The sequence below is a fragment of the Bradyrhizobium manausense genome (assembly GCF_018131105.1).
Taxonomy (GTDB): Bacteria; Pseudomonadota; Alphaproteobacteria; order Rhizobiales; family Xanthobacteraceae; genus Bradyrhizobium; species Bradyrhizobium manausense_B.
The window spans coordinates 1750719-1807756 of sequence record NZ_JAFCJI010000001.1; the positions used below are offsets into that span (position 1 = coordinate 1750719).

The window sequence follows — 57038 nt, forward strand, 5'->3', positions numbered from 1 at the left end:
GCCGGCGACGATCAGGACGGCGCCGAGCGCGACGCTGCGGCGATAGCGAATAGCGCGGTCGAGTAGCGGCACATAGATGCGCTTCGCAGCACGCATGAAGATATTCTCCGTCTCCGAGACCTCGCCGGTGACGAAGATCGCGACCGCCGCCGGGACGAAGGTGACTGACAGCAGCGCCGCGCCGGCGAGGGCCATCAGAACGGTCAGCGCCATCGGCGTGAACATCTTGCCCTCTGTCCCCGTCAAGGTGAGGACCGGCAGATAGACCACGGCGATAATGAGCGTGCCGAAAAGGCTCGGCTTGATGACTTCCCTGCTGCCGTTACGGATGGTCTGGAGGCGTTCGTCCAGCGTCAGCAGCCGGCCGCGCCGGTGCTGCTCGGCGGCCAGCAGCCGCAGACAGTTCTCGACGATGATGACTGCGCCGTCGACGATGATGCCGAAATCGATTGCGCCGAGGCTCATCAGGTTGGCGCTGACCTTGCTCTCGACCATGCCTGTGATCGTGAACAGCATCGAGAGTGGGATGACGCAGGCCGTAATCAGCGCGGCGCGGATGTTGCCGAGGATCAGGAACAGCACCGCGATCACCAGCGCAGCCCCCTCGACGAGGTTTTTCTCGACGGTCCTGATGGTCGCTTCCACCAGATGGGTGCGATCGTAGACAGCGTGTGCAATGACGCCGTCGGGCAGCGATTTCGCGATCTCGTTGAGCCTTGCGGCGACACGCTGGGCCACTGTGCGGCTGTTCTCGCCGATCAGCAGCATGGCGGTACCGAGCACCGTTTCGCTGCCGTTGGCCGTCGCGGCGCCCGTGCGCAGGTCCTGGCCCTCACTGACGTCGGCGACGTCGCGGATGCGGACCGGCACGCCGCCGCGGGATCCGATCACGATGTCGCGGATGTCGGATATGTTGGCGACCTGGCCGGGGGCGCGGACGAGATATTGCTCGCCATTGCGCTCGATATAGCCGGCGCCGACATTGGCATTGTTGGCGGCGAGCGCGGTCATGATGTCGCGGAAGCCAAGCTTGTAGGCCATCAGCCTTCCGGGGACCGGCAGCACGTGGAATTGCCGCTCATAGCCGCCGATCGAGTTGACCTCGATCACGCCTGGAATGGTGCGCAATTGCGGCTTGATGATCCAGTCCTGGATCGTGCGCAATTCCGTCGGCGTGAACTCGGCGCCGCTCGGTGACTTTGCGCCGGCCTTGGCCTCGACGGAATATACATAGATCTCGCCGAGCCCGGTCGAGATCGGTCCCATCGCGACTTCGGTGCCTGCCGGCAACTGGTCCTTGGCCTGCTGGATGCGCTCGTTGACGAGCTGGCGCGCAAAATAGATGTCGGTACCGTCCTGGAACACGACAGTGACCTGGCTGAGCCCATAGCGCGAGATCGAGCGGGTGTAATCGAGCCTGGGCAGGCCGCCCATCGCGGTCTCGATCGGGAAGGTGATGCGCTGCTCGGCCTCGAGCGGCGACAGGCCTGGCGCACGCGTGTTGATCTGGACCTGGACGTTGGTCACGTCAGGCACGGCGTCGATCGGCAGTCGGGTGAAATTCCAGACACCGAAGGCGCCGGCCGCGAGCGCGAGCAGCACTACCAGCCAGCGCTGGCGGACGGAGGCAGAGAGCAGCGCGTCAATCATGCTCGGCCTCGCCCTTGCCCATCTCCGCCTTCACGACAAAGCTGTTCTCGGCGACGTAGTGCTCGCCGGGCGAGAGACCGGCACGGATCTCGATGAACTGCGGGTCGGAATCCCCAAGCTCCACCGGCCTCGCCTCGATCTTGTCGTTGTCCTCGCGGACAAACACGATGGTCTTGCTCTCCAGCGTCTGGATCGCGCCGCGTCGCACCGCGACCGCGACATTGCGGGCTGCGAGGATCAGCCGCGCGGTGACGAACAGGCCGGGACGAAGACGGCCGTCCGGATTCGACAGCACGACGCGTGCGAGCGCGGTCTGGGTCTCGCTCGAGCCGATCGGTGCCATATAGGAGATCGTGCCCTTGATCTCGCCGCGGCCGTCGTCGGGGTCGATCAGTACTTCGTCGTTGAGACGGACGCGCCGGAGGTCCTGCCGGTAGATCGACAGATCGACCCAGATGGTGGAGAGATTTGCGACGACGAACGCCGGCTTCTGCTCGGAGGCATATTCGCCGAGCGAAATCTGCCGCTCGATGATGGTGCCTGGTATCGGCGCTTTCAGCTCGTAGACGGTGAGGCTCTGGTTGCTCTCGATGGTGGCAAGGAGGTCGTCCTTGCCGACTTTGTCGCCGATGCGCTTCTGGATCGATCTTGCCACACCCGGAAAGCGCGGGGTGACCTGAACGACCGCCTCTTGATTGGCGCGCAAGATGCCGTTGAAGGACAACGTGTCGGTCAGTGTCGCGCTTGCGGCCTCCGCCAGCACCACGCCGGCCGCGGCGAGCTTGACGTCGGAGATGCGGATGCGGTCGGCACCGTGCTCGTCCTGCTCGACATGGTCGCTCGGCTTTTCCGACTTCTGCCCGGAATGCTCGGCATGCCCGGCCGGTGTGACCTTGGCCGGGGCGAGCAGCGAATAGCCGTAGGCGCCGAGCGCGGCGGCAAGGATGGCGACGAGGATGGTGGAGGGGGCCGTCATCGCGCGCTCTCCCGGGCCAGCGCAAAGGGATTGCCGACGAGGCCTTCGATGGTCGCAACGCCGGCGTGGAAGTTCTGCAGTGCTTCCTGCTCGCGCAGCCGCGCCTGCGTCACGCTCGCCTGTGCGTCCAGCACTTCGAGCAGGGTGAACCGGCCCTGGCCGTAGCCTTGCAAGATTGCTTCGGACGCTTCTGTCGCTTTGGGGATCGCGGTCTCGCGCAGCACAGCGAGCTCGCGCAGCGAGCCCTGCAGCGAGTCGTGGGCGCGGCCGGCGATCACGATCAGCGTGTTGCGGTTGGCTTCGCGCTCGGCCCTCGTCTTGGCGAGGCTTTCCTGCGCCGAAAGGATATTGCCCTGGTTCTGGTCGAAGACGGGGATCGGCACAGAAACGGAAAGACGCACCGCGTCGTCATTGGTCTCGTTGAAATGACGCCACCCTGCAGCGATCCGCACGTCAGGATAGGGTTTCAGCCGCGCGAGCAGCAGTTCGGCGTTCCGCTGGGCATAGACCGCAGTCCAGCGCACCAGTTGCGGGTTGGCATCTATGGCGGCGACCACAGATTGGAACGTTGGCGGTCGTCCCGTGGTGTCGAGCCGCCCGGACACCTCGCCGAATTTCGCGGCAGGATCGCCCATCAGGACCGCAAGCTCGCGCCGGGCGCTTGCCAGCGTCGCCTTGAAGCGCTCGCGGTCGGCCTTCACAAGGGCGGAGGCCACCTCGGCGCGGCCGGTTTCGGCCGGCGAGGAGGCGCCGGCCTCGACGCGGCGGCGCAACAGCGGTGTCAGCTTGTCGATCGCCGTGATCTCCTCGTCGAGGATCTGGATGCGCCGCTGCGCCCCGAGCACGCCGAGGAAGGCGATCGCGGTCTCCGACAGCACTTCCAGCCTGATCGCCTTGCGCTGGATCGCGGCGACTTCGATGCCGGCCGCTCCGGCCGCGATCCGCGCCTCGCGCTTGCCGAACAGCTCGAAGGCCTGGCTGATCTGGAGCGTCGTCTCGGCCGATCTGGTGCCGCGATAGATGCCGGAGCCGAACGAATTGTCCTGCTCATAGGACAGTTCGGGATTGAGGAGGGCGCCCGCCTGGAAACGCTGGCCCGTGGCGATGCCGACATCGCGTTCCGCCGCCGTCAGGCGCGGGCTCGCACCAAGCGCGCGCGAGAGCGCGGCGCGCATCGTCAGCGTCTGGGCGTGAGCGTGCTGCGTCAGCCAGGGGCTGACGAAAATCGCCATCGCGCACGAAAGGCGCGCGGCAGTTCGTCTGCAAGACATGAACTTGACCTGTAAACAAGAGCATCGTGGGCGCACGCAGCGCCCGGCTGATCAGTTCAGGTCAGGGATTTTGGGGGCGGGGAATCGGTATCGGGTGCGATGCCCACGAGCGCGGGCGCGCGCTGCACGACCGGCGCGGCAACAATGTCGGCGGTTACTTCGGATTGCAGCGTCTGCGCAACAGCGATGGAGAAGCAGCCATGGCAGTGATGGCCGCCCAGCGCCGTGTGATCGCCATGGCCGCCGTTGCCGAAGAGCGATGCGATCTCCGAGCCACCTGAGGGGCTGGTGACATCGATATCGTGCGCGCCGTGCAGCACGCCCGAGAGCAGGTACATGGTGGCCACCAGCACAGCCACGAGCCCGCGCCAATTGCGCAGGGACCAAAAGCTCTGGGAGTGGCGGATCGCGGTCACGGGGTTACCGGGTTTCTGATCTGCCTCCGGTAGCACGCCGCTTGGAAGAGTGTCGACCCGCAACATTGTTACGTGTGGGGAACTCGATGTCGCACGGCACAAACGAAAAGGCCCCAGCCCGGGGCTGACCGGCTGAGGCCTTTTGTGCTCACAATCTTCATCCGTTGGGACTTGCAGAGACAATTCCGGTCTCGCCGGTTCGTTCCCGTGGCCTGTCAAAATTAGGAACGTTCCTCGCGCCTCCTCATTAGCGCCCCGGAGCTTTTGAGGAGGACGGGACTATGGACGGACTGATCTATCTGATCGGCCTGATCGTCGTGATCATGGCGATCTTGTCATTTTTCGGCCTGCGCTAAGAGGCCGCTATGGCGATCGAAACTGTCATGCAGGACAACGTGATGGAAGGCGGCTTCATTGCCGTCGAGGAGCGGCGGAGCATCCAGTGGAGTTCCGTCATTGCCGGCGCTTTGGCGTCGGGCGCAATGTCGTTCATTCTGATCGGCTTTGGCGTGGCCATCGGCCTCGGTGTCAGCTCGGCTTCGCCGACCTGGCGCGATGCGTCGGCGGCGCTGGCGCTGCTGTCGGGGCTGTATCTGATCATCCAGGCGATCGTCAGCTTCGGGTTCGGCGGCTACATCGCCGGCCGGACCGCGCGACCGGCGCCTGCGTTGGCCACGATCGAGGATGATGGCGAGCGGCGAGACGGGCTGCACGGGCTGACGTCATGGGCGTTGGCGGTGCTGATCGGTGCCGCGCTGCTGGCGATGATCGGTGCGGCGGCGATCGAACGTTCGCCGGTGCGCAGCGCGAGCGGCAACGCGACCTCCGCCGAGCCGCTGTTGAGCTATGAGCTCGACAAGCTGTTTCGTGCGCCGCGGCGGCCGCCCAACACCGACATGCGGGAAGCCCGGGCCGAAGCCGGGCGCATCCTGATGACGTCGTCGAGCCATAGCGGCGTCAGCGTCGATGATCGCGCCTATCTCGTGCAGCAGGTCGCCGCCCTGACGGGACTGGCGGCCGGCGATTCCGAGCGGCGGGTGGATGCATCGATCGCCGACGCACATACGGCGCTTAGCCGTGCGCGGCGGAATTCAGTGATCGTCGCCTTCTCGATTGCTGCGGCGGCCCTGATCGGTGCCGCCGTGGCCTGGGCTGCGGCCGTTGCCGGCGGGCGCCACCGTGACGGCGAGCCGCTGCCGAACTGGATGGCAAGCTCCAACCGCTTCCATCGCGGCCGGCGCGCCGTGCCGGTGCCGTAGACGGCTTCAATCGCCGGTAGCGTGTTCGAAGCTGGTGCATTGCGGCGCGGTTTCGTGAGGGGCTAGCTGGGCCCGCCAAAACCGACACCAGAACTCGATGTCGGCGCGCGCTGGCCCGGGCGCGCGTCTGCGCTCTTGCGGAGAAAAATTAGTCGCTGCAATGATTGGCGCAGGTTTCGGCCCTGTGCGTCCATGCCGTTCAGGATCGCATTCAAAGCATTTCTCGGCTTCAGGCGATCTTCCACCACAAGCGTCGCGATCGTGTTCGCCATGCCCCTGATCGGATCATGCCGGGCAAGCAGTTTCTCGCCCCGCGGCGGCGGGGGGCCGCTTTCGTTGACCCATATCAAAGATGGACAGGCTGACGCTTGTGGAATCGGAGGGCGATAAACGCTCGCAGAATGGGTCCCGGCGCCCGTCCTGCGACGTAGGAACGCGGCAGCGTCCGATCCTGTGGTTGCGTGCCGACGATTTGGTGTTCGAGGTCGACCCGCCACTGCCATGCAGCGCACGCACCGCATCAGCTCCATCCCCAGTGCGACCGGCGGCATCGCACGGTTGGCATGTGAGCGCGTTCGCGGTGCCGGGAAGGATCTGGCGCAATTGGTGTCGCGGGCAGGGTTGACGCTCGAGCTGATTGACGAACCCGCCCGCCGGCTCGATGTGACGGCCCAGATCACGCTACTGGATCTCGCGGCCAAGGAGATGCGCGACGAGCATCTCGGCTTCCATCTGGCGCAGGACTTCGATCTCCGCGAGATCGGCCTCTTGTACTACGTCATGGCGTCGTCGGAGACCCTCGCGGAGGCGCTTGGCAATGCCGCGCGCTACAGCATGCTGAACAACGAAGGCGTGCAGCTCTCCATCGATCTCGATCGCGCCACCGCGATCTCGCTCCACTATCTGGATGTCGAGCGTCAGTCGGACCGCCATCAGGTCGAGTTCTGGCTCGGCGCGCTGGTGCGCGTCTGCCGGCGGCTCACCAACGATCGATTGGTGCCGCAACAGATCAGGGTGAAGCACCAGCGCCCCGTACTACCTGCCGGAATCAAAAACTTCCTCGGCTGCGATGTCCAATTCGGGTCTTATGCGGACGAGATCATTTTTGCCCCAAGCGCCGCGTCGCTCCGATCCATCGATGCCGATGCCTACCTCAACCGGCTGCTGTTGAGTTATGCCAACGAAGCGCTGGGCAAGCGCGCGCAACCGAGACAGAGTCTTCGATCCCGCGTGGAAGAGGCGATCGCTCAGGCCTTGCCGCACGGCCAGGCTAACGCCGACGTGATTGCCGGGCGTCTCGGCATGAGCCGACGCACGCTTGCACGAGCGCTTGCGGAGGACGGTGTGACGTTCTCGGAGCTGCTCGACGAGCTGCGGTCAGCGCTCGCCAAGCGCTATCTGAGCGAACGGGAGCTGCCGATCTCGCAGATCGCCTGGCTGCTCGGCTATCGCGAGGCGAGCTCCTTCACGAACGCCTTCGGCCGCTGGACCGGCTCGACGCCGCGACAATTTCGTGGCGCGGGCGCGGCTTAAGCCTTCTCCTCCCAGATCATCGCCAGATGCACGATGGTCTGGACCGCCTTCTCCATGTCCTGTCGGCTCACCCATTCCAGCCGCGAATGGAACGCGTGCTCGCCGGCAAAGATGTTGGGGCAGGGCAGTCCCATGAAGGACAGGCGCGAGCCGTCGGTGCCGCCGCGGATGGCGGTGCGCATCGGACGCAAGCCCGCGCGGCGGATCGCCTCGATGGCGTATTCGAGGATGTGCGGGTGACGGTCGATCACCTGCTTCATGTTGCGGTACTGCTCCCGCACCTCGAACTTGTAGGTCGAGCGGGGATAGTCCTTCATGACGTTTTTGACGATGTTCTCGAGCAGGGCTTCCTTCTCCTTCAGCCCTTCCTCGGTGAAGTCGCGGACGATGAAGGAGAGGGTCGCCTGTTCCAGCGCGCCTTCGATGCCAACCGGGTGCAGAAAACCCTGCTTGCCCGAGGTTGTCTCGGGCGAGCATCCCTCCTTGGGAAGACGTTCGACAATGGCGGCCGCAATCTTGATCGCGTGCTCCATCTTGCCCTTGGCATAGCCGGGATGGGCGCTGACGCCGGTGATGGTGATGGTGGCGCCGTCGGCCGAGAAGGTCTCGTCCTCAACGCTGCCCGCGCTCTCGCCGTCCATGGTGTAGCCGAAATCGGCGCCGAGTTTCTTGATGTCGACATTGTCGACGCCGCGGCCGATTTCCTCGTCCGGCGTGAACAGGATCTTGATGGTGCCGTGCTTCACATCGGGGTTGTTGATGAAGAAATGCGCGGCGTCCATAATCTCGGCGACGCCGGCCTTGTTGTCGGCACCCAACAGCGTGGTGCCGTCGGTGGTGACGATGTCGTTGCCGATCTGGTTCTTCAGCGCGGGGTGCTCGGCGAAGCGGATCACCTGGGTGGGGTCGGCGGGAAGGGTGATGTCGCCGCCGCGATAGTTCTTTACGACCTGTGGCTTAACGTTCTTGCCGGTGACATCGGGCGAGGTGTCCATGTGGGAGCAGAAGCAGATCACCGGCACCTTCTTCGTCGTATTGGCCGGGATCGTTCCGTAGACGTAGCCGTAGTCGTCGAGATGAGCGTCAGCGATTCCGATGGCCTTCAGCTCGGTGACGAGCACGCGGCCAAGATCCTTCTGCTTCTCGGTCGAGGGCGAGGCTGGGGAATTCGGATCGGATTGGGTGTCGATGGTGACGTAGCGCAGGAAGCGCTCGGTCACGGTATGCGCGAAGGTCAGGGACATTTCTGGTCAAACCGCCGGTCTTTGGGGAAGCGGACAGTATATCAGAAAAGCGGGCGGCGTTGCGGCCGGGACGGCGCGGATCAGCCTTAACGAAAGGTAGCGTCAGATCGCCTCTTTCAGTTCCTTGACCGGACGGAACGCGACCTTCTTGCTGGCCTTGATGTGGATGGCCTCGCCGGTCGCAGGATTGCGGCCGGTGCGGGCGGCGCGCTTGCGGACCTGGAGAATGCCGAGCCCGACGATACGGACGCGGTCGCCCTTCTTGAGGTGCTTGGTGATCAGGTCGACCATATCGGTCAGAACGGCCTCGGCGTGCTTCTTGGATAGGTCCTGGCTTTCCGCGATGTCGGCCGCGAGGTGCTTGAGCGTGACCGTGGCTGGCGCAGCCGCCTTCTTCGCCGAATCCTTCTTAGCCATGTCTGGCCTCCTCGGGTGTCGCACGGAAGCTTGCCGGGTTCCCAAACTGCCAAGTTCCCGCAGGCGTAAACGATTCGGGACGGGACTGACTATGCTGGCCGTCACGGAGACAGGATTTTCGCGTGGTTTCTCAAGCAAATCCGCGTGTTCCCGCCATCCCGCGAGTGACGCAGCACGCTGCCGATCAGGCTGAGGATCTGATGCTAAGTTTTTGAAGGTGTTGCCAAAAATGGCGCGAGAGACGGGGCTCGAACCCGCGACCTCCGGCGTGACAGGCCGGCGCTCTAACCAACTGAGCTACTCCCGCGTGACGCGTATGTGTCCGCGCGGAACGAGGGGGGACTTAAAGGGGGGACATGGTGAAGTCAAGGACGTTGCGATCATGGAGAGCAAACACCTGCCAGAAGCCTGATGTGACCGTATCGCTACGGCCGGACGGCTGCCTCGAGGCTCCGAATCAATCAACGGTGTTACAAGCTCCACAGGCAATTTCCGGGGATATCAGGCTTGACCGTCGGCTCGCGCGCCTTCCAGAACGCAAGGCTCCAGAAGAAATTCAAGAAAGAGGCGGATGCCGCGCTGGCGGCGGCCCATCAGGCCTATGCCAACGGTCGGCTCGCAGATGTCGAGACGCTGTGCCGGCGGATCCTTGAGGTGCTCCCTGAACATTTCGACACGCTGCATCTGCTCGGGGTTTGCCTCAGCGCCAATCCGAAGCGGCTGGAGGAGGCCGAGCAGGTCCTGCGCGGCGCGATCGCAATCAGCCCGCGCGCGGCCAACGTCTATTGCGACCTCGGCACGGTGCTGTTCGACCTCAAGCGCTATCAGGACGCGCGGGCCTGCCAGGAGAAGGGGATCGCGCTCAATCCGAACTTCGCGATGGCGCTGACCAATCTCGGCAATACGCTGATGCATCTGATGCTGCCGCTGGAGGCGATCGAACTGCACGAGCGCGCCATCCGGTTGAAGCCAGACTATGCCGACGCCTATTGCAACCGCGGCATGGTCGAGCTGCGGATCTGGCAATCCGAGCAGGCTTTGCAAAGCTTCGAGCGCGCGCTGGCGTTCCAGCCGAACCATCACGAGGCGCTGGTTGGCCGCGGCATGGCCTTGCTGGAGTTGCGCCACTACGCTGCGGCGGAAGCGGTTCTGAACACCGCGCTGGCGCGGCAGCCTAACAACGCCAAGGTCCTGGCCCATCGGGGGCGGCTCCATCTCAGGCTGATGCGCCTCGAACAGGCCGAGCGCGACATCGAGGCAGCACTTGGGCTCGACCCTGATCTTGAGATGGCGCTACGCGAAAAGGCGCGCGTCAGTCTCCTGCTGAACAAGCCCACGCAGGCGATGGCGGCCTGCCACAAGCTGCTCGAGCAGAATCCCAAATCGGAGACCGCGATCAGCCTGATGGGGTCGTGTTTCGCCAGCTTCGGAGACATCGCGACCGCGCTCGAACAATTCGATCGGGCGCTGGAGCTCAAGCCCGACTTCGAGGACGCGATCCACCGGAAGATCTTCACGCTCGACTTCCTGCCGGAAGCGGATTTCGCGCTGTTGCAGGGCGCGCGCAAATATTGGTGGGACAACGTCGGAAGCAGGATTCCGCAACGAAAACCTCGCCCGCGAGACCTCGATCCCGACAGGCGTCTGGTGGTGGGTTACGTGTCCGCCGATTTCAGGCGTCACTCGGCCGCGTACATCTTCATGCCGGTGCTGCGCCATAGCGATCACACCAATTTTGAAACCGTCTGCTATTCGTCGTCTCCGCTTCAGGACGAGATGACCGACGAGTTCCGCGCGGTCGCGGATCGTTGGGTCGATGCGGCACCGCTGACCGACGAACAATTGACGGACCATATCGAGGCCGACGGGATTGACATCCTGGTCGATCTGTCCGGTCACTCCCTGGGCAATCGCCTCGGGATGTTTGCGCGCAAGCCCGCGCCGATCCAGGTCTCCGCCTGGGGCGCGCCGACCGGCACGGGCCTGAAGACCATCGACTACATCTTTGCAGACCCGGTCACGATTCCCTTGGCGGCGCGGCCCGAATTCGCCGAGAAGATCCACGACCTGCCGTGCATGCTGACCATGATCGAGCCCGCACCGGGCCTGTACCGGCCGGATTTGCCGATGCTGCGCAACGGCCATGTCACCTTCGGCACGTTCAACCGGATCGAAAAGATCTCGAACGAGGTGCTGGCAGTGTGGTCGAAGCTGTTGCGTGAGCTGCCGGGATCGAAGCTCGTCGTCAAACACGCATCGCTCGACGATACCGGTCTCCGCGACGGCCTGATCGCCCGGTTCGTCGAACATGGCGTCAGCCCCGATAGCGTGGTCTGCCTGGGGGCGAGTATCCGCGAGGAGCATCTCAAGGAATACGCACATATCGACATCTCGCTCGATACGTTCCCGCAGAACGGCGGCGCCGGTACCTGGGAATCCCTTCACATGGGCGTGCCCGTCATCGCCAAGCTCGGCCAGACGACCTCGTCGCGGGCGGCGGGCGGCATCGTCAAGGCTGTTGGCCTCGACGACTGGGTCGTGGAGGACGACGAAACCTACATCGCGGTCGGCAAGCGGTTTTCGGCGGACCCGGCCGGCCTGGCCACCTTGCGGCGGGAGCTGCCGGCCCGGATCACGGCCTCCGCGGCAGGCAATGGCGCCACCTACACTCGCCACGTCGAAGCGGCCTACCGCCGGTTCTGGCGGGAATATTGCGCGGCTCAGGCTCATTGATTCCAACAGCTTGGCCTGAGCTCTTGAGACGCTGGCCAAAAGCAAAAGGCCGCCCGGAGGCGGCCGTTTTGTCTCAAACCGGACCTTTTCCCGCAATCAACGGATCTCAGAAGTGCCCGAGCTGGTAATCGCGACCGGCTTGCCGGCCTTGATCACATGGGTCGACTGGGCGGTCTGGCTGAGATCGGCATTGGTGCGGGCCGCGATCCCGAAGGCGGCAACTGCGATGCCAGCCACCAGCGCCACCACCACGATCTTCAGGTGGGTACCCCGATCTGCAGAGTGAATTGAGTGGTTCATCCGAGCCTCCCGACGGGCTTTGGCGCCGTCTGTAGGCTGATGTCTTAAGGAGCATCTGTTTCCGGATCGTTTCGCGGGTTCCGTAAAATGGTTTCATCTGTGGCAATTTCGCCGACTTCCGATGAAGTCGGGCGGGTCTTACCTGCGGCGTAATCGCGGGCGCCCAACCCCTTCGTCATGATCGCTCCCATCGGCCGTGACCGATCCGGCAAGGGAGATGCATGATGAACCGTCGAAACGTCCTCGAAGCCACGCTGCTTGGAACCGCCCTGGCGGCGGCGCCGGGCAGCAACGCGTCGGCGGGCCAGCCGGCTGCGCGATCGCCCTATGTGACCGCGAAGGACGGCACCAAGCTGTTCGTGCAGGACTGGGGCAGCGGAAAGCCGGTGCTGCTGCTGGCGGCCTGGACCTTCGATGCCAGCAGCTGGGGCAGCCAGATTGCGGCCCTCGACGAAAAGGGCTTCCGCTGTATCGCGCCCGACCGGCGCGGGCATGGCCGGTCCGAGATGCCGTCGACAGGTTATGATCTGGAGACGCTGACCGATGACGTCGCCGCCGTGATCGAGGCGCGCGACCTGCGCGACGTCACGCTGGTCGGCTTCTCGATGGGAACGGTCGAGGCGGTCAACTACCTGGCCCGATACGGATCGGACCGGATCGCGAGGCTGGTGCTGGTCGCGCCGACGACGCCATTCCTGATCAAGACCGAGGACAACCCGGATGCGGTTCCGAAGGATATGATCGAAGCCGACAACGCGGCGGTCGCGCGCGACTTCGCCAAATGGATCGCAGCCAACGAGGCGCCGTTCTTTTTGCCGGAGACGCCGGAGATCACGCGGACCTGGATCCGCGAGATGATGCTGAGCGTGCCGTTGCCGGTGGCACTGGCGTGCCGCAAGACCATCGCGTTCTCGGATCTTCGCGCGGCCGCCGCGAAGGTCGATCGGCCGACGCTGATCCTCCATGGCGACAGGGATGCCAGCGCGCCGCTGCCATTGACCGGCGCCAAGACCGCAAAGCTGATCAAGGGCAGCAAGCTGGTCGTCTACGAGGGCGCGCCGCACCCGCTGCCGCTGACGCATGGCGAGCGGCTGATTGCGGACATGCTCGCCTTCATGAACGCCTAACCGGCTCGCTTGATGTCGGCGCGGATGGTCCGCGCTGCCCAGACGAACAGCAGGGCGCCGAGCGTGGTCGTGACCGCCGCCGAAAGCAGCGAGTAGCGTACGGCATCAGTGCCGTAGCTGCCCTTCAACGCGTCGTTGACCACGCCGACGGCGAGCGGGCCGACGCCCTGGCCGAAGCAGGTCGCGGTGAGCGCGATCAGCGCGGAGGCGAGGGCGCGCATGCTGGGCTTTGCCACCGTCTGCGCGATCGCAAAGATCGGCCCGAGATGGAAGCCGACCAGGAACGAGGTCAGCGCCAGCATCGCGACCATCATCTTGAAGTCCTGCGTCAGCATGCAGAGCGCGAAGACGGGGCCGGCAAGGCCCGAGGTGATCGCCGGCGCCCACAATTTCCAGCGGTCGTCGCGCAGGCTGACTTTCGCCACCACGAAGCCGCCGAGCAGGGTGCCGGCCATGCCGGCGAGCCCCTTGAAGGTGCCGGCATAGGTGCCGATTTCGGCGCTCGACAGATGATGCACGCGCGCGAGGAACGGCGGGATCCAGGCCGCGGTCGCATAATTCGTATAGGTGGTGAGGCAGAAGCCGATCAGCACGATGATGAAGCTTTGCTGCGAGGCGAGGAACCGCAACGTCGGCCCGAGCGGTTCGGGCACGAAACTTTCCTGCATCGCGCCGCGCTGCGGCTCCGATATCGTCAGCCACAGGATCAGCGCGAGCAGCATGCCCGGCACGCCCGCGACGTAGAAGGCCATGCGCCAGCCATAGTGCTGGTTGACATAACCGCCGACGAAATAGCCGAGGAAGACGCCGAGATAGGTGCCGATGGCGTAGATGCCGAGGGCGCGCGGGCGGTCATTCTTGGCAAAGAGATCGGCGACGATGGATTGCGAGGCGGGTGAGCCGGCGGACTCGCCGATGCCGACGCCGATCCTGGCAAACGCCAGCGCGGTGACACTCGAAGCCATGCCGCACAGCGCCGTCATCGCGCTCCAGAAGGCGAACGCAAGCGCCACGATGTTGCGACGGTTGAGCCGGTCGGCGACGCGCGCGATGGGAATTCCGAGCAGGGAATAGAACAGCGCGAAGCCGAAGCCCGCGAGCAGGCCCATCACGGTGTCGCTGAGATGAAACTCCTTCTTGATCGGCTCGATCAGGACGTTGAAGATCGTGCGGTCCAGAAAGTTCAGCGCGTAGATGATGGTGAGCAGGCCGAGCACGTAGTAGCGCCGCGGCGTCGGCGTTGCCGCAGCGGTCGTTTGCACCGACACTTGTGAGGTCACATCGACCATCGCTTCCCCCAATTTGTCTTTGTTATCGTTGTCGGCCCGTCCCTTGTTGAGCCGGTGATCAGCCCTCGCGGATGTAATTCCCCGCTTCGAATTCCACCGGCGGCGCGCTCGCATCGAGGGACACGCCGATCGGATCGCGACCTGCTTCCATCGCTTCCAGCTGCTCGCTCAGCATGCGCCGGATCATGAGGATGCCGCGATCGCTCTGGCCGAAATGTTCCTCCGAATGCACGGTGATCGGTCCCTGGCCGACCTGCGCTTCGTAATCGCCGGGGAATTGCTGGTGCTCCTGCTCAGTCATGTCCCACCAGAATTTGCCGTTGAACTTCGAGCGCATGCGGCCGATGTCGCCGGAGTTTTTCACGCGGCCGGCGACGTAGATGCGGAACGAGGTGTCGTCGATCGGCAGCGTCCAGCCGATCGACTCGACCCGCGCGAACTGCGCAACGCGCGGGTTCGGCACGACGCGCAAGGTCGGGAGGGCGGCTTCGGTGACGCGGTAAAACACACGGCCATCGTCCTGCTTGCGGATCGAGCGCACGGCGATGCCGCGCGGCGTCTTGTCGAACTTCACCTCCGGCATCGAGGCCATCATGTTGGTGAATTGCGGGCCCGAGAACGAGCCGTGCAGCACTGGCACGTGATAGGGATCGACGACGTTCTCGAAATGCTGGAGCCAGTTGCAGGGAATGACCGCAGGCCCGCCGCCGCCGATCGAGGAATCGTCGGCCTCGACGAACTCGCCGTCGTCCATGTTTTCGAGACACTCGTAGCGCGGCAGCACCGGGCGTTTTTCCGCCGGGCCCATATAGGCGAAGATCAGCCCGTAGCGTTCCTCGACCGGATACCAGGGCTGGCGCACCTTATCCTTGAACTGGCCGCCGTCGGGCTCGCAGGGCTGCTCGAGGCAATGCCCTTCCGTGTCGAACTTCCAGCCGTGATAGCAGCAGCGAATGCCGTCTTCCTCGACCTTGCCGTAATAGAGCGTGGTCCCGCGATGACAGCATCGTGCGTGGAGCAGGCCGACGCGACCATGCTTGTCGCGGAACAGGATCAAATCCTCGGCCAGGACGCGCACCTTCTTCGGCGTGTCGGTGGCGTCACCGGTGAGCCCGACGGGATGCCAGTAGCGGCGGAGCAATTCGCCCATCGGCGTGCCACGCACGACCGAGGTGAGCTCGGTGCGGGATTGTGCCGGCTTCATCGCATAGGCCGTGCCGAGATCGCGATCCCGTTGGGTGATCGTCATGCTTGTTCCTCCCGCCGCAGGCCTTCGGTCGTTTCTTGTGCCGAGACAGTGAAAGATAATTCGATGACAATGTCAACGATCTTCCAAGGTGCCTCTTAGCCGCATTCGGATCAGGCTGGGGAGGTTGCGCTACCAAGTGTCTAGGAAGACTTGGCACGTGTTGGCTTTCTTGGCAGAGGTGGACCATGAGCCAGACATCGAGCAGGGACGGGCGCCAATCGTCCGACGCGGACGACAATCTTTCGCCGGCGCCGATCACCGTGATGCTGTCGTCACGGTTGATGGTGCTGGCCAATTTGCTCAAGCGCGGTGCCATCCTGCGCTACAAGCGCCTCACCGGATTATCCTCGGTCGAGTTCGGTCTGGTCGCCTCGCTCGGCCGGCGACCGCCGATGAGCGTGGCGCGGCTTGCAGAGGCTGTTGGTCAGGACAAGGGACAGATCAGCCGCGCGTTGGCCAATCTGGTGTCGCGCAAGCTGATCGCGAAGTCGGCAAATCCCAAGGACAGCCGCGAAGTGCTGGTGTCGCTGACACAGGCCGGGCTTGCCGCGCATGACGCGATCGTCGAAGGCGCGCAGGAGCGAAACCGGATGCTGCTCGAGCAATTGAGCAAGGACGAGCTCGAAACGCTGCTCGCGCAGGTCGATCGTCTCACCGCGACTGCGGAAGCGATGCTCGAAGCCGAGAAAAGCGCACGCTGATCGTTCAGAAACTTCAGGACATATTTGAGCGCTTCTAAGAGACTTTCTAAGACTCGCTCTAAGAGCCTTTCAATTAGGGATATCGCGCGCGTTCCCCTAAGCGTCACCGCAACGCATGCCGTCCTGGGACAGGCGGCATGACGATCAAATGCACATTGGGGTGGCGTGTTGAACAGTCTTGGAATGCTGCGGTCGGCCGTATTGGCGACCGCGTCCGCTTGGGTCTTGATGCCGCAGGCATCGCTCGCACAATCGTCGGCGCAGAATGGTGCGCAGAGCCTGCCGCCGGTGAACGTGGCTGCACCGGAACAGCGCCGCCGTACGAGCGTCCGCGCGCCGCGCCGGACGCAGGCGCCGGTGCAGACGGCCAACAGCCGGAAACCGCAGCCTCAACGCAACGTCGGTGTCGTCGAGAATCCGCGCGGCCCGGTGCAGGGCTACGTCGCCCGCCGCAGTTCGTCCGGCACCAAGACCAACACGCCGATCATGGAGACGCCGCAGGCAGTGTCGGTGATCGGCGCCGATCAGATCCGCGACCAGAAGCCAAACAAGCTCGACGAAGTGCTGCGCTACACCGCCGGCGTGCGCGCCGGCACCTTCGGCGCCGACACCCGCAACGACTGGTGGCTGATCCGCGGCTTCAAGTCCGACGATATCGGCCTGTTCCTCGACGGCATGCAGCTGTTCTACACGTCCTATGCAAGCTGGAAGCTGCAGCCCTCCAACATGGAGCGGGTCGAGGTGCTTCGCGGTCCGTCGGCCGTGCTCTATGGCGGATCGAGCCCGAGCGGCATCGTCAACGTCATCAGCAAGATGCCGCCGACCGAGCCGATCCGCTACATCGAGACCGGCGTGAACAATTTCGGCAATGCCTATGTCGGCTTCGACGTCGGCGGTCCGGTTGCGACACAGTCCCAGGACGGCAAGCTGTTCTACCGCGTCGTCGGCCAGGTCCAGAACGGCGGTACGCAAGTCAACTTCACGCCCGACAACAATTACTTCATCGCGCCGTCCTTCACCTGGAAGCCGGATGCCGACACGACCTTCACGGTGCTGGCCTCGGCCTCCAAGCAGGACACCCGCGGCATCAACTTCCTGCCCTACCAGGGCACGGTGACCAACGCGCCGTTCGGCAAGATTCCGACCAGCTTCTTCGTCGGCGATCCCAACGTCGACAAGTTCACGCGCGAGCAGGAAATGCTCGGCTACCAGTTTGAGCGCAATCTCACCGACGACCTCACGTTCCGCCAGAACGCGCGGTTCGCGCATGTCGACCTGACCTATCGCGGCTTCATCGGCAATGGCTGGGACAATATCAACACGGCCACGATGGGCCGCTACAATTGGTATGCGAAGAACACCGCCAACCAGGCCGATCTCGACAATCAGCTGGAATACCGTTTCAACACCGGTCCGGTGAAGCACACGATGCTGTTCGGGGTCGATCTGAAAGGCTATCAGATCGACGACTACCAGGCGTTCAACTTCGGCACCGTTCCGTCGATCAACGTCTTCAATCCTTCCTATGGTCTCGACATTCCGCTCACGGGCGCGCCGTTCCGCAACTTCCTCATCACGCAGAAGCAGGCCGGGACCTACGTTCAGGACCAGATGAAGCTCGGCAATTTCACGCTGGTGCTGAGCGGCCGCAACGACTGGGTCGAGACCACACAGGCCGCGCGTGACACCGGCGCAAATATCGCCCAACGTGACGACAGCAAATTCAGCGGGCGCGCCGGGCTGATCTACAATTTCGACAACGGAATTGCGCCCTACGTTTCCTATTCGACCAGCTACAATCCGATCATCGGCCTCAACGCACAGAATCAGCTGTTCTTGCCGGAAACCGCCAAGCAGGCCGAGATCGGCGTGAAGGTCGCCCCGAAGGGCTTCGATGGATACTTTACCGCGTCGGTGTTCGACCTGAAGCGGCAGAACGTGGCGACCACCGATCCCACCAATGTCTTGTTGCAGAACCAGACCGGCGAGGTGACCTCGCGCGGCATCGAGCTCGAAGCGGTGGCCAACGTCACGAAGGAGCTGAAGCTGATCGGCGCCTTCACGTCCTACCATCTCTTCACCAGCAAGGACCTCGATCCGACCCTGGTCGGCAAGACACCGACCAATACGCCGGAGATGCTGATCTCGGGTTGGGCGGACTACACCTTCAAGGAAGGTCCGCTGACGGGCTTGGGGTTCGGCGGCGGTGTGCGTTATGTCGGCGCGTCCTGGGCCGACACCGCCAACACGCTGGAAGTTCCCTCGGTGGTTCTCGGCGATCTCGCAGTTCACTATGAATGGCAGAACTGGCGCACGGCGCTCAACGTGATCAATCTGACCGACAAGATCTATGTTGCGAGCTGCGCCGCCACCTCGGCCTGCTTCTACGGTGATCGGCGCCGCGTCACTGCGAGCGTCTCCTACAAATGGTGATGCAAATGGTCAGGCTCGGCGAGGGGAGGATCTTGTGAAGGCGCGCGCGGTCAGGCTCTGGTCCGTGGTCCACACCTGGACCAGCCTCGTCTCGACCCTGTTCCTGCTGCTGCTCTGCCTGACCGGCCTGCCGCTGATTTTCCATCACGAGATCGATGAGCTCCTGGGCTACGCCCCCCAGCCCGAAGCTCACGCGAGCGCGGCGCGCGCGACGCCCCAAGTCGTCGCCGACGCCGCGCTCGCCGCCGATCCCGGCAGGGTTCTGCAATATGTGTCCTGGGACAAGGACGAGCCCGGGATCGTGATGGCCTTCACCAACAGTGCGCCTGACGGAGCGCCTGACAACGCCACCGTGCGTGCCTTCGACGCCGTCTCGGCGAAGCTGCTCGGGCCGGTCGGCGTCGGGCCGATGCTGATCGTGCTCAAGCTGCACACCGACATGTTCGCGGGCCAGGCCGGAAAGCTGTTCCTTGGCGCGATGGGACTGCTGTTTGCGGTCGCGATCGTCTCCGGCGTGGTGCTGTATTGGCCGTTCACCCGCCGACTGCGCTTTGCCACCATTCGTGACAGCGCCTCGCGCCGCGTCCGTTGGCTCGACTGGCACAATCTGATCGGCGCGGTGACTTTGGCCTGGGCGCTGGTGGTGGGCTTGACCGGCGTCGTCAACACCTGGGCCGAACTGATGCTCAACCAGTGGAAGGCGACGGAACTCGCCAGCATGGTCGCGCCCTATGCCGGCAAGCCGCCGCCGGTGCATCTCGCCTCGCTCGACGATGTCGTCGCGCGCGCGAAGCTGGCGGCGCCCGGCATGGAGGTCGCCTTCATCGCCTTTCCGGGCACGCCGTTCACGTCCTCGCACCATTTTGCAGCCTTTATGCGCGGCGACACGGCTTTGACCGCGCGGCTGCTCAAGCCGGTGCTGCTCGACGGCGAAACCGGGGAGGTCGCCGACAGCAGGGCGTTGCCGCTCTATCTCCAGGCGCTGTTGATCTCGCAGCCGCTGCACTTCGGCGACTATGGCGGCCTGCCGCTCAAGCTGATCTGGGCCGCGCTTGGCGGCCTTACCATCATTGTGATCGGCAGCGGCCTCTATCTCTGGCTGGCCCGGCGGCGCAAGCGCGCTCCCGCCAAGGCCGACACATTCGCCAGACGAGCCCCGGTCCCATCGTGATGCATGGCTCCTCTGACCGCGCACGCCTGTGGATACGTGTCTTTGCTGCACCGGTCCTGCTCGCCGCCGCGACCATCACGGGTCTGTTAGCTGCGCTGCTATGGGGGGCAGCCGGCCAGTATGTCGCCTGGGTGACCGTTGGAGCGCCGGTCGCCGTCGTCGGCTGGGTTTGGGTGCGCCGCCGCAGCCAAAAAGCCCGGCAATTTTCGCCGACGAACTGCGCCAAATAGGGCCCGCGGCCGGTGTGCCGCAACCCCCGAACTGTTGCCCTGCAAGACTATGGCCGCCCTTGTCGCCTCAGGCGATCTGCTCCATACCAGCCGCGGGGTGATTCCGGGATTTCCACCGGTGTGGGAGCAGCAAAGGGCCTGAAAAGAGCGTGTCTTGCGCCCATTGGTGCACTGCGCTAAGGCTCAGAACAATTCCAAACTGGACGAATCCGTGGCTGTCCCGAGGCTGCGGGAAAAAGGGCTCGTCAATGAGCGGCATTCTACAGAACTATCTTCCACTCGTCGTCTTTATAGGGGTCGCCGGCCTCATCGGCCTGGTGCTGCTGATCGCCCCCTTCATCGTCGCGTTCCAGCAGCCGGACCCGGAAAAACTCTCGGCGTATGAGTGCGGTTTCAACGCCTTCGACGATGCCCGCATGAAGTTCGACGTCCGCTTCTATCTGGTCGCCATCCTCTTCATCATCTTCGATCTCGAAGTGGCGTTCCTGTTTCCGTGGGCGGTGGCGTTCGGCAAGCTCGGCGCGACCGGCTTCTGGTCCATGCTGGTGTTCCTCGCCGTGCTCACGGTGGGCTTCGCCTATGAATGGAAGAAAGGCGCACTCGAATGGGATTGAATCCAGCACCATCTGCCGGTCCGCTTGTAGCGACCGCGCCCAAGGGCATCCTGGATCCGTCGACCGGCCGTCCGGTCGGGGCCAATGACCCGTTCTTCCTCGAGGTCAATCACGAACTGTCCGACAAGGGCTTCTTCGTGGCTGCGACCGACGACCTCATCACCTGGGCCCGTACCGGCTCGTTGATGTGGATGACTTTCGGTCTCGCCTGCTGCGCGGTCGAGATGATGCAGGTGTCGATGCCGCGCTACGACGTCGAGCGCTTCGGGTTCGCGCCGCGTGCTTCGCCGCGTCAGTCCGACGTGATGATCGTCGCAGGGACCTTGACCAACAAGATGGCGCCGGCGCTGCGCAAGGTCTACGACCAGATGCCCGAGCCGCGTTACGTCATCTCGATGGGCTCGTGCGCCAATGGCGGCGGCTATTATCACTATTCCTACTCGGTCGTGCGCGGCTGCGACCGCATCGTGCCGATCGACATCTACGTGCCGGGCTGCCCGCCCACGGCGGAAGCGCTGCTGTACGGCGTGCTGCTGCTGCAGAAGAAGATCCGCCGCACCGGCACCATCGAACGCTAAGGTTTTACGTCATGGACGACGCCAAGCTCGACGCCCTGGGGCAGACGATCGTGAGCGCGCTTCCGGGCGCCGCCATCGGTTATCAGGTGGCCTTCAACCAGCTCACGGTTGATGTCGAGGCCAGCAAGATCGTCGAGGTGGTCAAGCACCTCCGCGACGATCCCAACTGCCGCTTCGTCAACTTTACCGACATCACGGCCGCGGACTATCCCTCGCGCGAAAAGCGTTTCGACGTGATCTATCACTTCCTGTCACCGACCCTGAACACGCGCATCCGTCTCAAGGCCCAGGCCGACGAGACCACGCAGGTTCCGTCGCTGATCGAGGTGTTCCCGGGCGCCGACTGGTTCGAGCGCGAGGCCTACGACCTCTACGGCGTGTTCTTCGTCGGCCACCCCGACATGCGCCGCATCCTCACCGATTACGGTTTCGAGGGGCATCCGCTGCGCAAGGATTTCCCGACCACCGGCTTCCTTGAAGTCCGCTACGACGACCAGGAGAAGCGCGTGGTGTACGAGCCGGTCCGGCTCAACCAGGAATTCCGCAAGTTCGATTTCCTCTCGCCGTGGGAAGGGGCGGACTATCCGCTTCCCGGTGACGAGAAGGCGGGACCGAAGGCCTGATCATGAACGAGCAACCTGAACAGCTTCGCAACTTTACGATCAACTTTGGGCCGCAGCATCCGGCGGCACACGGCGTGTTGCGCCTCGTGCTGGAGCTTGACGGCGAAGTCGTCGCCCGCGTCGATCCCCATATCGGCCTGCTTCACCGCGGCACCGAGAAGCTGATCGAGCAGAAGACCTATCTCCAGGCGATCCCGTATTTCGATCGGCTCGACTACGTCGCGCCGATGAACCAGGAGCACGCCTTCTGCCTCGCCGCCGAAAAGCTGCTGGGCATCGAGGTGCCGCGCCGCGGCCAGCTGATCCGCGTCCTCTACTGCGAGATCGGCCGCATTCTCTCTCACCTTCTCAACGTCACCACGCAGGCCATGGACGTCGGCGCGCTGACCCCGCCGCTGTGGGGCTTTGAAGAGCGCGAAAAGCTGATGGTGTTCTACGAGCGCGCCTCGGGCAGCCGCATGCACGCAGCCTTTTTCCGCGTCGGTGGCGTGCATCAGGACCTGCCGCAGAAGCTGGTCGACGATATCGACGCCTGGTGCGATCCGTTCCTGAAGGTCGTCGACGATCTCGATCGCCTGCTCACCGCCAACCGCATCTTCAAGCAGCGCAATGTCGATATCGGCGTGGTGTCGCTGAAGGAAGCCTGGGAGTGGGGCTTCTCGGGCGTGATGGTGCGCGGCTCGGGTGCGGCCTGGGACCTGCGCAAGTCGCAGCCTTATGAGTGCTACGCCGAGATGGATTTCGATATCCCGATCGGCAAGAACGGCGACTGCTACGACCGCTACCTGATCCGCATGGAAGAGATGCGCCAGTCCGTGCGCATCATGAAGCAGTGCATCCAGAAACTGAATGCGCCTGACGGCAAGGGCCCGGTCGTCGTTGAAGACAACAAGGTCGCGCCGCCGCGCCGTGGCGAGATGAAGCGCTCGATGGAAGCGCTGATCCACCACTTCAAGCTCTACACCGAAGGCGTTCACGTGCCGGAAGGCGAAGTCTATGCCGCAGTCGAAGCGCCTAAGGGCGAATTCGGCGTCTATCTGATCTCCGACGGCACCAACAAGCCGTACAAGTGCAAGATCCGCGCGCCGGGCTTTGCGCATCTGCAGGCGATGGACCACATCTGCCGCGGCCATCTGCTCGCTGACGTCTCGGCCATTCTCGGCTCGCTCGACATCGTGTTCGGAGAGGTCGATCGGTGATGGGGCAGGCGCCAATCCAGTTTGACCGTGCCTCGGGGGCCCTTGAAGGGGCCAACCTGTGGGAGCGGACGGCTGCCTTGGCGCTGGTGACGGGATCGAAGATCTCCTCGCACTTCTCGCATATGGGCTACATCGCCTGCGCCAATCTGCTGGCGAAGACGCTGCCCAGGCGCAACATCGCGATCAAGCTCAATGCCGACGCGGTGTTCGAATTTCCTTATGGCGACGGCTATTGGAGCAAGCTGCTCAACCGCTCGTACAACTACGAGGACGAGCTGGAGCTGCTGTTCGCCGACTCCGTCGACGTCGACTACACGCTGCTCGATTGCGGCGCCAACTACGGCTACTGGTCGGTGCTGGTGTCGAGCAAACCGTTCGGCTCGCACAAGTCGATCGCGATCGAACCGTCGGGCCAGAACTATCCGAAGCTCGCCAACAATGCCGATATCAACGGCAACCGCTTCGAGACCTTGAAATGCGCGATCGGTGCCGCGCGCGGCACCGCGCGTCTGTCAGGCACGAAGCACGAGGCCTTCAGCATCGCCGGTGCTCCGTCTGACGGTGGCGAGGACGTGCCCGTTCTCGCGCTCGACAATCTGATCGACGACGGCAAGATCCCGGCATCAGGCAAGTACCTGATCAAGCTCGACGTCGAGGGCGTCGAGATCGAGGCGATCAAGGGCGGCGCCCGGCTGCTGCAGACCGACAGCGTCATCATGTGCGAGGAGCACGGCAGCGACCGCAACCACTCCGTGTCGCGCTACATCCTCGAGCAGACGCCTTTGAAGCTGATCGTGCTCGATCCCCGCACCAACCGCCTGGAGACCGTGACCGAGCTGTCGATCCTCGATCGCATCAAGGTCTCGACCCACGTCGGCTACAACGTTTTCGGCACCGCAAGCGCGTTCTGGCAGGACAGGATCAATGCCCTGAATGCCAAAAACGCGCGCCGTATGCAGTGAGAGATAAGACATGTCCGTTCGCAGATTAGCGCCCAAGGAAGTCCAGCCCGCGAGCTTTGCGTTCACGGACGAGAACCTCGCGTTCGCCAGGCAGCAGATCGCGAAATATCCGGCCGGACGCCAGGCCTCCGCCGTCATCGCCATCCTCTGGCGCGTCCAGGAGCAGCACGAGGGCTGGGTCTCGGAAGCCGCGATCCGCGCCGTCGCCGACCTTCTCGACATGCCCTATATCCGCGTGCTCGAAGTCGCGACCTTCTACACGATGTTCCAGCTCGCCCCGGTCGGCAAGAAGGCCCACGTCCAGGTCTGCGGCACCACGCCGTGCCGCCTGCGCGGCGCCGAAGACCTCATCCATGTCTGCGAGAGCCGGATCCATCACGATCCCTTCCATCTCTCCAAGGACGGCAATTTCAGCTGGGAAGAGGTGGAGTGCCTGGGCGCCTGCGTGAACGCGCCGATGGTGCTGATCGGCAAGGACACCTATGAGGATCTGAACAAGGAGAGCTTCGGCAAGGTGCTCGACGGTTTTGCCTCGGGCAATCCGCCCAAGCCCGGTCCGCAGAACGGCCGCCAGTTCTCCGCGCCGGCGGGCGGGCCGACCACGTTGAAGGAGACCTCCTGATGGGTCTTCCGTCTCACGCGAACCGGGGGAGCGAAGCCGTGAAGAAATGGGGCTTCGTCGCCATGCACTCCGCGCTCGCTGCCACCTTCATGTTCCTGCTGCAGCGCTTCGTGATGAACGCGACACAGGAAACCAGTCTGCTCTGGGCGCTGACCTTCGCCGTTTGCGCCGCCGGGCTTGCCTACAAGCAAGCCAACCGTTGATCGGAAAGCACTGACATGCTCGAGGACAAGGACCGCATCTTCAAGAACCTCTACGGCCTCCATGACTGGGGTCTCGAGGGCGCGCGGCGCCGCGGCGCCTGGGATGGTACCAAGAACATCATCGACAAGGGCCGCGACTGGATCATCAACGAGATGAAGGCCTCGGGCCTGCGCGGCCGCGGCGGCGCCGGCTTCCCGACCGGTCTGAAATGGTCCTTCATGCCGAAGGAGTCCACAGACGGTCGTCCGAGCTATCTCGTCGTCAACGCCGACGAGTCCGAGCCCGGCACCTGCAAGGATCGCGAGATCATGCGGCACGATCCGCATCTCCTGATCGAGGGCTGCCTGATTGCCAGCTGCGCGATGAACGCGCATGCCTGCTACATCTATGTCCGTGGCGAGTTCATTCGTGAGCGCGAGCATCTCCAGGCCGCGATCGACCAGGCCTATGAGGCCAAGCTGGTCGGCAAGGACAACGTCAACGGCTGGCCGTTCGACATCTATGTCGCGCACGGCGCCGGCGCCTACATCTGCGGCGAAGAGACTGCGCTGCTCGAAAGCCTCGAAGGCAAGAAGGGCCAGCCGCGTCTGAAGCCGCCGTTCCCGGCCAACGTCGGCCTGTTCGGCTGCCCGACCACCGTCAACAACGTCGAGTCCATCGCGGTCGCGCCCGACATTCTGCGCCGCGGCGCCGCCTGGTTCGCCGGCATCGGCCGTCCGAACAATGTCGGCACCAAGCTGTTCTGCGTCTCCGGCCATGTCGAGCGGCCCTGCAACGTCGAAGAGGCCATGGGCATTCCGTTCCGTGAGCTGATCGACAAGCATTGCGGCGGCATTCGCGGCGGCTGGGACAATCTCAAGGCCGTGATCCCGGGCGGTTCCTCGGTGCGCATGGTGCCGGCCGAGCAGATCATCGACACGCCGATGGATTTCGATAGCTTGAGCAAGTTGCGCTCGGGCCTCGGCACCGCGGCCGTGATCGTCATGGACAAGTCGACCGATTTGATCCGCGCCATCGCCCGCATCTCCTATTTCTACAAGCACGAGAGCTGCGGCCAGTGCACGCCGTGCCGCGAGGGCACCGGCTGGATGTGGCGCGTGCTGACCCGCATGGCCGACGGCCGCGCCCACAAGCGCGAGATCGACATGCTGCTGGAGGTCACCAAGCAGGTCGAAGGCCACACCATCTGCGCGCTCGGCGACGCGGCCGCGTGGCCGATCCAGGGCCTGATCGCGCATTTCCGTCATGAGATCGAAGCGCGCATCGACGAATATTCGCACAAGGCCGACATCGACGATGCCGGCGTCCGCGATCCCGTGAACATGGTCGCGGCGGAGTAGAGAGAATGACCAAGCTCATCATCGACGGCAAAGAGATCGATGTCCCCGCCGAGTACACGCTGCTTCAGGCGTGCGAGGCGGCCGGCGCCGAGATTCCGCGCTTCTGCTATCACGAGCGCCTGTCGATCGCCGGGAATTGCCGGATGTGCCTCGTCGAGGTGAAGGGCGGCCCGAAGCCGGTCGCGAGCTGCGCCTGGGGCGTGCGCGATTGCCGTCCGGGCCCGAAGGGCGAGCCGCCGGAGATCTCCACGCGTTCACCGATGGTGAAGAAGGCACGCGAAGGCGTGATGGAGTTCCTTCTGATCAATCATCCGCTGGATTGCCCGATCTGCGACCAGGGCGGCGAGTGCGACCTGCAGGACCAGGCGATGGGCTATGGTGTCGATACCAGCCGCTTCGCCGAGAACAAGCGCGCGGTCGAGGACAAGTACCTCGGCGCGCTGGTCAAGACCTCGATGAACCGCTGCATCCAGTGCACGCGCTGCGTCCGCTTCTCGGCGGAAGTTGCCGGCGCGCCCGAAATGGGCGCGACGGGGCGCGGAGAGGACATGGAGATCACGACCTATCTCGAGCACGCGCTGACCTCGGAACTGCAGGGCAATCTGGTCGACATCTGCCCGGTCGGCGCGCTGACCTCGAAGCCCTATGCCTTCGCGGCGCGTCCGTGGGAGCTCGGCAAGACCCAGTCGATCGACGTGATGGACGGCGTTGGATCGGCGATCCGCGTCGACACCCGCGGCCGCGAAGTGATGCGCGTGCTGCCGCGTATCAACGAAGCCGTGAACGAGGAGTGGATCTCGGACAAGACCCGCCACATCGTCGACGGCCTGCGCACCCAGCGCCTCGATAGGCCCTATATCCGCGAAGCCGGCAAGCTGCGCGCGGCGAGCTGGCCGGAAGCCTTTGCGGCGATCGCGGCCAAGGCAGCCCGCACCGACGGCAAGCGCATCGGCGCGATCGCTGGCGATCTTTCCGGCGTCGAAGAGATGTTCGCGATCAAGGATCTGCTGGCAAAATTCGGCCCGGCCAATCTGGCGGTGCAGGGCGGCGACGCCTTCGATCCGGCGCTTGGCCGCGGCTCCTACATCTTCAACCCGACGCTGGCAGGCGTCGAGCAGGCAGATGCGCTGCTCATCGTCGGCGCCAATCCGCGCAAGGAAGCGGCGGTGTTCAACGCCCGCATCCGCAAGCGCTGGCGCGCCGGCGGACTCAAGATCGGCGTGATCGGTGCCAGGACCGATCTCACCTATGATTATGACCATCTCGGCGCCGGCAGCGACACCCTTGGTGAGCTCGCGGCCGGCAAGCACTCCTTCATGGACGTGCTGAAGAACGCCAAGAACCCGATCATTCTGGTCGGCGCGGGTGCTGCCTCGCGTCACGACGGCGCCGCCATTCTCGCCGCCGCCGCCAAGCTCGCGCTCGACGTCGGTGCGGTGAAGGACGGCTGGAACGGCTTTGGTGTGCTGCACGAGACCGCCTCGCGCGTCGGTGCGCTCGACATCGGCTTTGTCGCAGGTCAGGGCGGGCTGAACGCCGCGCAGATGACGACCTTCGGCACGCTCGACCTGCTGTTCCTGCTGGGCGCTGACGAGATCAAGGCGCCGGACGGGACCTTCGTGGTCTACATCGGCACCCATGGTGATCGTGGCGCGCATCGGGCCGACGTGATCCTGCCGGCAGCCGCCTACACCGAGAAGTCCGCGATCTACGTCAACACCGAAGGCCGCGTGCAGATGACCGGCCGCGCCGCGTTCCCGCCGGGCGAAGCCCGCGAGGACTGGGCGATCATCCGCGCGCTCTCGGAGGCGCTCGGCAAGAAGCTCGGCTATGACTCGTTGGCCGCACTGCGCCAGGTGATCTTCAAGGCTGTGCCGCATCTGATCCGTCTCGACCAGATCGAGGCCGGCTCCGCCGACCAGATCAGGAAGCTGGCGGGGAAGGGCGGCTCGCCCGAGAAGGCGCCGTTCAAGGCTGTCATCGAGGACTTCTATCTGACCAACCCAATCGCGCGTGCGTCCGCCGTGATGGCGGAATGTTCGCGGCTTGCCTCCGGGCAGATGCTGACCGCAGCGGAGTGAGCTGATGGAATTCTTTGAAAGCGCATTCTGGACCGGCTTCCTCTGGCCGCTGATCATCATGATCGCGGAGAGCGTGCTGGTGCTCGTGGTCCTGCTGGTCGCGATCGCCTACATCCTGCTCGCGGACCGCAAGATCTGGGCGGCCGTGCAGATCCGGCGCGGCCCGAACGTGGTCGGGCCCTGGGGCCTGTTCCAGTCCTTCGCCGACTTGCTGAAGTTCGTGCTGAAGGAGCCGATCATTCCGTCCGGCGCCAACAAGGGCGTCTTCCTGCTGGCGCCGCTGGTGTCCTGCGTGCTCGCGCTCGCGGCCTGGGCAGTGATCCCGACCAACCTCGGCTGGGTGATCTCCGACATCAATGTCGGCATCCTCTTCATCTTCGCGATCTCGTCGCTGTCGATCTACGGCATCATCATGGCCGGCTGGTCGTCGAACTCGAAATACCCGTTCCTGGCCGCGCTGCGTTCGGCGGCGCAGATGGTGTCCTATGAAGTCTCGATCGGCTTCGTCATCATCACGGTGCTGCTCTGCGCCGGCACGCTGAACCTCTCGGCCGTGGTCGAGGCGCAGCATGTCCGCGGTCTTGCCGGCCTGATCGGATTGCCGCAGCTGACCATCCTGAACTGGTACGTCTGGCCGCTGTTCCCGATGTTCGTGGTCTTCTACGTCTCGGCGCTGGCGGAAACCAACCGTCCGCCGTTCGACCTCGTCGAAGCGGAATCCGAGCTCGTTGCCGGCTTCATGGTCGAATACGGCTCGACGCCTTACCTGCTGTTCATGCTCGGCGAGTACGTCGCAATCGTCACGATGTGCGCGATGGCGACCATCCTGTTCCTCGGAGGCTGGCTGCCGCCGGTGGACCTGCCGCCCTTCAACTGGGTGCCGGGGATCATCTGGTTCTCGCTCAAAGTCTTCTTCATGTTCTTCCTGTTCGCGATGGCAAAGGCGATCGTGCCGCGCTACCGCTACGACCAACTGATGCGCCTCGGCTGGAAGGTGTTCCTGCCGCTGTCGCTGGCGATGGTGGTCGTGGTGGCGGGCGTGCTGCAGTTCGCCGGCATCGCGCCGAAGTGAGGGCCGTCATGGGTATCAACATCAACGCCACTGCACGTTCGCTCCTGCTGTCGGAATTCGTCTCGGCGTTCTTTCTCGCCATGCGCTATTTCTTCCAGCCGAAGCCGACGCTGAACTATCCGTTCGAGAAGGGCCCGATCTCGCCACGCTTCCGCGGTGAGCACGCGTTGCGCCGCTATCCGAACGGCGAAGAGCGCTGCATTGCCTGCAAGCTGTGCGAAGCGGTGTGCCCGGCGCAGGCGATCACCATCGAGGCCGGCCCGCGCCGCAACGACGGTACCCGCCGCACCGTGCGCTACGACATCGACATGGTGAAATGCATCTATTGCGGCCTCTGCCAGGAGGCCTGTCCGGTCGATGCCATCGTCGAAGGTCCGAACTTCGAGTTCGCGACCGAGACTCGCGAGGAACTGTTCTATGACAAGGCCAAGCTGCTCGCCAATGGCGACCGCTGGGAACGCGAGATCGCAAAGGCGATCGAGCTCGACGCGCCTTACCGGTGAGATGAGAGCATGATCCTTCCCGCGCTGTTCTTCTATCTCTTCGCCGGCGTCTGTGTCGCCTCGGCGGTGATGGTGATTGTCTCGCGCAATCCCGTGCACTCCGTGCTGTACCTGATCCTGGCCTTCGTCAACGCCTCCGGCCTGTTCGTGCTGATGGGCGCCGAATTCCTGGCGATGATCCTAATCGTCGTCTATGTCGGCGCGGTCGCGGTGTTGTTCCTGTTCGTCATCATGATGCTCGATGTCGACTTCGTCGAGCTGCGCGAAGGCTTCATCCAGTATCTGCCGGTGGGTGTCGTGATCGGCGGCATCTTCCTGTTCGAGCTGATGCTCACCGTCGGCGCCTGGGTCATCAATCCAACCGTCAGCAAGACCATCACGGCGCCGATCCCGACCAACGTCTCGAACACCGAAGCGCTGGGTCTGGTGCTCTATACGAAGTACATCCACTACTTCCAGCTCTCGGGCATGGTGCTGCTGGTCGCCATGATCGGCGCCATCGTGCTGACGCTGCGGCACAAGGCGAGCGTGAAGCGGCAGGACATCAACGTTCAGAACGCGCGGACGCCCGAGATGGCGATGGCGATGCGCAAGGTGGCACCGGGGCAGGGGCTTTCGGACGCGGATGCGGCGGAGTGGGTGAAATGACGATCGGGCTCGGACATTACCTGGCGGTCGCCGCGATCCTGTTCACGCTCGGGATCCTCGGCATCTTCCTGAACCGCAAGAACATCATCGTCATCCTGATGTCGATCGAGCTGATCCTGCTCTCGGTCAACATCAACCTCGTGGCATTCTCGACCTTCCTCGGCGACATCGTCGGCCAGGTCTTCGCGCTGCTGGTCTTGACCGTTGCGGCCGCCGAAGCCGCGATCGGTCTCGCCATCCTGGTGGTCTATTTCCGCAACCGCGGCTCGATCGCGGTTGAGGACGTCAATCTGATGAAGGGCTGAGCTCTCAAATGGTTCAGGCAATCGTTTTCCTGCCGCTGCTCGGCGCCATTCTCGCCGGCCTGATCGCGCTGTTCGGCGCGCACGCCCGCAACCCCTCGGGCGACACGGTCGAGCATCACGATGATCACGGTCATGGTGCGCACGCCCATGCGTCCGACAAGATCAACGAGGATGCGTCCGTCATCCACGAGAGCCATCACGACGACGCGCACGACGACCATGGCCATGGCCCGGTCGAGCCGCCGGCGGCCGGCTCGCGCGGCGCCGAGCTGATCACCACCGCTCTGCTGTTCGTCGCGGCGGCGCTGTCCTGGATGACGCTGGTCGATGTCGGCTTCAATGGCCATGACCTCAGGATCCAGCTTCTGCCCTGGATTTTCTCCGGCGAACTCGAAGTCTGGTGGACGCTGCGCGTCGATACACTGACCGCCGTGATGCTGGTGGTGGTGACGACCGTGTCCTCGCTCGTGCACCTCTACTCCATCGGCTACATGGACGAGGATCCGAACCGGCCGCGCTTCTTCGGCTATCTCAGCCTGTTCACCTTCGCCATGCTGATGCTGGTGACCGCCGACAACCTCGTGCAGCTGTTCTTCGGCTGGGAAGGCGTGGGCCTGGCAAGCTACCTGCTGATCGGCTTCTGGTACCAGAAGCCCTCGGCGAACGCCGCCGCCATCAAGGCCTTCGTGGTCAACCGCGTCGGCGACTTCGGCTTCGCGCTCGGCATCTTCTCGATCTTCATGCTGACGAACTCGACCGATTTCGAGACCATCTTCCACGCTGCGCCCGGTCTCTCCGGCAAGACCATCGACTTCCTCGGCTGGCACGCCGATGCGCTGACGCTGACCTGCCTGCTGCTGTTCATGGGCGCGATGGGCAAGTCGGCGCAGTTCCTGCTGCACACCTGGTTGCCGGATGCGATGGAAGGCCCGACGCCCGTGTCGGCGCTGATCCACGCCGCGACCATGGTCACCGCCGGCGTGTTCATGGTGGCACGACTGTCGCCGCTGTTCGAGCTTGCGCCGAACGCCCAGGCCGTCGTGATGTTCTTCGGCGCGACCACGGCGTTCTTCGCGGCGACCATCGGTCTCGTCCAGAACGACATCAAGCGCATCGTCGCCTATTCGACATGTTCGCAGCTCGGCTACATGTTCGTGGCAATGGGAGCAGGGGCCTATTCGGTCGGCATGTTCCATCTGTTCACGCACGCCTTCTTCAAGGCGCTGCTGTTCCTGGGCTCCGGCTCGGTGATCTACGCGATGCACCACGAGCAGGACATCCGCAACATGGGTGGCCTCTGGAAGAAGATTCCGTACACCTTCGCGGTGATGACCGTCGGCACGCTGGCGCTGACCGGATTTCCGCTGTTCGCCGGCTACTTCTCCAAGGACGCGATCATCGAGGCGGCCTACGCCTCGCACAATCCATTCTCGACCTACGCCTATCTGCTGACGGTCGTGGCCGCCGGCCTGACCTCGTTCTATTCCTGGCGTCTGGTCTTCAAGACCTTCTTCGGTGAGCCGCACGACCAGGAGCATTACGAGGCGGCCCATGAGAGCCCGATCTGGATGCTGATCCCGATCGGCGTGCTGGCGGTCGGCTCGGTCCTCGCCGGCTTCCCGTTCAAGGAGCTGTTCACCGGGCCGCACGGCGTGGAAGAGTTCTTCCGCGAGTCCGTGAAGATGAACCCGCATATCCTCGAGGATATGGAGCACATGCCTCATCTCCTGGGCTGGCTGCCCTTCCTGATGATGGTTGGCGGCTTCCTGGTGTCCTACACCTTCTACATCCGCAAGCCGTACCTGCCGGTCGAGCTCGCGAACACGCAGCCGATGCTCTACAAGTTCCTGCTCAACAAATGGTACTTCGACGAGCTCTACGATATCATCTTCGTGCGCCCGGCGAAGTGGATCGGCTACCAGCTCTGGAAGAAGGGCGACGGCTTCATCATCGACGGGTTCGGCCCCGACGGCATCTCGGCCCGCGTGCTGGACATCACCCGCAACGTCGTGAAGATCCAGACCGGCTATCTCTATCACTACGCATTCGCCATGCTGATCGGTGCCGCCGGCCTGATCACCTGGTTCATGTTCGGCTTTGGAGGCCAGTAAATGACAACCTGGCCCATCCTTTCGGTCACGACGTTCCTGCCTCTGGTCGGCGCGCTGATCGTTTACCTGAGCCGCGGCGATGACGAAGCGGCCAAGCGCAATTCGCGCTGGATCGCGCTGTGGACCACGCTGATCACCTTCGCGGTGTCGGTGCTCCTGGTCATGCGCTTCGACCCCGCGAATGCCGACTTCCAGTTCGTCGAGAAGGCGAGCTGGCTTGCCACCGGTATCACCTACCATATGGGTGTCGACGGCATCTCGCTGCCGCTGGTGATCCTGACAACCGCGATCATGCCGTTCTGCATCATCGCGAGCTGGAAGGCGATTTCGAACCGCGTCCGCGAATACATGATGGCGTTCCTGATCCTGGAAACGCTGATGATCGGCACCTTCTCGGCGCTCGATCTCGTGCTGTTCTATCTGTTCTTCGAAGGCGGCCTGATCCCGATGTTCCTGATCATCGGCGTCTGGGGCGGTCCGCGCCGGGTCTACGCGTCGTTCAAGTTCTTCCTCTACACGCTGCTCGGCTCGGTCTTGATGCTGCTTGCCATCATGGCGCTGTACTGGAACGGCGGCACCACCGATATCCCGACCCTGATGCACACTGCCGTGCCGCGGTCGCTGCAGACCTGGGCCTGGCTCGCCTTCTTCGCCTCGTTCGCGGTGAAGATGCCGATGTGGCCGGTGCACACCTGGCTTCCCGACGCGCATGTCGAGGCGCCGACCGCGGGCTCCGTGGTCCTCGCAGCAATCCTGCTGAAGATGGGCGGCTACGGTTTCCTGCGCTTCTCGCTGCCGATGTTCCCGCTGGCCTCGCATGACTTCGCGCCGCTGATCTTCACGCTCTCCGCCATTGCCATCATCTACACCTCGCTGGTGGCGCTGATGCAGGAGGACATGAAGAAGCTGATTGCGTACTCGTCGGTCGCGCATATGGGCTTCGTCACCATGGGCATCTTCGCCGGCACCATGCAGGGCGTTGCCGGCGGCGTGTTCCAGATGATCTCGCACGGCATCGTCTCCGGCGCGCTGTTCCTCTGCGTCGGCGTCGTCTATGACCGCCTGCACACCCGCGAAATCGCGGCCTATGGCGGCCTCGTCAACCGGATGCCGCTCTACGCGCTAACCTTCATGATCTTCACCATGGCCAATGTCGGTCTGCCCGGCACCTCCGGCTTCGTCGGCGAGTTCATGACGCTACTCGGCACCTTCAAGGTCTCGATCCCGACCGCGTTCTTCGCCACCTTCGGTGTCATCCTGTCGGCCGGTTACGCGCTGTGGCTCTACCGCAAGGTCGTGTTCGGGGCGCTGGTCAAGCCGACGCTGATGAGCATGAAGGATCTCACGCTGCGCGAGTGCGTGACGCTGTTCCCGCTGATTGCGCTGACGATCCTGTTCGGCGTCTATCCGAAGCCGGTGCTCGACATGTCGGCCGCCTCGGTTCAGCAACTCGTCAACAACTACAACACCGCTGTGACGGCCGTGAAGGCCGCCGCACTGCTCCATTGATCGGGCAGGTCAGGATATCGCCATGAGCTTTACGACTGCAGGTTATCAACTGGCGCCGGTGCTGCCCGAGCTCGTGCTCGCGATCGGCGCCATGGCGCTTCTGATGCTCGGCGCCTATCGCGGGCAGGGGACCACGAGCGCGGTTACCACGCTCGCAGTGCTGCTTCTCATCGTGGTTGGCGTGCTCGAATACATGGTGCCGGCAGGCAAGCAGGTGACCTTCGGCGGCAGCTTCATCGTCGACGACTTCGCCCGGTTCATGAAGATCCTGGCGCTGGTCGGCTCGGCGGTGACGCTGATCCTGTCGACCGAGTTCCTGGCCGACCCATCGCGCCGCATTTTCGAATACGCGATCCTGGTGCTGCTCTCGACGCTCGGCATGATGGTGCTGATCTCGGCCGGCGATTTGATCTCGCTCTATCTCGGCCTCGAGCTGATGTCGCTCGCGCTCTACGTCGTGGCGGCCTCGAACCGCGATAACGCCAAGTCGACCGAAGCCGGGCTGAAGTACTTCGTGCTGGGCGCGCTGTCCTCGGGCATGCTGCTGTACGGTTCCTCGCTGGTCTATGGCTTCACCGGCACCGTGAGCTTCACCGGCATTGCGACGGCCGCGACCGTCTCGAATGTGGGCCTCGTCTTCGGCCTGGTCTTCCTGCTGGCTGGCCTCTGCTTCAAGGTCTCGGCCGTGCCGTTCCACATGTGGACGCCGGACGTCTATGAAGGCGCTCCGACGCCGGTCACCGCCTTTTTCGCGTCCGCGCCGAAGGTCGCAGCACTCGCGGTGTTCACCCGTGTCACGCTGACGGCATTCCCCGGCATCGTCTCGCAGTGGCAGCAGATTCTGGTGTTCGTGGCGATCGCCTCGATGGTGCTGGGTTCGTTCGCCGCGATCGGCCAGAGCAATATCAAGCGCCTGATGGCCTACTCCTCGATCGGTCATATGGGTTTTGCCCTGGTCGGCCTCGCCGCCGGCACGGTCGAGGGCGCGCAGGGCGTGCTGATGTACATCGTGATCTATGTCGCGATGACGCTCGGCTCGTTCTCGGTCATCCTCGCCATGAAGCGCAACGGCCAGGCCGTCGAGAAGATCAGCGATTTCGCCGGTCTCTCGCGCACCAATCCGCTGCTCGCCTTCATGTTCGCGATGCTGCTGTTCTCGCTCGCGGGCATTCCGCCGCTCGCCGGCTTCTTCGCCAAATGGTACGTGTTTGTCGCCGCGATCAAGGCGAACCTGTTCACGCTCGCCGTGATCGGTGTGCTCTCCAGCGTCGTGGGCGCCTACTACTATCTCACCATCGTCAAGACGATGTATTTCGACGAGCCGGCCGGACAGGTCGATCCGATGCGTGTCGAGGTCAAGACGGTGCTCGCAGTTGCGGGCCTGTTCACCATCCTGTTTGCGCTGTTCGCGGGTCCGGTGGTGAGCGTCGCCTCCGCCGCCGCCAAGTCGCTGTTCTAGGATGGGGTTCGCGCTCGGTCCTCGCGCGATTGCGGCGGGCTACAAGCTCGCCGCCCTTGAGCGGACCGGCTCGACCAATGCCGATGCCATCGAAGCGGCGCGCGCCGGCGAACGCGGCCCGATCTGGTTCGTGACTTCCGAGCAGACGGCGGGCCGCGGCCGTCGCCAGCGCCCCTGGCTCGCGCCAAAGGGCAACCTTGCAGCCAGCGTTCTCGAAGTCGTCGACGTCGCCCCTGCGGTGGCCGCCACGATCGGCTTTGCCGCGGGGCTGGCCGAGGAGGCCGCGCTGGAGAGGGTCAGCCTCGAAGCCGCGTTGCGGCTGGGCGAGGGGAGGCCGCGCTATACCTTGAAATGGCCGAATGACGTTCTCGCCAACGGCAAGAAGCTGGTCGGCATTGGTCTGGAGGCCGAAGCCGTCGGCGATCGCCTGGCCATCGTGGTCGGCATCGGCACCAATATCGTGGCAGCGCCCGAGGGCACGCCGACGCCGGCCGTGTCGCTGGCAGCTCTCGGCGTCCAGATCAGCGCCGAAGAGTTGTTCTCGGCGCTGTCGGACGCCTGGGTCGAGTTTCGTGGCATCTGGGACAATGGCCGAGGCTTTGCCGACATCCGTAAACTCTGGCTGGAGCGGGCCGCGCGCCTCGGCGAACCAGTCGCGATCCACACGGGAACGATGGTGCTGGAAGGTATCTTTGACACGATCGACGACACCGGCTGCCTGATCGTCCGCACCGTGGAGGGACGACGTGTGCCGATCGCCGCGGGCGAGGTGTTCTTCGGCCCGGTCCGCTCGGTGGGAGCTGCGTGATGGCAAGGCCCGACGAACTGGTGTTTGCGCCGCTCGGCGGTGTCGGCGAGATCGGCATGAATTTGTCGATCTACGGCCTCGGCAACCGCCACCAGCGTTCCTGGCTGGCGGTCGATCTCGGCGTCTCCTTCGGCGACGAGGAGCATCTGCCCGGTATCGACCTGATCATGCCCGACATCAGCTTCCTGGAGAAGGAACGCAAGAACTTGATGGGCCTGGTGCTGACGCACGCCCATGAGGATCATTTCGGCGCCATCATCGACCTCTGGCCGAAGCTGAAATGCCCGATCTACGCGACCCAGTTCAGCGCCGCGCTGTTCGAGGCCAAATGCGCGGCCGAGCGCAATGCGCCTGTGATCCCTGTCACCGTGGTCCCGTCAGGCGGACGTATCGATGTCGGTCCGTTCAACGTCGAGTTCATTCCGGTTGCGCATTCGATTCCGGAAGCGCATGCGCTGGCGATCCACACCGAGGCCGGCACGGTACTGCACACCGGCGACTGGAAAATCGATCCAACCCCGACACTCGGACGCCCCACCGACGAGAAGCGGCTGCGCGAACTCGGTGAGGAGGGCGTGCTCGCTTTGATTGGCGATTCCACCAACGCCGTGCGCGACGGCCGCTCGCCCTCGGAAGCCGAGGTCGCGCGGACCATCATCGATCTGGTGAAGGGCGCAAAAGGCCGCGTCGCAGTCACCACCTTCGCCTCCAACGTCGCCCGCATCAAGGCTGTCGCCGACGCGGCGAAAGCTGCCGACCGCGAGGTCGTCGTGGTCGGACGTGCCATGGAGCGCGTGGTGCAGGTCGCGCGCGAAACCGGCTTTCTCGACGGCGTGCAGAACTTCCGCTCGCCCGAGGTCTACGGCCATCTGCCGCAGGACAAGGTGCTGGCGCTCTGCACCGGCAGCCAGGGTGAGTCCCGCGCCGCACTGGCCCGCATCGCTAATGACGACCATCCCGAGATCACGCTCAACCGCGGCGACAGCGTGATCTTCTCCTCCCGCACCATCCCCGGCAACGAGAAGGCGGTCGGCTCGATCATCAACAATCTGGTGCTGCAGGGTGTCGAGGTCCTCACCGATCGCGACCATCTGGTCCACGTGTCAGGCCATCCCCGCCGCGACGAGTTGCGCGATCTGATCTCCTGGGTGAAGCCGCAGCTCCTGATCCCCGTGCATGGCGAAGCGCTGCACCTGAACGAGCATGCCAAACTCGCGCGCGCCGCCGGCGTGCCGCGTGTCCTGGTCATTCGTAACGGCGACCTGGTCAGGCTCGGCCCCGGCGATCCCGGCGTGGTCGGCGAGGTGCCGTCGGGCCGGCTCTACAAGGACGGCAATATCCTGGAGGATTCGAAGTCCCGCGCGGTGGTCGAGCGCCGCCGCATGGCCTTCTCCGGCTGCGCCTTCGTCGCCATCGCCATGACCGCGCAGGGCGAACTGGCCGACGATCCCGAGGTCGATCTGGTCGGCATTCCCGAGAAGAACAAGGCCGGCGAGCCGTTCGACGACATCGTCTTCGATGCCGTGATGTCTACGGTCGAGGGCCTCCCGAAGGCGCGCCGCAGGGATCCGGATGCACTGGCGGAATCGGTGCGACGCGCGGTCCGCGCCGTCATCAACGAACATTGGGGCAAAAAGCCCCCCTGTCTGGTCCACGTCCTGACAGTATAACTGTGTCGGCATGGTCCCGCGGGCGGAACGCTCCGCCGTTTTCGGGATCATGCGCTGAGGGAGAATAAACATGCTGGGTCGCCTCAACCACGTCGCGATCGCGACCAGGGATGCCGTCAAATCCGCCAAGATCTACGGCGCGGCGTTCGGGGCGCAGATCTCGGAAGCCGTGCCGCTGCCCGAGCATGGCGTCACCACCGTGTTCGCGACGCTGCCCAACACCAAGATCGAGTTCATCGAGCCGCTCGGTGAGACTTCGCCGATCGCAAAGTTTCTCGAGCGCAATGCCGACGGCGGCATCCACCATATCTGCTACGAGGTCGTCGACATCATCACCTCGCGCGATACGCTGGTGAAGGAGGGCGCCCGGGTGCTCGGGGACGGCGTGCCGAAGATCGGCGCCCACGGCAAACCGGTGCTGTTCCTGCACCCGAAGGACTTTTCGGGCGCGCTGGTCGAAATCGAGCAGGCGTAAGACCGCACCATGGCCGCCCAGATCTCAACCGCGCTCGCGATCTACTTCGTCATCTGGTGGCTCGCGCTGTTTCTGACGCTGCCGTTCGGCGTGCGCAGCCAGCACGAGGACGGCGGCGGCGCGCCGGGCACCGACCCTGGCGCGCCTGTCCTGACCGGCATGAAGCGCAAGCTGCTCTGGACCACGATCATATCGGTCATCATCTATGGCGTCGGACTTGCGGCCTATCAGGCCGGCTATCTCTCGATCGAACGATTGTCGAAATTGATGGGAATGCCGTTTTAGGCTTTCCTTGTCGCGTTTTCTGCTGGATTTTCCGCGTTGCGTCGTTGTTGGGGGACTGAATGACTTTTCAGAGGATCGTCGTCGCGCTTCTGGTGCTTGTTATCGCCGGCCTTGGCGGCATCGGTTATGTCGAGTGGAAGACGGCCGTGCAGGTGCGAACGCTGAAATCGTTCGTCGAGGGCTACGTCTTCAACGACGCCGTGATGGCCTGCGAGCAGGCCAAGAGCTCGACGCCGTTCAAATGGAACGGCGGAAAGAGCACCTCGGTGATCGGCCTGAACTCGGTCAAGCTTGATAAATACACCGTCAGCGCCAGCTACACGCTGGTGGCGGACAACGTTTATTGTGATTACGATCCCATCAAAAGAAAGGCCGAGATCGGCTCGAGCTTCCTGGAGCGAGAGTAACGATCCGGCCCATGCGGATGGGATCGGATCATCATGACGCAAGGGCAGGCGGGGGATTACCGGATTTTGCAGGAAGCGGCCTTGCGGGACTATCTCGCGGGCCTGCCTGACATCGCGGCGCTGCTCGGCGGCGCGCCGGCCGCCTGGGCCATCACCGAAGTCGGCGACGGCAATCTCAACCTCGTCTTCATCGTCAAGGGCGCAAGCGGCGGCATCGCGGTGAAGCAGGCCCTGCCTTATGTCCGCCTCGTCGGCGAGAGCTGGCCGCTGCCGCTGTCGCGGGCGCATTACGAATATCTCGCTCTGTCCCGGCAGGCCCAGCTCGCGCCCGGTCTCGTGCCGGCGCTGCTGCACCACAACGAGAAGCTGGCGCTCACGATAATGGAGCTGCTCGAGCCCCACATCATCATGCGCAAGGGGCTGGTCGCGGGTACGCGCTACCCGCGCTTCGTTGGCGACATCACCACCTTCATGGCGCGGACGTTGTTCCACACATCGGACCTCGCGCTCACGGCCGCAGTGAAGAAGGAGGCCATCGCCGCCTTCGCCGGCAACCATGCGCTGTGCAAGATCACCGAGGATCTGATCTTCACCGATCCCTACCGCATCGCCGAGCAGAACCGCTGGACCGCGCCTTATCTCGACGGCCTCGCCGCATCCTTGCGCGAGGACATGGAACTGCATGTCGCGATCAGCAGGCTGAAGCTGAGGTTCATGGCGAGCCCCGAGGCGCTGCTGCATGGCGATCTCCACACCGGCTCCATCATGGTCACGCAGTCAGAGACGCGGGTGATCGACCCGGAATTCGCCTTCTATGGCCCGATGGGATTCGATGTCGGCGCAGTGCTCGCCAATCTGCTGATGGCCTATTTCGCCTCCGCGGGCCACGAGCGCGCGCCGGGCGAGCGGCGCGAATTCGAGACCTGGGTGCTGGAGACAGTCGAGCAGGTCTGGAGCGAGTTCGCGCGAAAATTCCTCGACCTCTGGCGCACAGAGGCCAGCGGCGATGCCTATCCGGTCTCTCTCTTTGCCGGCGAGAAGGGCGCAATGCGGCTCGAGGCCGAGCGGCAAGCCTACATGCAGCGTCTGTTTACCGACACGGTCGGCTTCGCCGCCGCGAAAACCATTCGCCGCATCTTCGGCCTCGCTCACAACATCGATTTCGAGCTGATCGAGGATCCGAAGCGGCGCGCCATCAGCGAGGCCCGTGCCATCAGGCTCGCGCGCGGGATGATGGTGGAGGCGGCTGCGTTCCGGACCATCGCCGACATTACGGGTGCCGCGCGAAAGCTGCGGGACTGGCAGCCGGAACTGTCGGGTTAGGAGCCCCAGGAGGAGCGCGCCTTCGCGCTCCGTCATTGCGAGCGCAGCGAAGCAACCCAGAATCTTTCCGCGGCGGCAGTGTGGATTGCTTCGGCGCTTCGCTCCTCGCAATGACGAGGAGGGGGCGGAACGCTAGTACAGCCGCATCGGCAGCGGAGCGCCATCCGGGCCGACCAGCAGGCCCCAGGTCTCATTGGCCGCGACCTCGAGCTCGCGGCTCTGCGCCACGCTGCCTTCGGCCTTGACGGTGACCTTGTGCTTGCCAGGCGGCAGGTCGATCTTCGGGATGTCAGACTTTTCGCTCGCCGCATCGTCGGTATAGGTCAGTTTTTCTCCCGCGTGCGCCGCCAGTCTGATGGTTCGTTCATTGACCGTGACAACGGCCGCATCATCGGTCTCGTTGCCAAGCATCAGCTTTACTTGTCCCGGCTTTGGCGAGATGCCCGCCGTCACGGTCCAGGGCTTGCGCAGGGAAAGGTCGGCGATCGTCTTGTTGTCCTGGCGGATGAGCCGGAGCGTCGCCGGTCCATCTGCCGTCGTGAAGGCGATCTCGGCCCTGTCGGGCGCGATCACCGCGCTATCAATCTCGGTCCAGCCGCGCCGTCCGAGGGCGGCGCGATAGAAGTCGAGCACGGCTGCGAGATCGAGCGGCGTCTCGACATGAGCAGACCTGATGAAGGACGCGTTCTTCGCGGTCATCAGGTCCCAGCCGTCTGGCAGCGGCAGACCCGCGTCGTCGGACATTTTGGCTTCGAAGGTCCGGCCTGCGGCCCGCGCCAGAATTCCGAGAGCGGCGCAGATCAGGCGTTCGCCCAGAGTGTCCGGGACGCAGCGATTCCTGGTCGCCCACCAGGTTTGGTCGACGGCGGCGTCCAGGCCCGTGCTGCGGTACCAGCCGACGTGAAGGCCGTCGGCGGCCCCGTTCGAGGTCGGATCCGGCGTGACGGGGATAGCCATCGCGGCTGTCGCGGCAACCAGACTGGCTGCGAACACGATACCTAGCGTTGGGCGTTTCATTTTTTTTCCGCGATCCTTATTTTCGCGATTCTCGGGGCTCAGATGACGATCCTGAGCTTGGTCGCCTCGATCGCGAAAAATGTTCACCGGTCGGGTCGCTCCATGACGCACCGCGTCATCAGGCAGCTCGCGTCGCTGGGGGACGCAAAAGGAAGCTTGCATTTCACAGGCGACGAATGATCAAATCCCCTGATCGGAATACCTGCGTTGTTGGGGGACCACATGATGTTCAGGATGATTGCGATCGTCGCGGGGATGGCGCTGGCGCTGGCGGGATCAGCGGAGGCCCAGACAACACCACGCAAGGGCGGAACCATCCGCATGACCGCGCCTTACGGGTCGAGCTTCACCAGCCTCGACATCCACACGACCCAGCGCGCCCAGGACGAGATCTACGCCAAGGCGCTGCATCGCTCGCTCTACATCTGGGACTCCGCGGAAGGAAAGCCGGTTCCGGAACTTGCGAAGGAGGTCATCGTCTCGGGCGGCGGTCTCGTCCAGACCTTCAAGCTCCGCGACGACGCCTATTTCCACAACGGCCGCAAGATGACGGCTGACGACGTCATCTGGACCTACAACCGCATCATGGACGGCACCAAGGCCTATCCCGGCGCGCGTTATGTACGCATCATCGAAGGTGCGGCGGCAGTCGAGAAGGGGCAGGCCAAGGAGATCTCGGGCCTGAAGAAGATCGACGACTTCACCATCGAGATGAAGCTGACCGAAAAGGTCGATCCCGGCTTCTATTTCTTCACGGCGCTGACCTCGATCTATCCCGCCGACGAGGCTGCCAAGGACAGCTTCATCCAGCATCCGATCGGCCTTGGCCCGTTCAAGTTCGTCGAGCACGTGCCGGGCTCCCGCATCGTCATGGAGCGCTGGGACAAGTTCTACAAGCCCGGCAAGCCCTATGCCGACAAGGTCATCGTGTCGATCATGGCGGAAGCCGCGGCGCGCGATGTCGCTTTCCGCAACAAGGAGATCGACACCTCGGTGCTTGGCCCGGCGCAATATGTCGCCTATCAGGCCGATCCCAACCTCAAGGGCACCATCGCCGAGGTCGCCGAGGTCTTCACGCGCTACATGGGGATGAATCCCACGTTCAAGCCGTTCTCCGACAAGCGTGTCCGGCAGGCGATCAACTACGCGATCGACACTGATCTGATCATCAGCAAGCTGGTCAAGGGCAAGGCCTATCGCGCCACCAGTTGGCTGCCGCTGACCTCGCCGGCCTACGACAAGACGATGAAGCCGTATCCGTACGATCCCGCCAAGGCCAAGCAGCTGCTTGCTGAGGCCGGCTATCCCTCCGGCTTCGAATTCGAATGGACCACCAGCCAGAACGAAAGCTGGGGCCTGCCGATCGTCGCGGCCGTGATCCCGATGCTGGACAAGGTCGGCATCAAGGTGAAGGTCAAGCAGGTCGAGGCCGCGGTGCTGTCGGAGGTGGTTCGCACCGGCGATTACCAGGCCTATATCTATTCGCAGCAGACCGGCCCCGACCCCCAGGCTGCGCTGAAATGCTTCCACTCGGCGACGCCGCAATCGGCCTGCAACTACATGATCTTCAAGAACGCCGAGTTCGACAAGATCCTGGACGAGGCAGGGCAAGCGGACGACACCGCCAAGCGCACCCAGCTGCTGCAAAAGGCCAATGCGCTGCTCTATGAGGAGGCGCCAGTCTGGTTCTTCAACTACAACAAGGCGGTCATGGCCGTGCAGCCCTGGCTCCACGGAATTCAGCTCAACGCGACGGAGCTGACCCACCAGAACGTCGAGGACGTCTGGGTCGACGAGACCTCGCCCGCGAAGTGACACGCGTTCTCGTGCTCCCTCCGTCGCCATAGGCGATGGAGGGAGGGAAGAAAGTGCCGATGCTCTCCTTCCTGATCCGTCGCCTCCTGCAAACCATTCCGACCGTGCTCGCTGTCGTGCTGTTGGTCTTCGTGCTGTTCAGCGTGGTACCCGGCAGCATTGCTTCAAGCATGAGCGACGACGTCGATCCCCAGGTCGAGTTGCGCTTGAAGCAGCAGCTCGGCTTCAACGATCCCCTCCATGTGCGCTTCGGCAAGTACATCGCCAAGCTCGCGACCGGCGACTTCGGGACCTCGTTCCGAACCCGCGAGCCCGTCACCAGCATGATCGCCAAGCGGGCCTGGCCGACGCTGCAATTGATCTTCACGGCCATGGCATTTTCGGTCGTGCTCGGCGTGCCTCTTGGCTTCATCGCCGCCTTGCGGCCGGGTGGTCTTGTCGACAGTGCCGCGATGGTCCTGGCGGTGTCTGGTCTGTCCATTGCCAAATTCTGGCTCGGACTGGTGCTGATGTATCTGTTTGCGCTCAAGCTCGGCTGGCTGCCGAGTTTCGGCTATGGCGATGGCGGCTTGAAATATCTGCTGCTGCCGGCCGTGACGCTCGGCGTCTCGCCGATGGCGCTGTTTGCTCGCACGACACGCGCTGCGGTCCTCGAGATCATGACGGCCGATTTCGTCCGCACCGCGCGCTCCAAGGGCATGAGCGAGACCCGCGTGGTGAAGTGGCATGTGATGCGCAATGCGCTCGTCATCATTCTCACCACCGTCGGCCTGCAGTTCGGCGGGCTGATGGGGCAGGCGGTGGTCGTCGAAAAGCTGTTCTCCTGGCCGGGCATCGGCTCGCTGCTGGTCGACAGTGTCTTGCAGCGCGACATTCCGGCGGTCCAGGGCTCCATTCTCGTGGTGGTGCTGGCCTTTCTTGCGATCAACCTGCTGGTCGATTTGCTCTACGGCGTGATCGATCCGAGGATCAGATACGCATGAAGCTCCGCGCCAATCTCATCATCGGCGGCGCGTTGTTCGCGCTCGCGATCCTGGTCGGCGTGCTCGCGCCCTGGCTGGCGCACACGGATCCCGTGCTGGACGCCAATCTGATGAATGCGGAGGAGCCGCCGAGCTGGGCCTGGTGGTTCGGCACCGACGACCAGGGCCGCGACATCTATTCCCGCGTCGTCTACGGCGCACGCGTCTCGCTTACGGTCGGCATCGTCTCGCAACTCATCAACAGCGTCATCGGCGTCGCCCTGGGTCTGAGCGCTGGCTATTGGGGCGGCTGGTGGGACGATTTCGTCAACGCCCTGACCAATGTGATGCTCGCGATCCCATCGCTGATCTTTGCGCTCGCCATCATGGCGGTGCTTGGACCGGGCCTGACCAGCCTCTTGATCGCGCTCGGGCTGACCAACTGGTCCTTTACGTGCCGGATCGCACGGGCCTCCGCGCTGTCGCTGAGGAGCCAGGGCTATGTGCAGGCCGCCACCGTGCTCGGCTACAGCGATTTTCGGATCATGATCACGCAGCTCCTGCCGAACATGCTCGGCCCGATCGTCGTCATCGGTACGCTCGGCATGGGCAGTGCGGTTCTCTCCGAGGCCGCCTTGTCGTTCCTCGGCCTCGGCGTCCGGCCACCGTTCCCGAGTTGGGGCAGCATGCTGTCCGACGCCCGCGACCAGATCACGACGGCGCCGTGGCTCTCGGTATTTCCGGGTCTCGCCATCTTCCTGACGGTGCTCGGGCTCAATCTGCTCGGCGACGGCCTGCGCGACATTCTCGATCCCCAATCGCGGAGCCGGCGGGCATGACCGGCGCGCCACTGATCGAAGTGGAGGATCTGCGCATCGACCTCGACGATGGAGCAAAGCGCGTCGCGGCGGCCGAGGGCATTTCATTCCGTATCGATCGCGGCGAGACCTTTGGTCTGGTCGGTGAATCCGGCTGCGGCAAGAGCATCACGGCGCTCGCCTTGATCGGCCTGTTGCGGCAGCCGCTGTCGATCGGCGGCGGCGTCATCCGCTTTGACGGGCAGCAGATCCAGCATTTGTCCCCAGCCGCCCAGCGCGATCTCCGCGGCAACCGCATCGCCATGATCTTCCAGGAGCCGATGACCGCGCTGAACCCCGTCTCGCCGGTGGGGCGGCAGATCGCCGAGATGTTCGTGCTGCATAAGGGCAAGAGCTGGCGCGAGGCCAACCAGCTGGCGGTCGAGGCGCTGGCGAGTGTCCGCGTCCCAGCGCCGGAGCGGCGCGTGAATGACTACCCGCACCAGCTCTCCGGCGGCATGCGCCAGCGCGTGATGATCGCCATTGCGCTGGCCTGCGGCCCGGATCTCCTGATCGCCGATGAGCCCACCACCGCGCTCGACGTCACCGTGCAGGCCGAGATCATCGAGCTGATGCGCAATCTCTGCGCCGAGCGCGGCACCGCGATCCTGATGATCAGCCACGATCTCGGCCTGGTCGCCAATGTCTGCCGCCGCGTCGCCGTCATGTATGCCGGCCGCATCGTCGAGGAGCGTGGCTCCGCCGATATCTTTCGCACCCCCTCGCATCCCTATACCCGGGGTCTGGTCGACTCGCTGCCGCGGCTGGGCAGTCGCGCCGCGCTTGGCCGGAGCAGGCTGAAGGAGATCGCGGGCGTCGTGCCGGCGATCACGAATTTCCCGGATGGATGCCGCTTCAATCCGCGCTGTGCGAACGCGACCGATATCTGCAGGAGCGTCGTGCCGACGGCCGATCTCCTGGAGGCCGGCGGTTTGGTGAGGTGTCATCACCATGCATGAGCCGCAGGGGAGGGTGAATGACGATCTCATTCTCAGCGTCGAGGATCTCGCGGTGCATTTCCCGCTGGGCGGCGGCTTGCTGGGCGGTGGCCGGCGGCTGCTCCGCGCGGTCGATGGTGTCGATCTCAAGCTGAAGCGCGGCGAATGCCTCGGCCTCGTCGGCGAGTCCGGCTCCGGCAAGTCGACGGTGGCCTTGTCGATCCTCGGCCTGCTGACGCCGACCCGCGGGCGCATCGTGCTGGACGGGCAGGTGGTGACATCAAGGCCATCCGTCGATCGGAGATCGCTGGCCCGCATCGTGCAGATCGTATTTCAGGATCCCTATGCGTCGCTCAATCCGCGCCAGACCGTCCGTCGCACGCTGGAAGATCCCCTGCGCGTGCATGGCGTGACGGCCAGGAGCGAGATCGAGGATCGCGTCGCGATCATGCTGCGGCATGTGGGCCTGCGGCCCGAACAGGCCGATCGCTACCCCCATGAATTCTCCGGCGGCCAGCGCCAGCGCATCGGTATTGCACGGGCGCTGATCCTCAATCCAAAGATCGTGATCTGTGACGAGCCCGTCTCGGCGCTCGACGTCTCGATCCGCGCCCAGATCATCAACCTGCTGCTGGAGCTCAAGGACACGCTCGGTCTCTCCTACATCATGATCAGCCACGATCTCGGCGTCGTCGAGCACATGAGCGACCGGGTCGCCGTGATGTATCTCGGCCGCATCGTCGAGAACGGCGACTGGCGCGAAATCTTCGAGCGGCCCGCGCATCCCTACACGCAGGCCCTGATCGCTGCGATCCCGGACCCGCTGCGGCATGCTCCGTTAGCCACGACAGGCGGCGACCTTCCCAACCCGCTCAATCCCCCGAACGGCTGTGCCTTCAGCCCGAGATGTCGTTACGCGGAAGACGTTTGCCGCCACGAGCCGGGGCCGGTGCTGGAAACGCGGCCCGACGGGCACGCCGTGCGGTGCTGGCGGAGTGAGGAGATTGCGGGGCGGATGGCCTTGACCTCCATCGAAAGCGATCACCCCTAGGAGGCGCCGGCACCTGCAGCGCGCAAAGCTTAAGGCCGCTTTCGAGCCAACGAAGGGGGCCGCAGCGGAAGCCCACGCCGTGACGCTTGCGGGCTTCGCATGCGGTCGATTGTCGCCAGAAAGGCCTTGATCAACGGCGAATGACCGCGATCGACATGATATGCAATGCTGTAATTCGTTTCGATCTTGTGATCGCTTATTTCGAGCGCTCGCAGATTTGCATGTGGAACAAACTCGAAATCTGCGACGACACTTATGCCAAGGCCCTGTTCGACGGATTTCCACACCCCCTCGCGACTCTCGATCTCGAAGACAGGCTTGATCGTCAATCCTTTCGCCGTAAGGCTCGCTTCGAAGGCGCGGCGAGTGGTTGAGCCACGCTCCCGCATGACGAACGGCTGATCCATCAGTTCGCGAAGCTTTACCGACTTTCGATTGAACCAGGGATGATCCTTGTTGACAAAGACGATCACGCGATGCGTGCGATAGGGGATCATCCTGACCCGCGGATCATCCGGGACCGCGGCAAGAATGGCAACGTCCGCTTCGAAATCGGTGATGTGACGAAGCGTGCGCTCCGAGTTCGCAAGCAGCGTCGAGATCTGAACTTCGGGGTGGTCGCGCCGGAACGCAGCGATGATCTCGGTTGCGTGAAACGGCCCAACCGTCGCAACCCGCAAGTGACCCGTGGTTGCCTTACCGTGCGCGGTTAGCAGATCATGCGCCTCGTCGCAGAATTTCATCATGCCGCGAGTGGTTTCGAACAGCGCGGTTCCCGCCTCAGTCAGCTCGGTTCGGCGTGATTTCCGGATCAGCAGTTCGACGCCGTAGCGTTCCTCGAGCTCCTTGACCTGGATCGTAAGCGTCGGCTGACCGACGTTGAGAACGCGCGATGCGGCGGTGAAGCCGCCGTGCTCGGCGACGGCGTGAAAGGCTCGCAGCTGGCTGAATGATATTGACACAATCAATAGATCATATCCAAGAAATGAATTTGTCAATAGGTGGCAAAACCATAGTCTCGCGCCAAACGGAGGAAGCGCGATGGCTTGGAAGTACACCAACCCGGTCCAGATTGAATTCGGCGTCGACAGCTTCGACAAGCTTGGGTCGCTGATCGGAAGCCGCACTTACGCGCTCGTCACCTATGGTGAGCCGGTCTTCCAGCAGTTGGAACGCAGATTGGTCGAAACGGCCGGAGCCCCGGTTCTCGCTATCCGCGACGTTGCTCCGAATCCGGACTACCGGCTGCTCGCGCGGCAGACCGCCCGTTTCGCCGAACTCCAAAGCCAACCCGACCTCATCGTGGCTCTCGGCGGGGGCTCCGTCATTGACTCGGCCAAGGTGTTTGCGGCCGCCGGCGGCGATTTTACGCGCGTCAAAGATTATCTGGAGACGCAGCAGGGCGGCGATCGTCTTGCCGCGACGCCGATCATTGCCGTGCCGACCACCGCAGGCACCGGCAGCGAGGTCACCTGCTGGGGTACCGTCTGGGACGAAGCAAACGGCAAGAAGTATTCGCTGGCCCGTCCGTCGCTCTATCCGACCCACGCGGTGATCGATCCGCGCCTGATGCTGGGGAAGCCGCAGCTTCTCACGATCAGCACGGGCCTCGATGCGCTTTCGCACGCGCTGGAAAGCCTCTGGAACCTGAACAACAACCCGGTCTCGGCGAACCACGCCGTGGCCGCCGCCCGCAACATTCTCGATTTGCTGCCGCGACTGGTGCGCGACCTCGGGAACCTGGAGTTGCGCAGCCGCATGGCAATGGCGGCTCTGTTCGCGGGCCTCGCATTCTCCAACACAAAGACGGCGATTGCTCATTCCCTGTCTTATCCGATCACGCTGCGTCACGGCGTACAGCACGGTATTGCCTGCTCGTTTTCGTTGCCGATGATCCTGCGAAGCGTACGCGGCGTCGGCGGGCTTTGCGAGGACAGCCTGAAGCAGATCTTCGGCGAGGACCTCGCAAAGGGCGCCGACGACCTCGAGGATTTCCTGGGTACGCTCGGCATCTCCAGTAATCCAGCCGCCTACGAGATTGATCGACAGGAGTGGCGGGCTCTCATCGCGGATTCGCTTGAAGGCGAGCGCGGCAAGAATTTTCTCGGATCGAGAGAGCGACTGATCGAGGCATCGCAAATCGTGCGGCTGCCGCAGGCGATGACTGCCTGAACACATGCCGCCCGGTAACGCGCGCGAAAGGACAACAGCCATGACATCCAACGGAAAAACCATCTCGGTGAACGGTCGCGCCTACCGTGCACCCGAACGGCCCACGGTCGTGATCTGTCTCGACGGATCCGAGCCCGGCTACGTCGAGAAAGCGATTGAAGCCGGCATGGCACCGACGTTTGCGCGGTTCATGAAGGACGGCGCTCATGTCCATGCCAACAGCGTCATCCCCAGCTTCACCAACCCCAACAACCTTTCGATCATCACCGGACGACCGCCGGCAGTCCATGGCATTGCCGGCAACTATTTCTACGACCCGGCCAGCGGGGCCGAAGTGATGATGAACGATCCACGCTTCCTGCGCGCGCCGACGATTCTCGCGGGCATCCATGACGCAGGCTACAAAGTCGCAGCGATCACCGCCAAGGACAAGCTGCGCACGCTGCTGGCCAACGGGCTCGATTACTCGACAGGTCGCGCCTTCGCCTTCTCCTCGGAGAAGGCCGACAAGGCGACGGTCGAGGAAAACGGGATCGGCAACGTCCTTGACTTCGTCGGCCTGCCATTGCCGGAGGTCTATTCCGCCGACCTGTCCCGGTTCGTTTTCGCCGCCGGCGTCAAGCTCGTCGAAGCCTGCCGGCCCGACCTGATGTATCTGTCGACGACGGACTACATCCAGCACAAGACGTCGCCCGGGACGAAGGTTTCCAACGATTTCTACGCGATGATTGACGGTTACCTGGCGCAACTCGACGCGCTCGGCTGCAACATCGTTGCAACAGCCGATCACGGGATGAACGACAAGCATCTTGCCAACGGCGAGCCCGACGTCATCTATCTCCAGGATTTGATGGACCTCTGGGTCGGCAAGGACAGCGCGCGCGTCATCCTTCCGATCACCGATCCCTACGTCGCCCATCACGGCGCGCTCGGCTCGTTCGCGACGATCTACACCGGCGAGACGTCGGCTGAGGGCCTGTTGACGAGGCTTCGTGACGTCGACGGCGTCGAACTCGCTCTGACGCGCAAGGAAGCCTGTGCGCGCTTCGAGCTTCCAGCGGATCGAATCGGCGACATCGTCGTGATCTCGTCGCGGCACAAGGTGCTGGGGACCAGCCGAAATCGCCACGATCTTTCGGGCCTGACCGAGCCGTTGCGGTCTCACGGCGGCCTGACCGAAGAGCGCGTCCCGTTGATCGCCAATCGGAAGATCGCGCTGCCACCGGGGCATCTGCTGCGCAATTTCGACGCGTTCGATGTCGCCCTCAATCGCATCCAGTAAGGCGGAGGACAGCACCGTGAACGTCCAGTCGCAGCCAATCCGTCATGAACAGATGCGTATCGCGGGGGCGCTCGTCGACGTCGACGAGCGGGTCGAGGTTCTAAATCCCTACACCAACAAGGTTGTCGGCACGGTTCCGGCGGCCCGGCCCGAGCATGTTCGCCAGGCCTTTGCTAAGGCGAACGCGTTCAAGCCAAAATTGTCGCGCTACGAGCGCCAGCAGATCCTGCTCAGGACGGCCGATATCCTCGCCAGTCGGAAGGAAGCGTTCGCCCGGCTGATCACCGCTGAATCCGGCCTGTGCTGGAAGGATTCGCTTTACGAGGCCGGCCGCGCCTACGACGTCTATTCCTTTGCGGGTCAGCTCGCGATCAAGGATGACGGCGAGACGTTCTCCTGCGACATCAGCCCGCAGGGCAGGGCGCGCAAGATCTTCACCACACGCACTCCGCTGCTCGGTGCGATCTCGGCCATCACGCCGTTCAATCACCCGCTCAACATGGTCAGCCACAAGATCGCTCCGGCGATCGCAACCAACAACCGGGTCGTGCTCAAGCCGACGGAACTGACGCCGCTGACGGCTCTGGCGCTCGCCGACGTGCTCTACGAGGCGGGGCTGCCGCCCGAGATGCTGTCGGTGGTGACCGGCAATCCGCATTCGATGGGCGATGCGATGATCACCGACCCGGACGCCGATCTCGTGACCTTCACGGGTTCGGTGCGGGTCGGCAAGCACATCGCGGCGACCGCCGGCTACAAGCGGATCGTGCTCGAGCTTGGTGGCAACGATCCCCTCATCGTCATGGAAGATGCCGATCTGGAAAAGGCCGCCGAGTTGGCCGTCGCCGGTGCCACGAAGAATTCCGGCCAGCGTTGCACAGCGGTCAAGCGCATCCTCTGTGTCGAGGCCGTCGCGGACGATTTCGCAGCCCTCGTCCTCAAGAAGGCGAGCACGCTGAAATGCGGCGATCCGATGGATCCGACGGTCGATGTCGGGACGGTCATCCATGAAGGTGCGGCGAAGGAATTCGAGCGCCGAGTGAATGCGGCCGTCGAGGACGGGGCCGCGCTGCTCCACGGCAACAAGCGCGAGGGCGCGCTGTATCCGCCCACGGTCGTGGATCGCATTCCCTATACGAGCGAACTCGTGATGCAGGAGACGTTTGGTCCGGTGATCCCGATCATCCGGGTCCCAAACGATATCGAGAGCGTGATCAGGATCTCCAACTCGACTGCGTTCGGATTGTCGTCCGGCGTCTGCACCAACCGGCTCGACTACATCACGCGCTTCGTGAGCGAGCTCGATGTCGGGACAGTGAACGTCTGGGAAGTGCCTGGTTATCGCATCGAGATGTCTCCGTTCGGCGGCATCAAGGATTCGGGGCTCGGTTACAAGGAAGGCGTTCAGGAAGCGATGAAGAGTTTCACCAACGTCAAGACGTACTCGCTTCCCTGGTCATCCTAGGAAGCGTGCTCGCTCATCCGCCCGCCGGCGCCGAAAAACAACAACAGCGGTGCCGGCGATTCAAAGACGATCTGCACCAATGGGAGGCCTAGGCATGTCGATCACGTTCAGCCCTGCGAGCGTCAGCTCGGCCGGGATACAAAATCCGGAAATCGCGACCTCGTTCCGACGCGCGCAGTGGCGGATGCTGCTTGCGGCCATGTTCTGCTACCTCTTCTTCTACACCGGTCGGCAGACCTTCGGCTTCGCGATCCCGGGCATTCAGGCCGAGTTTGGCGTCACGAAAGAGGCGCTGGGTTGGGCCAGCGCGGCGCTGCTGTGGTGCTACGCGATCGGGCAGGCCATCAACGGCAATCTCGGCGACAAGTTCGGCGGACGCCGGGTGATGAGTGCCGGGGCGATCCTGTCGTTCATCATGAACTGGGCCACCAGTCTCTCGACTGGCATCGTCAGCCTGGCGGTGTTCTGGGGCATCAACGGCTATTTTCAGTCGATGGGCTGGGCGCCAGGCAGCCGGTTGCTGTCCAATTGGTGGGGGCGTCACGAGCGCGGGACGGTCTACGGGCTCTACACCTTCGCGGCAGGGTTGGCGTCGGTGCTGTCGTTCGCCACGTCGCTGGTGGTCGTCGGCTACTTCCAGCTCGACTGGCGCTGGATTTTCCGCATCCCGGTTGCGTTGCTCCTCCTCGGCGGCATTGCGTTCTATCTGATCGCGCGTGAACGTCCGGAGGATATGGGATTCACATCACCGCATGACGAGGCCGACGATGGCACCACGGGCGAGAGCGCAGTCAGCGACGATGAAAGCTCCTTCACGCGGTACAAGGCGGTGCTGTCGACCTGGAGGCTTCTGGTGGCCGGCGTCGCGATCGGGTTTCAGAATGCTGCCCGCTATGGCTTGCTGGTGTGGGTGCCGGTCCATTTCCTCGGCAACAACTGGGCCAAGACCGGCGCTGCTTCCGCCGTCGATCCTCGCTGGATCAGCATCGCGTTGCCTGTCGGCATGGCCGTCGGCGCATTCAGCAACGGCTGGATTTCGGACAAGGTATTCGGTTCGCGCCGCTACCTCGCCATCGTGCTCTACATGGTGCTGGCCGCAGTCACTGCGCTCTGCATGTACGGGATCCCGACCTCGGAGATATATCTCGGCATGGCCGTGCTGTTCCTGTGCGGCTTCTTCACCTACGGTCCGCAGTCCTCGTTCTGGGCCTTGTGCCCGGATCTGGTCGGACACAAGCGGGCAGGGACGGCGACGGGCGTGATGAATTTCTTCGCTTATCTGTTCGCCGGCCTGGGCGAGCCAATGATCGGCCACTTCATGGACACGCACAATCAGACGTCCCTCGTCTTTCTGGTCGTGGCGGCGTGTGCCGGCTCCAGCGCCGTGGTCGCTTCGTTCATCCGGCGATAACGAACATTGCGTCTCCCCTCCTGGCCAATCGTTGTCAGGAGGGGAGACTGTCTTGACGGCATGCTGGCGTCGCTCGAAGCGTTGATATCAGACCGGACTGGCGCCCGATGTCGGGACCACGACGCTGTTCGGACGCTGCGGCTCAAGCTCAGCGCTGCGCCGTCTCCCGGTCCTTGCCATGATGCCATCGTGCTCCTGTTTTGCCCGACGTGTCAAATTCGAATTCGGAAATGGCGCAAGACGTGCCGCGCCAGATACCCCGATGATTTGTACTGTGCATGGGGTTGTTTTCGCGTTTTTGTGTCGAGGGCCGATTAGTCCGCCGCTTTTTCCCGCAGCCGCTGCGCATAGACGTTGATGATCAGGGCCGCCAGCAGGATCACGCCGCGGATCAGGATCTTCAGGAAGCTGTCGATGTTGACGTGGTCGAGACCGTTGTTGAGGACGCCGAGCACGAACAGGCCGACGATGGTGTTGCCGATGCCGCCGCGGCCGCCGAACAGGCTGGTGCCGCCGACGACGACGGCGGCGATGGAGTCGAGCAGGTAAGTGTCGAACTCGTTCTGCTGCGCACTGCCGAAATGGGCGACGCCGAGCATGCCGCCGATGCCGGAGCACACGGCCGAGATCACCATGACCGCGCCGAGGATGAGCTTGACGTTGAGGCCGGAATATTCGGCGGCCTCGCGATTTCCTCCGACCATGTAGACGTAACGGCCGAAGCGCGTGTAGGTCAGCACCAGGTGACCGCCGAGCAGCATGACGGCGGCGACGATGACGATCCAGGGGATGCCGCCGATCGAGCCGGAGCCGAGCGTCGAGATCAGGGTCGGCACCTTGTAGGCGATCTGGCCCCGCACCAGCAGCGCCGAGATGCCGGCGGCGATCTGCATCATGGCGAGCGTCATGATGAAGGAGGGGATGCCGATCACGGTCAGCCCCAGCGCGTTGACGAGGCCGAGCGCCGCGCAGAGCAGGAGCGCCAGCAGGATCGCGGCTACACCGGGAAGGGGGATGTTCGGAATGTTGACGTAGGACTCCTGCAGCGTGAAGTAGGCGACCGCGATGCCGGTGACGTTGGCGATGCTGGCGATCGAGAGGTCGATCTCCGCGCAGAGGATCACGAAGGTGAGGCCGACGGCGATGATGCCCGTCACCGACACCTGCGTCAGGATGTTGCCGAGATTGTCGATCGTCGCGAAGGAGGGGCTGGCGAAGGCGAAAAAGGCGGACAGGAAAATCAGCGTCAGGAACGGCGCGATGTTGCGCATCTGCGAGCGCAGGAAGGGCGCAAGGCCCTTTGCGCGCTGGCCCGCCGCTGGTGCCGTCTCACTGCTCGCCATTGTGCTTCTCCGTCACGCCGCTTCCAGCAGGCGGTCCTTGCTGACCAGCTCGTTCTTGAATTCCCGCACCAATGCGCCGCGCTTGAGCACGAGGATGCGGTCGGCCAACGACAGCACCGTTTCCGGCTCGGTCGACAGCACGATGATCGCGAGCCCCTTGGCGCGGAGGTCGCGGACGATGTTGATGACGTCGTTCTTGGCGCCGACATCCATGCCGCGGGTCGGCTCGCACAGCACCAGCAGCTTCGGCGGATAGGTCAGCCATTTTGCCAGCGCGACCTTCTGCTGGTTGCCGCCCGAGAGCATGCCGAGGTCGAGGCCGACCACCGGAGGCCTGATCTGGAGCTGCGCGACCTGGCGCTCGGCAATCTCGCGCTCCTGCGCCGGCTTGAGCAGCAACGACGAGATGCGGTCCAAAATGCTGATCGAGATGTTCTTGTAGACCGGCTCCTGGTGAAACAGCATGGCGCGCCGGCTCTCCGGCACCAGCGCCACGCCGGCGCGCCGCGCCGCCGCCGTGCTGGCGAAGGTTTTTGGCTTGCCCTCGACTGCAAGCGTGCCGGCGTCGGGCTTCAGCTTGCCGAACAGGATGCGCGACAGCTCCTGCTGGCCGCAGCCCATGAAACCATAGATGCCGAGCACCTCGCCGGCGCGGGCCTCGAACGAGACGTCCTGCAGGCTGCGGGCCAGCGACAGCTGGTCGACCTTCAGGATGACCGAACTGTCGCTCGGCCGCGGCAGCATCAGATCGTCGCTGTAGCTGTGCTCGAGCGCTTCGCCGCCACGGCCGATCATGGCCTCGATCAGCGCGCCCTTGGTGGTCGCGGCACTCGCGGTCTCCGCGACCTTCCGCCCGTTGCGGAACACGGTGACGGTGTCGGATACGCGAAGAATGTCCTCGATGAAGTGCGAGATGAAGACGATGGCCGTGCCTTGCTCGCGCAAGCGTCGGAGTGTGGCGAAGAGCCGCTCGACCTCCGGCGGGGAGAGGGCCGAGGTGGGCTCGTCCAGGATGACGATGCGCGCGCCCGAGAACAGCACGCGGGCGATCTCGATCAGCTGCTGCAGTCCGATCGGCAGATCGCCAAGCCTCGACATCGGATCGACGTCGATGCCGAATCGAGAGAGCTGCTCGCCGGCCTCGCGTGCCATGCGCCGCCATTGCACGAGGCCAAGGGCGTTGGTCGGCTGGTTGCCCAGGAAGACGTTCTCGGCGACGGTGAGGTCGGGGGCGACAGAGAGCTCCTGATGCACCATGGCGATGCCGGCGGCGTGAGCATCGCGCGCCGAGCGGAAATGGGTCTCCTGGCCGTCGATCAGGAAGCGGCCGGAGAATTCGGTATGCACGCCGGCGATGATCTTCATCAGCGTGCTCTTTCCAGCGCCGTTTTCGCCGACGAGACCGTGGATCTCGCCGGGGAGAAGCGCGAAGTCGACACCACGAAGTGCTTCGACGCCGCCGAAGCTCTTCGTGATGCCCTGCAGTTCCAGGATGGGCAGACGACCCTCAGGCATGAAAGATTTCAGATCAGGAAGTGATCTTCCATCCACTGCATGCCCGCGGCATTTGCCTTGGTCACGACAGGGCCGTCGGTGACGACATTCTTGGGGATGCCCTGGCCGCTCTTCTCGCCGCCGACGACCGCCGCAACACCGGCGATGATCGCACCGCCATGGATGCGACAGGATGGATTGCGCACGGTCGCGAACATCCGGCCCTCGCTCACCGCCTGGATCGCCGGCGGCATCGCATCCACGCCACCGATCAGGATGTTGGTGCGATTGTGCGCCTTCATGATGTTGGCAGCGGCCAGCGCCATGTCGTCATTGTGAAAGAACGCCGCGTCGATCTGCGGGTACTTGGTCAGATAGGTCTCCCACAGGCGCGCGGTCTTGGAGACGTCCCAGTCGGCCGGCTGGGTGTCGAG

The 57038-nt window shown here is 63.9% G+C and carries 53 protein-coding genes and 1 tRNA gene (2 of these 54 cut by a window edge); 38 read left to right on the plus strand and 16 right to left on the minus strand.

The features are described from left to right. The 4 genes in view from JQ631_RS08200 to JQ631_RS08215 are tightly spaced (at most 56 nt apart) and all read right to left on the minus strand, a layout consistent with a single transcriptional unit that may run on beyond the window. A protein-coding gene (locus JQ631_RS08200) for an efflux RND transporter permease subunit (protein WP_212325343.1) crosses the window boundary here: on the minus strand, window positions 1–1650 show its 5' portion. Its footprint begins 1563 nt before the window's first position; 1650 of the gene's 3213 nt are visible here — the first part of the coding sequence; the start codon lies at window positions 1648–1650; its stop codon lies beyond the left edge, outside the window. Next, window positions 1643–2626 (minus strand): divalent metal ion exporter adaptor subunit IhpB, encoded by a 984-nt coding sequence (ihpB, locus tag JQ631_RS08205; RefSeq protein WP_212325345.1) that lies wholly within the window; start codon window positions 2624–2626, stop codon window positions 1643–1645. Before ihpB ends, JQ631_RS08200 begins: the two co-directional genes overlap by 8 nt. After that, window positions 2623–3897, minus strand: coding sequence for a divalent metal ion exporter subunit IhpA (gene ihpA / locus JQ631_RS08210; RefSeq protein ID WP_212325347.1), 1275 nt, complete (start codon window positions 3895–3897; stop codon window positions 2623–2625). The genes ihpB and ihpA overlap by 4 nt, the downstream gene beginning before the upstream one ends. 56 nt (window positions 3898–3953) lie before the next feature. Then, on the minus strand, window positions 3954–4313 hold the full coding sequence (locus JQ631_RS08215; protein ID WP_433995503.1) for a hypothetical protein: 360 nt from the start codon (window positions 4311–4313) through the stop codon (window positions 3954–3956). 365 nt (window positions 4314–4678) lie between these two features. Between JQ631_RS08215 and JQ631_RS08220 the strand changes: the two genes are divergently transcribed. Further along, window positions 4679–5572 (plus strand): hypothetical protein, encoded by an 894-nt coding sequence (locus JQ631_RS08220; protein ID WP_212325349.1) that lies wholly within the window; start codon window positions 4679–4681, stop codon window positions 5570–5572. A gap of 62 nt (window positions 5573–5634) precedes the next feature. Here the strand turns inward: JQ631_RS08220 and JQ631_RS08225 are convergent, their stop codons facing one another. Beyond that, on the minus strand, window positions 5635–5844 hold the full coding sequence (locus tag JQ631_RS08225; RefSeq protein ID WP_212325351.1) for a hypothetical protein: 210 nt from the start codon (window positions 5842–5844) through the stop codon (window positions 5635–5637). Between the two features lie 181 nt (window positions 5845–6025). On the opposite strand from JQ631_RS08225, the gene JQ631_RS08230 reads away from it, so the two are divergent. Beyond that, window positions 6026–7105 carry an AraC family transcriptional regulator gene (locus JQ631_RS08230; RefSeq protein WP_349644963.1) on the plus strand — a complete coding sequence of 360 codons (1080 nt, stop codon included), beginning with the start codon at window positions 6026–6028 and terminating at the stop codon, window positions 7103–7105. Here JQ631_RS08230 and pepT read toward each other — a convergent pair. From pepT to JQ631_RS08245, 3 genes are all read right to left on the minus strand, one after another. Next, a complete protein-coding gene (pepT, locus tag JQ631_RS08235) occupies window positions 7102–8349 on the minus strand; it encodes a peptidase T (protein ID WP_212325352.1) in 1248 nt (415 codons plus the stop codon). The two genes, JQ631_RS08230 and pepT, sit on opposite strands and share 4 nt — an antisense overlap. Before the next feature lie 102 nt (window positions 8350–8451). Further along, window positions 8452–8766: an HU family DNA-binding protein gene (locus JQ631_RS08240; RefSeq protein ID WP_212325354.1), complete on the minus strand. Its 315-nt coding sequence runs from the start codon at window positions 8764–8766 to the stop codon at window positions 8452–8454. A 230-nt stretch (window positions 8767–8996) separates the two neighbouring features. Beyond that, window positions 8997–9073, minus strand: a tRNA-Asp gene (locus tag JQ631_RS08245). Window positions 9074–9273: 200 nt separating this feature from the next. Between JQ631_RS08245 and JQ631_RS08250 the strand changes: the two genes are divergently transcribed. Beyond that, window positions 9274–11499, plus strand: a complete 2226-nt coding sequence (locus JQ631_RS08250; protein ID WP_212325356.1) for an O-linked N-acetylglucosamine transferase, SPINDLY family protein — start codon at window positions 9274–9276, stop codon at window positions 11497–11499. A 96-nt stretch (window positions 11500–11595) separates the two neighbouring features. Here the strand turns inward: JQ631_RS08250 and JQ631_RS08255 are convergent, their stop codons facing one another. Beyond that, on the minus strand, window positions 11596–11799 hold the full coding sequence (locus JQ631_RS08255) for a hypothetical protein (RefSeq protein WP_212325358.1): 204 nt from the start codon (window positions 11797–11799) through the stop codon (window positions 11596–11598). A 221-nt stretch (window positions 11800–12020) separates the two neighbouring features. Here JQ631_RS08255 and JQ631_RS08260 point away from each other — a divergent pair, with 221 nt between their 5' ends. Next, window positions 12021–12926: an alpha/beta fold hydrolase gene (locus tag JQ631_RS08260; protein WP_249160207.1), complete on the plus strand. Its 906-nt coding sequence runs from the start codon at window positions 12021–12023 to the stop codon at window positions 12924–12926. On the opposite strand, the gene JQ631_RS08265 is transcribed toward JQ631_RS08260, so the two are convergent. Continuing rightward, window positions 12923–14215, minus strand: coding sequence for a spinster family MFS transporter (locus JQ631_RS08265; RefSeq protein WP_212325360.1), 1293 nt, complete (start codon window positions 14213–14215; stop codon window positions 12923–12925). The genes JQ631_RS08260 and JQ631_RS08265 overlap by 4 nt on opposite strands. A 58-nt stretch (window positions 14216–14273) precedes the next feature. Then, a complete protein-coding gene (locus JQ631_RS08270) occupies window positions 14274–15464 on the minus strand; it encodes an aromatic ring-hydroxylating dioxygenase subunit alpha (RefSeq protein ID WP_212325362.1) in 1191 nt (396 codons plus the stop codon). 185 nt (window positions 15465–15649) lie between these two features. Here JQ631_RS08270 and JQ631_RS08275 point away from each other — a divergent pair, with 185 nt between their 5' ends. From JQ631_RS08275 to mtnK, 25 genes are all read left to right on the plus strand, one after another. Further along, on the plus strand, window positions 15650–16165 hold the full coding sequence (locus JQ631_RS08275; protein WP_212325364.1) for a MarR family winged helix-turn-helix transcriptional regulator: 516 nt from the start codon (window positions 15650–15652) through the stop codon (window positions 16163–16165). Window positions 16166–16348: 183 nt separating this feature from the next. Beyond that, entirely contained in the window at window positions 16349–18598 is a 2250-nt protein-coding gene (locus JQ631_RS08280) for a TonB-dependent siderophore receptor (protein WP_212325366.1), read from the plus strand. Window positions 18599–18632: 34 nt separating this feature from the next. Further along, window positions 18633–19769 (plus strand): PepSY-associated TM helix domain-containing protein, encoded by a 1137-nt coding sequence (locus JQ631_RS08285; RefSeq protein WP_349644964.1) that lies wholly within the window; start codon window positions 18633–18635, stop codon window positions 19767–19769. 478 nt (window positions 19770–20247) lie between these two features. Then, a complete protein-coding gene (locus tag JQ631_RS08290; protein ID WP_027550614.1) occupies window positions 20248–20613 on the plus strand; it encodes an NADH-quinone oxidoreductase subunit A in 366 nt (121 codons plus the stop codon). Beyond that, window positions 20610–21191, plus strand: a complete 582-nt coding sequence (locus JQ631_RS08295) for a NuoB/complex I 20 kDa subunit family protein (RefSeq protein WP_433995517.1) — start codon at window positions 20610–20612, stop codon at window positions 21189–21191. The genes JQ631_RS08290 and JQ631_RS08295 overlap by 4 nt, the downstream gene beginning before the upstream one ends. Before the next feature lie 11 nt (window positions 21192–21202). Beyond that, a complete protein-coding gene (locus JQ631_RS08300) occupies window positions 21203–21814 on the plus strand; it encodes an NADH-quinone oxidoreductase subunit C (protein WP_212325372.1) in 612 nt (203 codons plus the stop codon). A 2-nt stretch (window positions 21815–21816) separates the two neighbouring features. Then, window positions 21817–23013, plus strand: coding sequence for an NADH-quinone oxidoreductase subunit D (locus JQ631_RS08305; protein WP_212325374.1), 1197 nt, complete (start codon window positions 21817–21819; stop codon window positions 23011–23013). Then, complete coding sequence (locus tag JQ631_RS08310) at window positions 23013–23975, plus strand: FkbM family methyltransferase (RefSeq protein WP_212325376.1); 963 nt, start codon at window positions 23013–23015, stop codon at window positions 23973–23975. The genes JQ631_RS08305 and JQ631_RS08310 overlap by 1 nt, the downstream gene beginning before the upstream one ends. Window positions 23976–23985: 10 nt before the next feature. After that, complete coding sequence (gene nuoE / locus JQ631_RS08315; RefSeq protein ID WP_212325378.1) at window positions 23986–24597, plus strand: NADH-quinone oxidoreductase subunit NuoE; 612 nt, start codon at window positions 23986–23988, stop codon at window positions 24595–24597. After that, complete coding sequence (locus JQ631_RS08320) at window positions 24597–24800, plus strand: hypothetical protein (RefSeq protein ID WP_212325380.1); 204 nt, start codon at window positions 24597–24599, stop codon at window positions 24798–24800. The genes nuoE and JQ631_RS08320 overlap by 1 nt, the downstream gene beginning before the upstream one ends. A gap of 15 nt (window positions 24801–24815) precedes the next feature. Continuing rightward, window positions 24816–26141: an NADH-quinone oxidoreductase subunit NuoF gene (gene nuoF, locus JQ631_RS08325; protein WP_212325382.1), complete on the plus strand. Its 1326-nt coding sequence runs from the start codon at window positions 24816–24818 to the stop codon at window positions 26139–26141. A 5-nt stretch (window positions 26142–26146) separates the two neighbouring features. Beyond that, complete coding sequence (gene nuoG, locus JQ631_RS08330; protein WP_212325384.1) at window positions 26147–28222, plus strand: NADH-quinone oxidoreductase subunit NuoG; 2076 nt, start codon at window positions 26147–26149, stop codon at window positions 28220–28222. A 4-nt stretch (window positions 28223–28226) separates the two neighbouring features. Further along, window positions 28227–29294 carry an NADH-quinone oxidoreductase subunit NuoH gene (nuoH, locus tag JQ631_RS08335; RefSeq protein WP_212325387.1) on the plus strand — a complete coding sequence of 356 codons (1068 nt, stop codon included), beginning with the start codon at window positions 28227–28229 and terminating at the stop codon, window positions 29292–29294. A 14-nt stretch (window positions 29295–29308) separates the two neighbouring features. Continuing rightward, window positions 29309–29797 carry an NADH-quinone oxidoreductase subunit NuoI gene (gene nuoI / locus JQ631_RS08340; protein WP_026232873.1) on the plus strand — a complete coding sequence of 163 codons (489 nt, stop codon included), beginning with the start codon at window positions 29309–29311 and terminating at the stop codon, window positions 29795–29797. A gap of 9 nt (window positions 29798–29806) precedes the next feature. Beyond that, window positions 29807–30445: an NADH-quinone oxidoreductase subunit J gene (locus JQ631_RS08345; protein ID WP_212325389.1), complete on the plus strand. Its 639-nt coding sequence runs from the start codon at window positions 29807–29809 to the stop codon at window positions 30443–30445. After that, window positions 30442–30750 carry an NADH-quinone oxidoreductase subunit NuoK gene (nuoK, locus tag JQ631_RS08350; protein ID WP_212325390.1) on the plus strand — a complete coding sequence of 103 codons (309 nt, stop codon included), beginning with the start codon at window positions 30442–30444 and terminating at the stop codon, window positions 30748–30750. Before JQ631_RS08345 ends, nuoK begins: the two co-directional genes overlap by 4 nt. An 8-nt stretch (window positions 30751–30758) precedes the next feature. Beyond that, window positions 30759–32861, plus strand: a complete 2103-nt coding sequence (gene nuoL, locus JQ631_RS08355; protein ID WP_212325391.1) for an NADH-quinone oxidoreductase subunit L — start codon at window positions 30759–30761, stop codon at window positions 32859–32861. Continuing rightward, on the plus strand, window positions 32862–34370 hold the full coding sequence (locus JQ631_RS08360; protein WP_212325392.1) for an NADH-quinone oxidoreductase subunit M: 1509 nt from the start codon (window positions 32862–32864) through the stop codon (window positions 34368–34370). Window positions 34371–34392: 22 nt separating this feature from the next. After that, window positions 34393–35829, plus strand: coding sequence for an NADH-quinone oxidoreductase subunit NuoN (nuoN, locus tag JQ631_RS08365; RefSeq protein ID WP_212325393.1), 1437 nt, complete (start codon window positions 34393–34395; stop codon window positions 35827–35829). Window position 35830: 1 nt separating this feature from the next. Beyond that, a complete protein-coding gene (locus JQ631_RS08370) occupies window positions 35831–36637 on the plus strand; it encodes a biotin--[acetyl-CoA-carboxylase] ligase (RefSeq protein WP_212325394.1) in 807 nt (268 codons plus the stop codon). Continuing rightward, on the plus strand, window positions 36637–38307 hold the full coding sequence (locus JQ631_RS08375; protein WP_212325396.1) for a ribonuclease J: 1671 nt from the start codon (window positions 36637–36639) through the stop codon (window positions 38305–38307). Before JQ631_RS08370 ends, JQ631_RS08375 begins: the two co-directional genes overlap by 1 nt. Before the next feature lie 70 nt (window positions 38308–38377). After that, the gene (mce, locus tag JQ631_RS08380) at window positions 38378–38782 is read left to right on the plus strand and encodes a methylmalonyl-CoA epimerase (protein ID WP_212325398.1); all 405 of its coding nucleotides are present in this window, start codon (window positions 38378–38380) and stop codon (window positions 38780–38782) included. Window positions 38783–38791: 9 nt separating this feature from the next. Beyond that, window positions 38792–39067, plus strand: coding sequence for a DUF1467 family protein (locus JQ631_RS08385; protein ID WP_212325400.1), 276 nt, complete (start codon window positions 38792–38794; stop codon window positions 39065–39067). Window positions 39068–39126: 59 nt separating this feature from the next. Then, entirely contained in the window at window positions 39127–39474 is a 348-nt protein-coding gene (locus tag JQ631_RS08390) for a hypothetical protein (protein ID WP_212325402.1), read from the plus strand. A 33-nt stretch (window positions 39475–39507) separates the two neighbouring features. Beyond that, window positions 39508–40797, plus strand: a complete 1290-nt coding sequence (mtnK, locus tag JQ631_RS08395) for an S-methyl-5-thioribose kinase (RefSeq protein ID WP_212325403.1) — start codon at window positions 39508–39510, stop codon at window positions 40795–40797. Window positions 40798–40929: 132 nt separating this feature from the next. On the opposite strand, the gene JQ631_RS08400 is transcribed toward mtnK, so the two are convergent. Beyond that, window positions 40930–41814 (minus strand): hypothetical protein, encoded by an 885-nt coding sequence (locus JQ631_RS08400; RefSeq protein ID WP_212325404.1) that lies wholly within the window; start codon window positions 41812–41814, stop codon window positions 40930–40932. 222 nt (window positions 41815–42036) lie between these two features. Between JQ631_RS08400 and JQ631_RS08405 the strand changes: the two genes are divergently transcribed. From JQ631_RS08405 to JQ631_RS08425, 5 genes are read left to right on the plus strand one after another with little or no spacing between them, the layout of a single operon-like run. Continuing rightward, the gene (locus JQ631_RS08405; RefSeq protein WP_212325405.1) at window positions 42037–43629 is read left to right on the plus strand and encodes an ABC transporter substrate-binding protein; all 1593 of its coding nucleotides are present in this window, start codon (window positions 42037–42039) and stop codon (window positions 43627–43629) included. Window positions 43630–43688: 59 nt separating this feature from the next. Further along, window positions 43689–44612, plus strand: a complete 924-nt coding sequence (locus JQ631_RS08410; protein ID WP_212328533.1) for an ABC transporter permease — start codon at window positions 43689–43691, stop codon at window positions 44610–44612. Continuing rightward, window positions 44609–45430, plus strand: coding sequence for an ABC transporter permease (locus tag JQ631_RS08415; protein ID WP_212325406.1), 822 nt, complete (start codon window positions 44609–44611; stop codon window positions 45428–45430). The genes JQ631_RS08410 and JQ631_RS08415 overlap by 4 nt, the downstream gene beginning before the upstream one ends. Beyond that, on the plus strand, window positions 45427–46407 hold the full coding sequence (locus tag JQ631_RS08420; protein WP_212325407.1) for an ABC transporter ATP-binding protein: 981 nt from the start codon (window positions 45427–45429) through the stop codon (window positions 46405–46407). The genes JQ631_RS08415 and JQ631_RS08420 overlap by 4 nt, the downstream gene beginning before the upstream one ends. Beyond that, window positions 46400–47437 carry an ABC transporter ATP-binding protein gene (locus tag JQ631_RS08425; RefSeq protein WP_212325408.1) on the plus strand — a complete coding sequence of 346 codons (1038 nt, stop codon included), beginning with the start codon at window positions 46400–46402 and terminating at the stop codon, window positions 47435–47437. Before JQ631_RS08420 ends, JQ631_RS08425 begins: the two co-directional genes overlap by 8 nt. Window positions 47438–47466: 29 nt before the next feature. Here the strand turns inward: JQ631_RS08425 and JQ631_RS08430 are convergent, their stop codons facing one another. Next, window positions 47467–48495 carry a LysR substrate-binding domain-containing protein gene (locus JQ631_RS08430; RefSeq protein WP_349644965.1) on the minus strand — a complete coding sequence of 343 codons (1029 nt, stop codon included), beginning with the start codon at window positions 48493–48495 and terminating at the stop codon, window positions 47467–47469. Between JQ631_RS08430 and psrA the strand changes: the two genes are divergently transcribed. The 4 genes from psrA (at window position 48479) to JQ631_RS08450 (ending at window position 53767) form a co-directional block, all read left to right on the plus strand. Beyond that, window positions 48479–49609 carry an iron-containing alcohol dehydrogenase PsrA gene (gene psrA / locus JQ631_RS08435; protein WP_212325410.1) on the plus strand — a complete coding sequence of 377 codons (1131 nt, stop codon included), beginning with the start codon at window positions 48479–48481 and terminating at the stop codon, window positions 49607–49609. The genes JQ631_RS08430 and psrA overlap by 17 nt on opposite strands. 40 nt (window positions 49610–49649) lie before the next feature. Continuing rightward, window positions 49650–50891: a phosphonoacetate hydrolase gene (phnA, locus tag JQ631_RS08440; protein ID WP_212325411.1), complete on the plus strand. Its 1242-nt coding sequence runs from the start codon at window positions 49650–49652 to the stop codon at window positions 50889–50891. Between the two features lie 16 nt (window positions 50892–50907). Beyond that, complete coding sequence (gene phnY, locus JQ631_RS08445) at window positions 50908–52356, plus strand: phosphonoacetaldehyde dehydrogenase (RefSeq protein ID WP_349644966.1); 1449 nt, start codon at window positions 50908–50910, stop codon at window positions 52354–52356. A 94-nt stretch (window positions 52357–52450) separates the two neighbouring features. Continuing rightward, window positions 52451–53767 (plus strand): MFS transporter, encoded by a 1317-nt coding sequence (locus JQ631_RS08450; protein ID WP_212325413.1) that lies wholly within the window; start codon window positions 52451–52453, stop codon window positions 53765–53767. 314 nt (window positions 53768–54081) lie between these two features. Here JQ631_RS08450 and JQ631_RS08455 read toward each other — a convergent pair whose 3' ends face one another. The 3 genes in view from JQ631_RS08455 to JQ631_RS08465 are tightly spaced (at most 12 nt apart) and all read right to left on the minus strand, a layout consistent with a single transcriptional unit that may run on beyond the window. After that, window positions 54082–55110 carry an ABC transporter permease gene (locus JQ631_RS08455; RefSeq protein ID WP_212325414.1) on the minus strand — a complete coding sequence of 343 codons (1029 nt, stop codon included), beginning with the start codon at window positions 55108–55110 and terminating at the stop codon, window positions 54082–54084. Between the two features lie 12 nt (window positions 55111–55122). Beyond that, window positions 55123–56625 (minus strand): sugar ABC transporter ATP-binding protein, encoded by a 1503-nt coding sequence (locus tag JQ631_RS08460; protein WP_212325416.1) that lies wholly within the window; start codon window positions 56623–56625, stop codon window positions 55123–55125. A gap of 8 nt (window positions 56626–56633) precedes the next feature. After that, window positions 56634–57038 carry the final stretch of a sugar ABC transporter substrate-binding protein gene (locus tag JQ631_RS08465; RefSeq protein ID WP_212325418.1) on the minus strand. Its footprint extends 618 nt past the window's final position, so the window shows 405 of its 1023 coding nt (coding positions 619–1023); the start codon falls outside the window, past its right edge; it ends in the stop codon at window positions 56634–56636.

What these genes read in the sequence shown, in the direction of transcription:
- JQ631_RS08255 (WP_212325358.1), bottom strand. Translation starts at nt 11,799, where the DNA reads ATGAACCACTCAATTCACTCTGCAGATCGGGGTACCCACCTGAAGATC.
- JQ631_RS08220 (WP_212325349.1), top strand. Translation starts at nt 4,679, where the DNA reads ATGGCGATCGAAACTGTCATGCAGGACAACGTGATGGAAGGCGGCTTC.
- nuoH (WP_212325387.1), top strand. Translation starts at nt 28,227, where the DNA reads ATGGAATTCTTTGAAAGCGCATTCTGGACCGGCTTCCTCTGGCCGCTG.
- JQ631_RS08270 (WP_212325362.1), bottom strand. Translation starts at nt 15,464, where the DNA reads ATGACGATCACCCAACGGGATCGCGATCTCGGCACGGCCTATGCGATG.
- JQ631_RS08375 (WP_212325396.1), top strand. Translation starts at nt 36,637, where the DNA reads ATGGCAAGGCCCGACGAACTGGTGTTTGCGCCGCTCGGCGGTGTCGGC.
- nuoN (WP_212325393.1), top strand. Translation starts at nt 34,393, where the DNA reads ATGAGCTTTACGACTGCAGGTTATCAACTGGCGCCGGTGCTGCCCGAG.
- JQ631_RS08425 (WP_212325408.1), top strand. Translation starts at nt 46,400, where the DNA reads ATGCATGAGCCGCAGGGGAGGGTGAATGACGATCTCATTCTCAGCGTC.
- JQ631_RS08300 (WP_212325372.1), top strand. Translation starts at nt 21,203, where the DNA reads ATGGACGACGCCAAGCTCGACGCCCTGGGGCAGACGATCGTGAGCGCG.
- JQ631_RS08370 (WP_212325394.1), top strand. Translation starts at nt 35,831, where the DNA reads ATGGGGTTCGCGCTCGGTCCTCGCGCGATTGCGGCGGGCTACAAGCTC.
- JQ631_RS08280 (WP_212325366.1), top strand. Translation starts at nt 16,349, where the DNA reads ATGCTGCGGTCGGCCGTATTGGCGACCGCGTCCGCTTGGGTCTTGATG.
- JQ631_RS08455 (WP_212325414.1), bottom strand. Translation starts at nt 55,110, where the DNA reads ATGGCGAGCAGTGAGACGGCACCAGCGGCGGGCCAGCGCGCAAAGGGC.
- JQ631_RS08275 (WP_212325364.1), top strand. Translation starts at nt 15,650, where the DNA reads ATGAGCCAGACATCGAGCAGGGACGGGCGCCAATCGTCCGACGCGGAC.
- JQ631_RS08390 (WP_212325402.1), top strand. Translation starts at nt 39,127, where the DNA reads ATGACTTTTCAGAGGATCGTCGTCGCGCTTCTGGTGCTTGTTATCGCC.
- JQ631_RS08225 (WP_212325351.1), bottom strand. Translation starts at nt 5,844, where the DNA reads ATGGCGAACACGATCGCGACGCTTGTGGTGGAAGATCGCCTGAAGCCG.
- JQ631_RS08400 (WP_212325404.1), bottom strand. Translation starts at nt 41,814, where the DNA reads ATGAAACGCCCAACGCTAGGTATCGTGTTCGCAGCCAGTCTGGTTGCC.
- JQ631_RS08415 (WP_212325406.1), top strand. Translation starts at nt 44,609, where the DNA reads ATGAAGCTCCGCGCCAATCTCATCATCGGCGGCGCGTTGTTCGCGCTC.
- JQ631_RS08420 (WP_212325407.1), top strand. Translation starts at nt 45,427, where the DNA reads ATGACCGGCGCGCCACTGATCGAAGTGGAGGATCTGCGCATCGACCTC.
- JQ631_RS08385 (WP_212325400.1), top strand. Translation starts at nt 38,792, where the DNA reads ATGGCCGCCCAGATCTCAACCGCGCTCGCGATCTACTTCGTCATCTGG.
- JQ631_RS08345 (WP_212325389.1), top strand. Translation starts at nt 29,807, where the DNA reads ATGATCCTTCCCGCGCTGTTCTTCTATCTCTTCGCCGGCGTCTGTGTC.
- JQ631_RS08450 (WP_212325413.1), top strand. Translation starts at nt 52,451, where the DNA reads ATGTCGATCACGTTCAGCCCTGCGAGCGTCAGCTCGGCCGGGATACAA.
- JQ631_RS08305 (WP_212325374.1), top strand. Translation starts at nt 21,817, where the DNA reads ATGAACGAGCAACCTGAACAGCTTCGCAACTTTACGATCAACTTTGGG.
- JQ631_RS08240 (WP_212325354.1), bottom strand. Translation starts at nt 8,766, where the DNA reads ATGGCTAAGAAGGATTCGGCGAAGAAGGCGGCTGCGCCAGCCACGGTC.
- nuoF (WP_212325382.1), top strand. Translation starts at nt 24,816, where the DNA reads ATGCTCGAGGACAAGGACCGCATCTTCAAGAACCTCTACGGCCTCCAT.
- nuoK (WP_212325390.1), top strand. Translation starts at nt 30,442, where the DNA reads ATGACGATCGGGCTCGGACATTACCTGGCGGTCGCCGCGATCCTGTTC.
- pepT (WP_212325352.1), bottom strand. Translation starts at nt 8,349, where the DNA reads ATGTCCCTGACCTTCGCGCATACCGTGACCGAGCGCTTCCTGCGCTAC.
- JQ631_RS08460 (WP_212325416.1), bottom strand. Translation starts at nt 56,625, where the DNA reads ATGCCTGAGGGTCGTCTGCCCATCCTGGAACTGCAGGGCATCACGAAG.
- JQ631_RS08310 (WP_212325376.1), top strand. Translation starts at nt 23,013, where the DNA reads ATGGGGCAGGCGCCAATCCAGTTTGACCGTGCCTCGGGGGCCCTTGAA.
- nuoE (WP_212325378.1), top strand. Translation starts at nt 23,986, where the DNA reads ATGTCCGTTCGCAGATTAGCGCCCAAGGAAGTCCAGCCCGCGAGCTTT.
- JQ631_RS08405 (WP_212325405.1), top strand. Translation starts at nt 42,037, where the DNA reads ATGATGTTCAGGATGATTGCGATCGTCGCGGGGATGGCGCTGGCGCTG.
- psrA (WP_212325410.1), top strand. Translation starts at nt 48,479, where the DNA reads ATGGCTTGGAAGTACACCAACCCGGTCCAGATTGAATTCGGCGTCGAC.
- ihpB (WP_212325345.1), bottom strand. Translation starts at nt 2,626, where the DNA reads ATGACGGCCCCCTCCACCATCCTCGTCGCCATCCTTGCCGCCGCGCTC.
- mtnK (WP_212325403.1), top strand. Translation starts at nt 39,508, where the DNA reads ATGACGCAAGGGCAGGCGGGGGATTACCGGATTTTGCAGGAAGCGGCC.
- JQ631_RS08290 (WP_027550614.1), top strand. Translation starts at nt 20,248, where the DNA reads ATGAGCGGCATTCTACAGAACTATCTTCCACTCGTCGTCTTTATAGGG.
- ihpA (WP_212325347.1), bottom strand. Translation starts at nt 3,897, where the DNA reads ATGTCTTGCAGACGAACTGCCGCGCGCCTTTCGTGCGCGATGGCGATT.
- JQ631_RS08320 (WP_212325380.1), top strand. Translation starts at nt 24,597, where the DNA reads ATGGGTCTTCCGTCTCACGCGAACCGGGGGAGCGAAGCCGTGAAGAAA.
- JQ631_RS08260 (WP_249160207.1), top strand. Translation starts at nt 12,021, where the DNA reads ATGATGAACCGTCGAAACGTCCTCGAAGCCACGCTGCTTGGAACCGCC.
- phnA (WP_212325411.1), top strand. Translation starts at nt 49,650, where the DNA reads ATGACATCCAACGGAAAAACCATCTCGGTGAACGGTCGCGCCTACCGT.
- mce (WP_212325398.1), top strand. Translation starts at nt 38,378, where the DNA reads ATGCTGGGTCGCCTCAACCACGTCGCGATCGCGACCAGGGATGCCGTC.
- JQ631_RS08265 (WP_212325360.1), bottom strand. Translation starts at nt 14,215, where the DNA reads ATGGTCGATGTGACCTCACAAGTGTCGGTGCAAACGACCGCTGCGGCA.
- JQ631_RS08410 (WP_212328533.1), top strand. Translation starts at nt 43,689, where the DNA reads ATGCTCTCCTTCCTGATCCGTCGCCTCCTGCAAACCATTCCGACCGTG.
- nuoG (WP_212325384.1), top strand. Translation starts at nt 26,147, where the DNA reads ATGACCAAGCTCATCATCGACGGCAAAGAGATCGATGTCCCCGCCGAG.
- JQ631_RS08360 (WP_212325392.1), top strand. Translation starts at nt 32,862, where the DNA reads ATGACAACCTGGCCCATCCTTTCGGTCACGACGTTCCTGCCTCTGGTC.
- nuoL (WP_212325391.1), top strand. Translation starts at nt 30,759, where the DNA reads ATGGTTCAGGCAATCGTTTTCCTGCCGCTGCTCGGCGCCATTCTCGCC.